General features: G+C 26.7%; 44 protein-coding genes, 3 tRNA genes and 2 rRNA genes (1 of these 49 running past the window's edge). 18 read left to right on the top strand and 31 right to left on the bottom strand.

Translation table 4 applies throughout. The features are described from left to right. A protein-coding gene (locus tag ACSH4Z_RS00245) for an MAG2960 family serine endopeptidase lipoprotein (RefSeq protein ID WP_438340629.1) crosses the window boundary here: on the top strand, positions 1–2,733 show its 3' portion. Its footprint begins 1,185 nt before the window's first position; 2,733 of the gene's 3,918 nt are visible here — the last part of the coding sequence; its start codon lies off the left edge, out of view; it ends in the stop codon at positions 2,731–2,733. 70 nt (positions 2,734–2,803) lie between these two features. On the opposite strand, the gene arcA is transcribed toward ACSH4Z_RS00245, so the two are convergent. Continuing rightward, entirely contained in the window at positions 2,804–4,036 is a 1,233-nt protein-coding gene (gene arcA / locus ACSH4Z_RS00240) for an arginine deiminase (protein ID WP_438340628.1), read from the bottom strand. 336 nt (positions 4,037–4,372) lie between these two features. On the opposite strand from arcA, the gene rpoE reads away from it, so the two are divergent. The 4 genes from rpoE to ACSH4Z_RS00220 all read left to right on the top strand — a co-directional run bounded on the left by rpoE (position 4,373) and on the right by ACSH4Z_RS00220 (position 7,036). Further along, positions 4,373–4,642 carry a DNA-directed RNA polymerase subunit delta gene (gene rpoE / locus ACSH4Z_RS00235; RefSeq protein WP_438340627.1) on the top strand — a complete coding sequence of 90 codons (270 nt, stop codon included), beginning with the start codon at positions 4,373–4,375 and terminating at the stop codon, positions 4,640–4,642. Between the two features lie 30 nt (positions 4,643–4,672). Continuing rightward, positions 4,673–5,515: a class II fructose-bisphosphate aldolase gene (locus tag ACSH4Z_RS00230; RefSeq protein WP_438340626.1), complete on the top strand. Its 843-nt coding sequence runs from the start codon at positions 4,673–4,675 to the stop codon at positions 5,513–5,515. 68 nt (positions 5,516–5,583) lie between these two features. Beyond that, positions 5,584–6,861, top strand: coding sequence for a thermonuclease family protein (locus tag ACSH4Z_RS00225; RefSeq protein ID WP_438340625.1), 1,278 nt, complete (start codon positions 5,584–5,586; stop codon positions 6,859–6,861). An 81-nt stretch (positions 6,862–6,942) separates the two neighbouring features. Continuing rightward, positions 6,943–7,036: transfer RNA gene (locus ACSH4Z_RS00220), tRNA-Ser, on the top strand. Positions 7,037–7,118: 82 nt separating this feature from the next. On the opposite strand, the gene argS is transcribed toward ACSH4Z_RS00220, so the two are convergent. Beyond that, positions 7,119–8,753: an arginine--tRNA ligase gene (gene argS, locus ACSH4Z_RS00215; RefSeq protein ID WP_438340624.1), complete on the bottom strand. Its 1,635-nt coding sequence runs from the start codon at positions 8,751–8,753 to the stop codon at positions 7,119–7,121. Positions 8,754–8,811: 58 nt separating this feature from the next. Between argS and ACSH4Z_RS00210 the strand changes: the two genes are divergently transcribed. Next, entirely contained in the window at positions 8,812–10,020 is a 1,209-nt protein-coding gene (locus tag ACSH4Z_RS00210; RefSeq protein WP_438340623.1) for a class I tRNA ligase family protein, read from the top strand. Beyond that, positions 10,020–10,724: a 23S rRNA (guanosine(2251)-2'-O)-methyltransferase RlmB gene (gene rlmB, locus ACSH4Z_RS00205; protein WP_438340622.1), complete on the top strand. Its 705-nt coding sequence runs from the start codon at positions 10,020–10,022 to the stop codon at positions 10,722–10,724. Before ACSH4Z_RS00210 ends, rlmB begins: the two co-directional genes overlap by 1 nt. A 40-nt stretch (positions 10,725–10,764) precedes the next feature. Here the strand turns inward: rlmB and arcC are convergent, their stop codons facing one another. From arcC to ACSH4Z_RS00185, 4 genes are all read right to left on the bottom strand, one after another. After that, positions 10,765–11,700: a carbamate kinase gene (gene arcC, locus ACSH4Z_RS00200; protein ID WP_438340621.1), complete on the bottom strand. Its 936-nt coding sequence runs from the start codon at positions 11,698–11,700 to the stop codon at positions 10,765–10,767. A gap of 2 nt (positions 11,701–11,702) precedes the next feature. After that, positions 11,703–12,746 (bottom strand): ornithine carbamoyltransferase, encoded by a 1,044-nt coding sequence (argF, locus tag ACSH4Z_RS00195; RefSeq protein WP_438340620.1) that lies wholly within the window; start codon positions 12,744–12,746, stop codon positions 11,703–11,705. Positions 12,747–12,993: 247 nt separating this feature from the next. Then, positions 12,994–13,473: a large conductance mechanosensitive channel protein MscL gene (locus tag ACSH4Z_RS00190; RefSeq protein ID WP_438340619.1), complete on the bottom strand. Its 480-nt coding sequence runs from the start codon at positions 13,471–13,473 to the stop codon at positions 12,994–12,996. Continuing rightward, positions 13,466–13,912: a hypothetical protein gene (locus ACSH4Z_RS00185; RefSeq protein WP_438340618.1), complete on the bottom strand. Its 447-nt coding sequence runs from the start codon at positions 13,910–13,912 to the stop codon at positions 13,466–13,468. The genes ACSH4Z_RS00190 and ACSH4Z_RS00185 overlap by 8 nt, the downstream gene beginning before the upstream one ends. A 115-nt stretch (positions 13,913–14,027) precedes the next feature. On the opposite strand from ACSH4Z_RS00185, the gene ACSH4Z_RS00180 reads away from it, so the two are divergent. Beyond that, a complete protein-coding gene (locus ACSH4Z_RS00180; protein WP_438340617.1) occupies positions 14,028–15,875 on the top strand; it encodes a ribonuclease J in 1,848 nt (615 codons plus the stop codon). Positions 15,876–15,881: 6 nt separating this feature from the next. On the opposite strand, the gene recO is transcribed toward ACSH4Z_RS00180, so the two are convergent. The 10 genes from recO to ACSH4Z_RS00130 all read right to left on the bottom strand — a co-directional run bounded on the left by recO (position 15,882) and on the right by ACSH4Z_RS00130 (position 30,567). After that, positions 15,882–16,547 carry a DNA repair protein RecO gene (recO, locus tag ACSH4Z_RS00175; RefSeq protein WP_438340616.1) on the bottom strand — a complete coding sequence of 222 codons (666 nt, stop codon included), beginning with the start codon at positions 16,545–16,547 and terminating at the stop codon, positions 15,882–15,884. A 42-nt stretch (positions 16,548–16,589) separates the two neighbouring features. After that, a 5S ribosomal RNA gene (rrf, locus tag ACSH4Z_RS00170) occupies positions 16,590–16,693 on the bottom strand. A 624-nt stretch (positions 16,694–17,317) separates the two neighbouring features. Beyond that, positions 17,318–19,831 (bottom strand): hypothetical protein, encoded by a 2,514-nt coding sequence (locus ACSH4Z_RS00165; RefSeq protein ID WP_438340615.1) that lies wholly within the window; start codon positions 19,829–19,831, stop codon positions 17,318–17,320. Positions 19,832–20,223: 392 nt separating this feature from the next. Beyond that, positions 20,224–20,327 (bottom strand): 5S ribosomal RNA (rrf, locus tag ACSH4Z_RS00160). A 331-nt stretch (positions 20,328–20,658) separates the two neighbouring features. Further along, the gene (locus ACSH4Z_RS00155) at positions 20,659–21,039 is read right to left on the bottom strand and encodes a hypothetical protein (RefSeq protein ID WP_438340614.1); all 381 of its coding nucleotides are present in this window, start codon (positions 21,037–21,039) and stop codon (positions 20,659–20,661) included. Positions 21,040–21,149: 110 nt separating this feature from the next. Next, entirely contained in the window at positions 21,150–23,252 is a 2,103-nt protein-coding gene (locus ACSH4Z_RS00150; protein WP_438340613.1) for a hypothetical protein, read from the bottom strand. A 114-nt stretch (positions 23,253–23,366) separates the two neighbouring features. Continuing rightward, positions 23,367–23,576 (bottom strand): hypothetical protein, encoded by a 210-nt coding sequence (locus ACSH4Z_RS00145; RefSeq protein ID WP_438340612.1) that lies wholly within the window; start codon positions 23,574–23,576, stop codon positions 23,367–23,369. 606 nt (positions 23,577–24,182) lie between these two features. After that, positions 24,183–24,566, bottom strand: coding sequence for a hypothetical protein (locus ACSH4Z_RS00140; protein WP_438340611.1), 384 nt, complete (start codon positions 24,564–24,566; stop codon positions 24,183–24,185). 304 nt (positions 24,567–24,870) lie between these two features. Beyond that, the gene (locus ACSH4Z_RS00135; protein ID WP_438340610.1) at positions 24,871–27,597 is read right to left on the bottom strand and encodes a DUF885 family protein; all 2,727 of its coding nucleotides are present in this window, start codon (positions 27,595–27,597) and stop codon (positions 24,871–24,873) included. Positions 27,598–27,816: 219 nt separating this feature from the next. Further along, positions 27,817–30,567 carry a DUF885 family protein gene (locus ACSH4Z_RS00130; RefSeq protein ID WP_438340609.1) on the bottom strand — a complete coding sequence of 917 codons (2,751 nt, stop codon included), beginning with the start codon at positions 30,565–30,567 and terminating at the stop codon, positions 27,817–27,819. Between the two features lie 304 nt (positions 30,568–30,871). Here ACSH4Z_RS00130 and gpmI point away from each other — a divergent pair, with 304 nt between their 5' ends. Then, entirely contained in the window at positions 30,872–32,386 is a 1,515-nt protein-coding gene (gene gpmI / locus ACSH4Z_RS00125) for a 2,3-bisphosphoglycerate-independent phosphoglycerate mutase (RefSeq protein WP_438340608.1), read from the top strand. Positions 32,387–32,866: 480 nt separating this feature from the next. Here the strand turns inward: gpmI and ACSH4Z_RS00120 are convergent, their stop codons facing one another. Continuing rightward, on the bottom strand, positions 32,867–33,367 hold the full coding sequence (locus tag ACSH4Z_RS00120; protein ID WP_438340607.1) for a hypothetical protein: 501 nt from the start codon (positions 33,365–33,367) through the stop codon (positions 32,867–32,869). A 677-nt stretch (positions 33,368–34,044) separates the two neighbouring features. Here ACSH4Z_RS00120 and ACSH4Z_RS00115 point away from each other — a divergent pair. Then, entirely contained in the window at positions 34,045–35,739 is a 1,695-nt protein-coding gene (locus tag ACSH4Z_RS00115; RefSeq protein WP_438340606.1) for a DUF262 domain-containing protein, read from the top strand. Between the two features lie 81 nt (positions 35,740–35,820). Next, positions 35,821–36,414: a hypothetical protein gene (locus ACSH4Z_RS00110; protein ID WP_438340605.1), complete on the top strand. Its 594-nt coding sequence runs from the start codon at positions 35,821–35,823 to the stop codon at positions 36,412–36,414. Between the two features lie 968 nt (positions 36,415–37,382). Here the strand turns inward: ACSH4Z_RS00110 and ACSH4Z_RS00105 are convergent. The 7 genes from ACSH4Z_RS00105 to ACSH4Z_RS00075 form a co-directional block, all read right to left on the bottom strand. Next, entirely contained in the window at positions 37,383–37,841 is a 459-nt protein-coding gene (locus tag ACSH4Z_RS00105) for a hypothetical protein (RefSeq protein WP_438340604.1), read from the bottom strand. 701 nt (positions 37,842–38,542) lie between these two features. Next, positions 38,543–40,537, bottom strand: coding sequence for an AAA family ATPase (locus tag ACSH4Z_RS00100; protein ID WP_438340603.1), 1,995 nt, complete (start codon positions 40,535–40,537; stop codon positions 38,543–38,545). Positions 40,538–40,539: 2 nt separating this feature from the next. Then, positions 40,540–41,505 (bottom strand): hypothetical protein, encoded by a 966-nt coding sequence (locus tag ACSH4Z_RS00095; RefSeq protein WP_438340602.1) that lies wholly within the window; start codon positions 41,503–41,505, stop codon positions 40,540–40,542. Then, positions 41,505–43,520, bottom strand: coding sequence for a hypothetical protein (locus tag ACSH4Z_RS00090; RefSeq protein ID WP_438340601.1), 2,016 nt, complete (start codon positions 43,518–43,520; stop codon positions 41,505–41,507). Before ACSH4Z_RS00090 ends, ACSH4Z_RS00095 begins: the two co-directional genes overlap by 1 nt. Continuing rightward, the gene (locus ACSH4Z_RS00085; protein WP_438340600.1) at positions 43,510–47,295 is read right to left on the bottom strand and encodes an AAA domain-containing protein; all 3,786 of its coding nucleotides are present in this window, start codon (positions 47,293–47,295) and stop codon (positions 43,510–43,512) included. The genes ACSH4Z_RS00090 and ACSH4Z_RS00085 overlap by 11 nt, the downstream gene beginning before the upstream one ends. A 534-nt stretch (positions 47,296–47,829) precedes the next feature. Further along, positions 47,830–48,108: a hypothetical protein gene (locus ACSH4Z_RS00080; RefSeq protein ID WP_438340599.1), complete on the bottom strand. Its 279-nt coding sequence runs from the start codon at positions 48,106–48,108 to the stop codon at positions 47,830–47,832. Positions 48,109–48,253: 145 nt separating this feature from the next. Further along, positions 48,254–48,493, bottom strand: a complete 240-nt coding sequence (locus ACSH4Z_RS00075) for a hypothetical protein (protein ID WP_438340598.1) — start codon at positions 48,491–48,493, stop codon at positions 48,254–48,256. A gap of 48 nt (positions 48,494–48,541) precedes the next feature. On the opposite strand from ACSH4Z_RS00075, the gene ACSH4Z_RS00070 reads away from it, so the two are divergent. The 6 genes from ACSH4Z_RS00070 to ACSH4Z_RS00045 all read left to right on the top strand — a co-directional run bounded on the left by ACSH4Z_RS00070 (position 48,542) and on the right by ACSH4Z_RS00045 (position 51,097). Further along, a complete protein-coding gene (locus tag ACSH4Z_RS00070) occupies positions 48,542–49,003 on the top strand; it encodes a hypothetical protein (RefSeq protein WP_438340597.1) in 462 nt (153 codons plus the stop codon). 315 nt (positions 49,004–49,318) lie between these two features. Continuing rightward, positions 49,319–49,741, top strand: a complete 423-nt coding sequence (locus tag ACSH4Z_RS00065; protein WP_438340596.1) for a hypothetical protein — start codon at positions 49,319–49,321, stop codon at positions 49,739–49,741. Then, on the top strand, positions 49,714–49,854 hold the full coding sequence (locus ACSH4Z_RS00060) for a hypothetical protein (RefSeq protein WP_438340595.1): 141 nt from the start codon (positions 49,714–49,716) through the stop codon (positions 49,852–49,854). The genes ACSH4Z_RS00065 and ACSH4Z_RS00060 overlap by 28 nt, the downstream gene beginning before the upstream one ends. 168 nt (positions 49,855–50,022) lie before the next feature. Beyond that, positions 50,023–50,097, top strand: a tRNA-Cys gene (locus ACSH4Z_RS00055). Between the two features lie 6 nt (positions 50,098–50,103). Then, positions 50,104–50,180, top strand: a tRNA-Arg gene (locus ACSH4Z_RS00050). Between the two features lie 119 nt (positions 50,181–50,299). Next, positions 50,300–51,097, top strand: coding sequence for a dimethylarginine dimethylaminohydrolase family protein (locus tag ACSH4Z_RS00045; protein WP_438340594.1), 798 nt, complete (start codon positions 50,300–50,302; stop codon positions 51,095–51,097). Between the two features lie 249 nt (positions 51,098–51,346). Here the strand turns inward: ACSH4Z_RS00045 and rsmA are convergent, their stop codons facing one another. The 4 genes from rsmA to rpmB all read right to left on the bottom strand — a co-directional run bounded on the left by rsmA (position 51,347) and on the right by rpmB (position 53,861). Next, the gene (gene rsmA, locus ACSH4Z_RS00040) at positions 51,347–52,117 is read right to left on the bottom strand and encodes a 16S rRNA (adenine(1518)-N(6)/adenine(1519)-N(6))-dimethyltransferase RsmA (RefSeq protein ID WP_438340593.1); all 771 of its coding nucleotides are present in this window, start codon (positions 52,115–52,117) and stop codon (positions 51,347–51,349) included. A gap of 3 nt (positions 52,118–52,120) precedes the next feature. Then, on the bottom strand, positions 52,121–52,885 hold the full coding sequence (locus tag ACSH4Z_RS00035) for a TatD family hydrolase (RefSeq protein ID WP_438340592.1): 765 nt from the start codon (positions 52,883–52,885) through the stop codon (positions 52,121–52,123). Positions 52,886–52,891: 6 nt separating this feature from the next. Beyond that, positions 52,892–53,590 (bottom strand): phosphorylase family protein, encoded by a 699-nt coding sequence (locus ACSH4Z_RS00030; protein ID WP_438340591.1) that lies wholly within the window; start codon positions 53,588–53,590, stop codon positions 52,892–52,894. A gap of 73 nt (positions 53,591–53,663) precedes the next feature. Further along, positions 53,664–53,861: a 50S ribosomal protein L28 gene (rpmB, locus tag ACSH4Z_RS00025; RefSeq protein WP_438340590.1), complete on the bottom strand. Its 198-nt coding sequence runs from the start codon at positions 53,859–53,861 to the stop codon at positions 53,664–53,666. 253 nt (positions 53,862–54,114) lie between these two features. On the opposite strand from rpmB, the gene ACSH4Z_RS00020 reads away from it, so the two are divergent. Beyond that, a complete protein-coding gene (locus tag ACSH4Z_RS00020; RefSeq protein WP_438340589.1) occupies positions 54,115–54,888 on the top strand; it encodes an MAGa3780 family membrane protein in 774 nt (257 codons plus the stop codon). Between the two features lie 68 nt (positions 54,889–54,956). On the opposite strand, the gene ACSH4Z_RS00015 is transcribed toward ACSH4Z_RS00020, so the two are convergent. The 3 genes from ACSH4Z_RS00015 to dnaA are packed head-to-tail and all read right to left on the bottom strand — an operon-like array spanning position 54,957 to position 57,655. Further along, entirely contained in the window at positions 54,957–55,175 is a 219-nt protein-coding gene (locus ACSH4Z_RS00015; protein WP_438340588.1) for an RNA-binding S4 domain-containing protein, read from the bottom strand. Beyond that, positions 55,175–56,272 (bottom strand): DNA polymerase III subunit beta, encoded by a 1,098-nt coding sequence (gene dnaN / locus ACSH4Z_RS00010; RefSeq protein ID WP_438340587.1) that lies wholly within the window; start codon positions 56,270–56,272, stop codon positions 55,175–55,177. The genes ACSH4Z_RS00015 and dnaN overlap by 1 nt, the downstream gene beginning before the upstream one ends. 21 nt (positions 56,273–56,293) lie before the next feature. After that, a complete protein-coding gene (gene dnaA, locus ACSH4Z_RS00005) occupies positions 56,294–57,655 on the bottom strand; it encodes a chromosomal replication initiator protein DnaA (protein ID WP_438340586.1) in 1,362 nt (453 codons plus the stop codon). Between the last annotated feature and the right edge of the window lie 16 nt (positions 57,656–57,671).

Genomic DNA, 57,671 nt, shown 5'->3' with positions numbered 1-57,671 from the left:
AACATCATTAAAAAGTTAGATAATGAAATTCAAAAAATTTTAGACAAAACTGCTAAAAACATAGAAAAGCTTGATGGATCACCTAAATATAATGAATACCAAAATGAAATTAAAAAAGGCAATATAACTGAAGATGAGCTAGAACAAATTAATAATGATGCCAATAGTATCTTTGATGAATATAACCAAGAAGCAATTGCGTATGTAGATGCTCTTAACATTGAAATAACAATCAAAAACAAATTATCAACCTTAATTAAAACTTCTAAAAATATAAAAAATAGTAATTTTATAAATCAAAAAGCAAAACTATATAATGATATATCTTCAATTCATGACATTGAAAAACAAGAAAAACTAAAAAATGAACTAGAAAAAATTTCTTTTGCAAATAATGATTATCGTGATCTTTTTGGCGAGTTATCACAAAAAATTGATAATGAAATAAACAAGCAAAATAATAATTCAAATGAAGCACCACAAATACCATCTCCAAACATGCCAGATATAACTCCATCACCAGGCATAGATGTACCTGCTCCTAACTATGAAAAAATAAATGATAGTCAAGCATTACTTGCCGAAGCTCAAAAACAAATATCAACAGTAAATGAATTCTTTGAAAAAACAGATAATGATCCTGAATTGGTCGATGAACGCCATAAGCTTGCAATAGCATATACAAACTTAATAAAATATCGCGACCGCCAAAGAGATTACAATAATAACATCGAAGAATTAAATGATGCTCTAAAAGAATTTAAAACACAGTTATATAATCTAAGCCAAAAATTTAAGAAGGTTATTAGAAACCATGAGCTTCAAAAACTTAATACCGATATAAACTCAACAACTAATAATTCTAAAACCGATTCACCAAAGCACAGTCTAGGATTTGATTTAATATTCAATAAATCTACACAAAAATTCAATGATGCCAATGCTATTGTCACCCAAACACCTTATTATAAAAAGAAACTTCAAGAATTTAAAAACTATCTAAAAACAGCGAATAACAACACTGGTTTAGATTTATCAAATAACCGCTTAGATCCTGGTTTTTTAAACTATCTTAAGGAAGTTGGTATATATGGAGAATATGGTGATAATGATGAACAAAAATGACGTCAATTCTTTAATGGATACAATAAAGAACATATGATGAAAGCTTTGTTCCTTGACACTTTTGATACCATACCCAACAATTCTATCGAAATTAAACAAGATGAGAATATTGCTAATAAAATTAAGGGAATTATAAGAAACAACCCTTTTGGCTATCTTCCATCTAATCTAAGTCAGTTTCTTTATTATATCGACTTAGATACAATCAAAAAAATGATAGACTTCAATCAAGAAATTGAAGAAATAAAAGCTAAACATAATGATTTAACTGGCGAAATAACATTATTATTTAAAACTAAATCTACACAATTTAGACATCTAACACTTAACACAAGCAATTCATTACTAAGAAAAAATGATGATTTTTATCAATACATCTATGATAGGTCATTCTCACTAAATTATAAAGGTATTTATACAGTACGGCCACCCTTTGGTGGAAGTCCTTCGCAACGCTATACAAGTACTTCTGGGACAGCATGAATTGTAGACAGAATTGATAATAAAATAACAACCAATAAAAATGGTGGCGAAGAATATGAATTTTTAGTTGCAACCAATGCCCACGTTGCATCATTAACTCATATCTTTGACAAAAGTATTGTGTACAACAAAAATACAGATAAAAAAAATATTAATAATTTTGTTGGAAGGCTAGACCCTAATTTTAATTTCAATAAGCATAACTATGAAACTGCGGATAATGGTGAAATTATTAATGATTATCAAAAATACTTTAAAAAACCGCTAAACACACATCAGGGCACTGATACAAAAAGTCAGTATTTAGATTGGATATACTACACTCCAAGATTTAGCTCAAAAGGATTAAGAGCAAATCGGGCTGTCACAAATTTCTTTGATGAACTCACAGATGTCAATAACCGCCTTGGGACAGTTAAAAATGGCGGAGCTGATTTTGCAATTCTTAAACTAAGATTCACTAAAAATAATATAAGAGATCTATTTCCTACTCTATATGAAATTTTAGATACACCAGCCGAAAAGGATTGATATATTGGTTTTGGTAATGAAACAAATAAACAAAAGAATCACGAGAGCCCTATCCAAACTCATTTTGTGCTCGGTTTTCCAGATGTCAATGGAACAATTAAATTAAATGCTGCCAGATCACAAGGTGGCTATATTGAAACAAAAAACCGTGTTGTTGATAATGATAAAAATAACAAAGATAACTTTAATAGCTTATGGGTAAGATATAACGAAAAAGAAAACAAAGATTGAAATAGTATAGGCAATAAATGAATGGACTATGAAAAGCCATTTGGAAAAGCATCTGAACACGGAATGCCTAAAAATATTCTCCAACAGATGACAACACTATATCTTGACAATGAAAACAACGAATCACTTGATAGCGGTTCAAGCGGTTCGATGGTAATAGATTCAAGATTTAATTTAATTGGAATTAATTTTATTCATATTGTCGAAAGTGACAATTCTGAAAACAGGGGTAACCAAATTATCTTGTTTAGAGGCGAAAGTGAATATGATCCAAAAGAATTTTCAGGTGATATAAAGCATGATTTCATAACAAAACTTGAAGTAGATAAGCTTAAAACTATTAAGCTAAACCCTAAAATTTAAATCAAAAAAATATCCCCAGCTTATTGCTGAGGATTTTTAATATATAAAATTCAATAATTTTAGATAGTTACTATCACATAACATCTTTACGTGATAAAGGCATTGACATGCAACGTGCATTACCCATACCTAATGATAATTGGTTACCATGGAATGGAAGAACCTTGATTCCAGCAGCTTCTAAGGCAGCGTTTGTCTTTTCGTTACGTGAATAACCAATAACAACACCTGGTCTAATTGCTAGATAGTTTGTACCATCAAAGTGAGTTTCTCTTTCAATTTCCATTTGTGAAGCACCTTCACCAGCAATTGGAATTAAGATAGGTTTTTTGTTAATAATTGATTCTAATAATTGTTCTAGTGGTAAACCATTTTCCATTGGTTGTGGTTCTTCTCCACCATTTACTAAATCATAGTCTCAGAATTTAAATACATCATTAGCAATAGGCGAGTATAGGAATTTATCCTTGTCCAACATTGTTAGTCATGTGTCTAAGTGCATCAAGTTTGTTCATTTAGGAACATTGATTGCAACAATACGTTTGAATTCACATTCTTTATTAGCAACAATATTCTTAGCTAACAAGGTTATTGTTTGTAAATCGGTTCTTTCTGAAACACCAACTACTAAGGTTTCGTTGTTGTAGATAAATACGTCTCCACCTTCGATTGATAATTTTAGAGATGGGTCGTAGTATCATGGTGTGTTTACAAGTTTAGGGTGATTTGAAAATACAAACCTTGAGAATAATGTTTCACGTTGTCTAACTTTGTAACGCATGTAGTGAATTGTTACACCATTACCAACTGATGCAAATGGGTCACGGGTAAAGTATAGGTTTGGCATTGGGTCAACGATTAATTCGTGATCTGCTTCAATACCTAAATCATACTTGGTGATTCCAGCCATCATAATTTCAACTAATTCTCTTGATGACATTTTTGATTTTAAGAAGTTTCTTACAACCATTTTGTGTTCTTCTGAAAGAACAGGTTCTGAGTCTTCTAAAAATTCTTCAATTAATTTGTCTTTAGCTTCTTGTGATGCTAAATCATATGTTTCTGCAACTAAATCAGTTAGTTCAACAACATTGATGTCGTTAGCTTTTAATTCTGATACAAATTGTTTGTGTTCTTTTCTTGCATCATGACTTTCTAAGATAGCTGAGAATAATAATTCATCTAGTCTAGCTGGTGTAATGTAGTCAATTTCACGCCCTGGTTCGTGAACTAAAACCGATTCTAATTCTCCGATTTCTGAATAAACGTGAATTCCTTTAAATTTACTGTCAAATACAGACATTTGTTTCCCTTTCAAATAAGTGATGTTATTTAGCGTATAAAAAAGTGCAAATAAATGCTCTATTTATACAATATTAATTATACTACACTTTTATTTTTTGGGTTTTTATACTAATTTAAACTAAAAAATAAAAAATAATAAAATAAAATAAGAGATTTGAGACTTGACAATACCGGAATTTTTAAGTTTTTAGACCTTATTATTAGTTGAAAAAATAGAGTTTTTTTAACATTTCATATTTTTAAAATTCCTAATAAATTTAAATAATAAGTATTTATAATTATAATATATTTAATACAAGGTAAAATATATACTTATTGTAAATAAAGAGGTTATATGACAGAAGAAAAAGAATATAAAACATTACTTGATATTACTGAAGAAATTCTAAATGAAAAACAAAATTTAGATTTCTATAATTTATTTAATTCAATACAAAAAATTCTATTAGAAAGATGAAGAAGCGAAAGTATTGATACTAGTACTGATGAAGAAATTTTACTAAAAAAACGCGGGGAATTATACCGTTTACTAACTGTAGATGGAAGATTCTTTCACAATGCCGATGGAACATGAACAACAATTAGACCTGACTATAAAAACTAAACTTATTTTGTTTGGTTTTTTATTTTGTTTATGATAGTTAATGCAAAAGAATTATTAAAAAAAGCATATAAAAACAAAGATGTTGTGTTCCATATTAATATTAACAATTTAGAATGAACTAAGCAAGTTTTGCTTGCTGCTAACAATGCAAATAAACCGATTATTTTGGGAGTGAGTTCATCTGCTGCTGAATATTTTGGCGGTTACAATGTTTGCTATAGTGTCGTGAATTCTTTAATACAGGATTTAAAAATAACAATTCCCGTTTGTCTTCATTTAGATCACGGAACATATAACGATTGTATTAAAGCAATCGATGCAAATTTTTCATCTATAATGTTTGACGGAAGTAAATTACCATTTCTTGAAAATCTCAATATAACAAAAAAACTTTATAAAATATGCCAGAAAAAAAATATTTCACTTGAGTGTGAAATTGGGAGAATAGGAGGAACGGAGGATGGTATCGTCAGTGACGTTGTATATACAAAAATTGAAGAAGCGATTGAGTTTAAAAATGTGGGTATTGATATGCTTGCTATTGGTATTGGCAATATTCATGGGGAATATCCAAAAAATTGAAAAGGTATAAACTTCGAATTACTAAATCAACTAAATCAAGCTCTTCAAATGCCGCTTGTCTTACATGGCGGTTCGGGAATTAGTGATGCAGATATCAAAAAATGCATTCAAAATGGCATTGCAAAAATTAATATAAATACTGAGTTACAAATAGAGAATGCAAAGGCACTTGAACACTTTCTTAAAAACAATAATATAATGGAAAACAAAAACTATAATCCGAGAAAACTTTATAAAAATAGTAATATGGCTATTTACAATAAAGCATTGGAGATATTAACCAAATACTAATGAAAAAAAATATAAAAAGATTTTTATTATCAAGTCTAATAGCTCCTAGCCTTCCGATAGCTAGCTATATGCTAGTTCAATGCACAATAGAAAAAAATAACGATACACAGAAACTATTAAGAAAAATAACCGAATATAAAAATACAATTAGTAAAAATGTCATAGATTTAAAGTTATGTAATGAGATTGCAGACATTACAAACGAGGATTCAAAAAGCTATTCAAGAAAAAAAGATCAAACCTTTTTAAAGCAACTAATAATTATTCTAGAAGACATAAAAAAATTTCCCATAAATAATCAAGCATTACCAATAAATATTGATAAATTAGCGAATAAATTAAAAGTAATAAATGAAATTTGAATTTCTATCTTCAATAAGCATAGCCTATTAAATAAGAAAGAACACAGCCAAATAACTACAACGTTTTTAAAAATTAGATCTTTGCTTTCCTTTAAGAAGGTTATTGATACAGAAGTCTTTGACTCAATAATTAAAAAATTCATTATTTTAGCTAAAAAAATAAGAAAAACTTATACAAAAAAACTTTCACAATGAAGCGAACAAGAAATATCGTTATTAAAATTCTTATTTAAAGATTTCCAAATTAATGATAATAAAATAAATAATGGTGACCTTGATGAAATTTTTAATAACGATTCCAAAATAGATAGCAACGAGAATAGTCAAGATAAAAAAGATATAAGTGCAGAAGATAGCAAAGACAAGGAAATATACCTAACTAGTAAATCTATTTATGTTAATAACAAAGAATACCTTCTATCTAATGATTTTAGAGAAAACAATGCCACCGAAGTATCTGCTTTTAAGATAAATGATGGTGATACTGCTGAATTAAAAAACATAAAAAATAATAAAACTTTTAGATTCAGGTTTTCTGGTATCGATACACCAGAAACATGAAAAAAAGTAGGGCAAAAATTTGAACCAACAGTTGGGTTACAATTTAAATATGGTAAGATTGCAAAAAACTTTACAACAAGAAATCTTCTTGAAGCAAAAAAAATTTGAGTAATTCCCCAAACAACAATTAGTGACCAAAATAAGGATGAAAATAAGAAATTCTTTGATGCTTATGGTCGAATTGTCGCAATAATTTTAGTTTATAAAAACGACGGTTCAATAATTTGCATCAATAAAGAACTCATAAAAAACGGCTTTAGCAAAGTTTCTTATATTTCTCTTGATAAAAGAAGCAAATATTACACAAAAAATGAAAACTTTTATTTTTGATTAAAGAATAATGAAAAAGAAGCAAGATACAAAAAATTGGGAATATGGTCAGATAATATTAAGGAAATTTATCCTCCAAAAAGAATAAAATAATAAATATTTACTTGTCTTCCTTATTATTTCACATAAATTAACTTATATTAGTATATAATTAACAATGCTTAAAATAGGTATGGGTAAGTACTCAAGTGGTCGAAGAGGCGGTCCTGCTAAGACTGTAGGGGTGTATAAAGCACCCGCGGAGGTTCAAATCCTCTCTTACCCGCCATTTTTTATTTATTTTTTGGCCTCTAGAAGCAATAAAAAACACCAATCAAGTGGTGTTAAATAATTATATTTTAGAACAAAAGCTACATTTTTTCAGGAGTTTCTAAATCCATTAACTTCATCGCATCAAATAAAACTATTTTAATAGCTTTAACTAAAGCCACATAGCTTTCCTCGTTTTGAGATCCAATAACCTTAACATTTGAATAAAATGAATTAAATGCTCTAGCCAATTTTAGTAAATATGGTGGCAATAAATTAACCTTGTATGTTTTAGCCATTGTACTAATTAAGTCAGGGTATTCCTTCAATTGAGCTACTAATTTTTGTGAAAATTCATCAGTTAGATTGGTTGCTATAGGGTTAACATAATTAAATTTTTGCAATAATTGAGCACAACGAGCATGAGCATATTTAATAATATACATCGAATTGGATTCATCTGTACTTGTAACTTTTTTAATATCAAAATCAATTTTTGAATTGTATGATCTTTCAATCAAGAAAAATCTAATTGCATCCTTGCCAACTTCATTCATTAATTCTCTTAATGTTAAAGACGTTCCCAGACGTTTAGACATTTTAATTTCTTTGCCGTCTTTCATAACTCTTATTAGTTGGAATAAGATAATTTCTAATTGATCTCTACGGTATCCTAGATCTTCAAACGCAAACTTGACACGTTCAACATAACCAGAGTGATCTGCTCCTCAAACATCAATAATAATTCCTTTTTCTGAGTCTTCAAGTTGTCTAAATTTTTGTTCATGATAAGCAATATCTGCACAAAGATAGGTTGAATCACCGTTTCTTTTAATAATAACTCTATCCTTATCATCTTTGCCACCACTTGTGGTTTTTAATCATGTTGCCCCATCTTTTACGTAGGTGGTTTTTAATCTTCTTATAGCAGGTCAAACCAAATCATTTTCATATTGCGCTTTTTCTGAAGTATATATATCAAATCACACACCAAATTTCTTTAGATCTTCTTCAATATTTTTTAGAGCAAATGTTCTACCAAAATCTCTAAATAATAATTCAATTTCAGGTGTATATTCTACACCGTTATATTCTTCGTTATGCATTTCATAAAATGCTTGTGCAAATTCTATAACATCACCACCGCGATAAGCATCTTCTGGTAGTTCATATGAAGGATTAAATATTTGTTGATATCTTGAATAAATTGATACTGCTAATTTATTCATTTGGTTACCATAATCATTTACCAAATATTCCCTAATAACTTGGTGTCCGGCTTTTTCTAAAATGTTGCATAGTGTAGCCCCAATTGCGGCATTTCTAGCATGACCAATATGTAGATAGCCAGTAGGGTTTGCAGATACAAATTCTACATTAATCTTTCCTTTTCCTTCCTTAGAAAGACTTCCAAAATTTTTTCCAAGTTTATTGATTAAATTAACTGTATCTGCAAAAACTGAATTAGATACTCAAAAATTAATAAATCCAGGCTCTGCTATTTTAATTTCACTAATTTGACTAAATTTATTTAAATCAATATTTTTAACAATCTCTTGGGCAATTTCAATTGCCTTTTTGCCCAATTCTTTTTGCAATGTTAGTGCAATATTGGTAGAATAATCTCCGTAGTTTTTAGCCTCCGTTAATACTACAGGTTTATTTATCTTTAATTTGTTCAATGCTTCTTTAATTGAACATATAATAATTTCTTTTGCCGATTCCATAATTTCCATAATTTATTATTATATAATAAATTGTTTATTTTAAGGATATATCATATATAATGTTTTCATGAAAAAATATTATTTATGTGGTCCAACAGTTTATAACTATCCTCATATTGGGAATATAAGACCATGTGTTACATTTGATATCCTTATAAGAGCCCAAAGATTTCTAGGAGAAGAAATATTTTATCTTAATAATATAACTGATATAGATGACAAAATTATTAAAAAGGCTATAGATGAAAACAAAAGTGAACTAGAAATAGCAAGAAAATATGAAGAATATTATCTTGATTTATTCAAATTGTTTAATCTTGAAATGCCAAATAAAATAGTTAGAGTTACTGATTCATTAAATGATATGTATGAATATATACAAAAAATGATAGATAAAAAAGCAGCATATAAAGTAGGCGGCAACGTTTTTTTTGATGTCTTAAAATTTAAGGAATTCTACGGTTCTGTTAGCAAACAAAAAATTGAAAATTTAATATCAGATGATGATAATAATGAATTAAATAAAAAAAATAAGCAAGACTTTGCTTTATGAAAGGAAACTAATATTGGTATAAAATTTGAAAGCCCTTTTGGCCCGGGACGTCCTGGTTGACATACTGAATGTAGTTGTTTCATATCAAAATATTTTAAAGGCGAAACTATTGATATCCATGGTGGAGGCATTGATCTAATTTTTCCGCACCATGAAAACGAAAATATTCAACATTATTCGATATACAATAAGCCTCTTTCACACAACTGAATTCATTTTGGAACACTAAACTATAAGAATCAAAAAATGTCTAAGTCAATAGGAAATCTTATTTTTCCCCATGATTTTTTAAAAAAATACCATCCGGATACTTATAAGCTAATGATATTAAGTACCAATTATGCTAAGCCGATAAATGTTAGCGATGAATTATTTGATTCATTGCAGAAACTTATAAATAAGTTTATTGTCATTAATAATACTGTCCAATTAAAAAACAATACTTATAAAATTAATAAAAATAAAGTTGATGAAATAATTAAATTGTGTGCAAAATTAAATTTTGCGCAAGCAAATAAGGAAATAATACAACTTTCAAAAATAGAAGAAAACTTTAATACATTCCTAGAAATAATGAAAATTCTTGGTTTTAGTTTTACAAATAAAAAAATCAGTAGCAAAGACCTCGCTCTTTATAATCAATGACAAAAATTATTAGATGAAAAAAAATATATACAGGCCGATAATCTAAGAAAAATATTAAAGGATAAGAAATTAATATAATGAAGAACTTTATATATGGAAAAAATTCAGTCCTTGAGGCTATCGAAAATGATTTTCCTATTAAAAAGATATTTCTATTAAAGGGATTACAAAATAATAAAATTAAAGCCAAAAATATAACCTATCTACCAGCAAGTGAAATGAATAAGATAGTCAATGGCAATCATCAAGGTTACATTGCAGAAATTGAAAGTTTTAATTATCATGATCTTGGTTCAATTTATAAGGATAAGGCTGAGACAATTTTAATTTTAGATCATATACAAGATCCACAAAACTTCGGAGCAATAATTCGTTCAGCTAATGTTTTTGGAATAAGACATATTATCATACCTAAAAACAGAAGTGTAGACATAACTCCGGCTGTTTTGAAAACCTCGTCCGGCGGATTCAAAAATATCAAAATCATCAAGGTTGCTAGCTTGTTTGAAGCTATTGAAAACCTAAAAAATAATGGTTTTTGAATATATGCAACAGCACTAGATAAAAAAGCCAAAACAATATCAAATACAAGTTTTAGCTTTCCTGTTGCCTTAATTATGGGTAATGAAGAAAGCGGAGTATCAAAAACATTACTAAAACACGCAGATGAAGTGATTTATATACAACAAGATTTTGATTCTGTTCAGTCATTAAATGTTTCTGCTGCTACCGCCATTTGTTTGTATGAATTGTACAATCAAAAAAATAACAAAATAAAATAGTTGGGATTGCGTCCCAACTTTTTTATATATAAATTTAAAATTAATTTAAAGTAACTTTTGTACCAATTTTTTCGGCAATAATGTCTTCTAAATCTTTTAAATCTCCGATGAATGCAGCCTTTCCGCCTTCTTCAACAAACTTAATAGCAGCTTGCACCTTTGGTAACATACTTCCAGGAGCAAATTGTTTTTCTTCGATGTATTTTTCAAGATCAGCTTTTGTTGCGTGTTTTAGATCTTTTTGTTCTGGTTTTCCGTAGTTTACTTTAACGTAGTCAACTGCAGTTAAAACAATGAAGTAATCTGCATTTGTTAAGGCAGCCATTTTTGCTAAAGCAAAATCCTTGTCAATAACTCCATCAACTCCATTGATAAAACCATTTTCATCCTTAACAGTAGGGATACCACCGCCACCACCAACGATAACAGTAGCTCCAGCTTCAATAGCGTTCTTCATTTGGTTAATACCAACAAAGTTAATTGGTTTTGGCGAAGCGACAACTTTTCTAAAACCACGTCCAGCATCTTCAACAATAACGCTATTAGGATTAGCCATTTCTGCTTCTTCTCTTGTCATAAAGAAAGGACCAATAGGTTTTGTAGGATTTTTGAATGCAGGATCCATTGGATCTACTAAAGTTTGAGTCAATAGATATAGTACTTCTTTTTCTTCTAATCCCTCTTCCTTAAATGCATTGGTAATTGCATTAACCATATGGTATCCAATGTATCCTTGTGACATAGCGCCAGCTTCTGGTAAAGGAACTAATGGTGATTTAGGATTAACTGATGCAGCACTAACAAAACCATTGAAAATCATACCAACTTGTGGCCCATTTCCGTGGCCAACAATAACTTCATGGCCGGCCTTAACTAATTCAGCAATTTTTTTTGCAGGAATTTTAACTAATTCTTTTTGTTCTGCAGGATTATTTCCTAACGCATTCCCACCTAAGGCAATAACGATTCTACTCATAATTAATATCCTATTGTAGCTAGAATAACAGCCTTAATTGTGTGCATACGGTTTCCAGCTTGTTGAATTGATTTATTGTATTTTGATTGGAATACTTCGTCAGTAACTTCCATAGCTCCGGTTGCAACAACTGGGTATTTTTGTCCAAGTTTTTCTTTGATTTCTGATGAGAATAAAGTTTTATCATCATGGAATGCAGGTAAACAGTGCAAGAAAATAACACTTTCTTTTGCTGCTTTCATCATAGCCATATCAACTTGAAATGCACCAAGTTCTTGAATACGTGATTCAAATAGTTCAAATGGTTCACCTAATGATACTCAAACGTCTGTATAAATAGCATCAGCATTCATAGCAGCCTCAATCTTGTTATCTGAAAATGAAACTGATCCGCCGTTACGTTCAAAAAGCTTTTGAACAGCTTCATAAACATCTTTATGGTTTGGTCCGCTTTTAACAATTTCTCATTGTGATTTAGGACCACATAAAACAATATGAACACCAAAGAATGCAGCACCAATCATTAATGAACGAGCAACATTGTTTTTAATGTCACCTGCGAAAACAATTTTCTTTCCTCTTAGATCACCTACGAATTCCTTAAATGTTAAGTAGTCAGCTAACATTTGTGTTGGGTGTTCAGCATCGGTTAAACCATTTCAAACTGGAACACCTGAATATTTAGCAAGTGCTTCAACATCTGTTTGTTTAAAACCACGGAATTCAATACCATCATACATTTGGCCTAAAACCATAGCTGTATCTTCAACTGATTCTTTTTTACCAAAATTAGATCCTGTAGGTCCAATGTATGTACAGCTTGCCCCTAAATCAGCGGCAGCAACTTCGAATGCACAACGTGTTCTTGTTGAGTCTTTTTGGAACATAATAACAATGTTTTTTCCTGTTAAAGGACGATTGTTAATATGTAGCCCTTGCATTTTAGCTTTCTTTAATTCTCAAGAAAGATCTAAAAGGTAATTGATTTCATCGGTTGTGAAGTTTAGAGCTGTATCTAAACTACGACCTTTTAAATTCATTGGCATATTATAAAATCTCCTATGTTTATTTGGTTATATATTTAATATTTTTAGATAGACTTTTTATAGTTTTTAAGTGTTTTTTGGTTATATAAAACACGCTAAAATTATAGCAATTTTTTTATTTTTTTAAATAGTTATAGCTTTATTTAGCCTAAAGTAAAAAATAAATGAAATTTAAAAAGAACAAAAAAATATAAGCTATTAAGCTTATACTCTATAAATCAGTAAATTGCAATTCAATTCTTAGGTTTTATTCTTGCGCTAATTTCTCTTCATCACTCTTCTTATTTTTTGCAAGTTCAACATTAATCTTTTTAAGTTCTTCTAAAATTAGTTCCTCTGTAGTTAATGGTTTTGGCTCTTCAACTTCTTCAACTATTGGTAATTTTTTTGCCTTGTGATACTGAATGATATTCCTAATCAAATATACTAAAAATAAGCTTACAAATATAACCACTGTAACAATAAGGAACTGAATAAGTGCCGCAAGAAATTGACCAATAAGAATATTGCCGATTTTAATGTCCTTTACCTCGTTAACATTAAAAACAGAAGTAATAGCTGCAAGAATAACATCCTTAGCTAGCGAAGATATTACAGCGCCAAACGAGGTACCTAATAATAACCCTATGGCTAGCATTATCATATTTCCCCGCTTAACAACATTTTTAGCATCTTTGAATGCATTTTTTACATATTTCTTTTTTTCTTCAAATTCTTTTTTATTCATTTTGTTTTACTCTCTTTTTATATGAATTCTTATTGGCTATAATTGCTAAATTCCCTATAATTGATATAATTCAAAAAATAGGAAAAAGAGGAAAAATTGTTGATAAAAACAAAATAGTCTTCCCAAATTTATTAGTTTTTCATGGAGCAAATGAAAGAACAATAACATCTAATATTCAAGTTAAGATAGCACCCAATAAGGAAAAACCTAGAATAATAAATCATTTTAAATTTTCTTTGAGTAGATTAATAATATCATTGAGAAAATCATTTATTCCTTTATAGGCCTGGTTAACATCCGAACTCTCAAATTTGTTATTAACAGAACCAAGAAAATTAGACACTGATGTGTAAATAAAGTATCCAGAAATAATAAGACCTATAAAAACAAGAATCTTAAAAATAAATGAACTTATACTTATTTTTGCTTCACTTTTCATTTTTTTTACTCCATTTTTAAAAAATATTAATAATGTATATAATTATATAAAGTATTATTTAATAATTCCTTTTTTTATAAAGTACACAAGATAATTTCATCTGGAGGGTTAAAATATGAAACCAACAAAAATATTTGGTTTAGGCGGAATGCAAGAAATTGGAAAAAGCACACTAATAATTGAATATGACCAACATATTTTTATTATTGATACCGGAATTAAGTTTTGCGATAGTTTTGTTACCGGGATTAACGGTTCAATTCCAGATTTTACTTATTTAGCTGAAAACCAGGATAGAATTGAAGGACTTTTCATAACACACGGGCATGAAGACCATATCGGTGGTGTTCCATATTTGGTTCAACAAGTAAATGTAAAAAGAATTTATGCCCCAAGAATTGCTATTCAATATCTAAAACTTAAGTTTTCTGATATGAAAATTAAGGTAAATGTCCAGTTTATTGAAATAAACCGAGATCTTGTGGCTGATTTTGGTGATTGTAGTGTTGATTGATGAACTGCTCAACATTCAATCCCTGACGCATTTGGTGTTAGAATCAAAACTCCAAATGGATCATTAATGATGACTGGTGATTTTAGATTCGATTATCGACCTATTGGTAATTTAACCGATTTCTCAAAACTAAAAAAGATTGGCGAAGAAGGGCTAGATGTCTTATTTTCGGATTCAACTAACGCCATGCGCCCTAACCATTCTCCATCAGAAAGCGATATATTAAAAGACATAAAAAAATATATGTTAGAAGCTGAGAAGAAAATCATCATTACGGCATTTGCATCAAATCTTACAAGAATAAAAGCAATCATTGAGCTCGGTGCTTCATTAGGCAAAAAAGTTATTGCTTTTGGTAGATCAATGATCGATAACATTGATATCGGTAGAAGATTAGGTTATATAAATGCGCCTGATGAAGTCTTTATAGATAAAAAAAGTCTTTCAAAATATAATGACAATGAATTACTAATTTTGACAACCGGTTCTCAAGGTGAAGAAATGGCGGGACTAGCCAAGATGTCATATGATAAACACCCAAATATATCAATCAAACCTAAGGACACAATAATTTTTTCATCTAGTCCAATACCAGGAAATAGATCTAAATGTGAGTTATTAGTTAATAGATTATATAAACTAGGAGCAATTATAAGAGAAAATGGTGTTGATGGCTACTTACACACTTCAGGGCATGCATACCGTGATGAACATCGAAAGATATTTGAATTAACAAAACCAAAATATTTCATGCCATATCATGGTGAATTTAGAATGAGTGTGGTTCATGGCTATACAGCAATTGAATCAGGAATCAAACCAAATAACATTATTATTGCTAAGTTGGGGGACGTTTATTATTTACAAAACCATATGATTTCTTTATCAAATGAAAAAGTATATTTTGGTCCTGTATTTATAGATGGAAACATTCTATCAAAAACAAATTCACAAATCATGAAAGAAAGAATGGAATTGGGACAAAATGGTTTTGTCCATGTAATAATGGCTATTAATAAAGAAAAAAATATAATTCTTGGAAAGCCAAGAATCGTATCAAGAGGAGCATTTTTTGTTAAAAACTCATTGCAATTAGTAGAAGACGCAAAAAGACTTGTACACGGGGCGGTTTTATACACAATTAAAAACGAAAAAGATTGAACGATACCTAGAATTAAACAATTAATTATCGATAGACTTGACCCTTTCTTTTATAAAAGCAAAAGAAGAAATGTTGTTATTATTCCTACTATTCTTCTTGTTGATCAAGTTGAAATTAATAAACAAAAGATGCAGAAAGAAAATAATACTAAAAAATCAAGCCAAGTTGAGACTGAAAACAAAAATTCAAAACCAAAAAAAATAATAAGAAAAAACTCAGCAAATAAAAAAAATAAACAAATTAAAAAAGAAAAACCTAAAAAAGTTGAAAAACCCCTTGAAGAATAGGGGTTTTTATATCATCGTTTTTAAAAAAGAAATAACCATATTTATTATTTGTATAACATCAATTTCATCAATATTACTCTTAAAATATTCAAAATCAGCTTCAATCCAATACAAACCTCTTAATAAATTTATATCCTTACTTTTTTGTGAGTGGTCTCGGCATAAAAAACCTCCCTTATAAAATTCAAAATCTACAATATGTTCTTTATCTCCACACTCTACACATGAGCTTAAATTTTGCCTATAACCAAACATATCTAAAAAAGCTAATAAGATATAAATAAAACTATGATTTGGTTTTTTTTCAACATTTTCTAAAAAAACCCTATATCTAGCATATAAAAAATTATTGTTTTGCTTACCTGCTCGCTTTAAAAAGTAATGAACTTTATTAAATATATCTTGCAAGGTTTCTTGCAATGGAAAAAACGAAACTAGTGTTGCTCTTTTTAGTCTAGGCATGTTACCAACAAATTTCGATCTTATTAATTCAAAATTTGACAATCCTAATAATAATAAATTTCTTCTATTTTTGGATTCGACATTTTGTATTCCTTTGGCAAAAAAATAACAAACACCCGATTGTGTCAAGGCTTGGATGATAGCATCATTATCACCATGATTTATTATTTCTAGAACTATTCCCTCGGTCTCGAATTCTCTATTAACCATATAATATAATTTTACTTTCTATTTTTTAAAAAAATAAAATAAAAAAAGCAACGACCTATCTTCCCTTATGGTATTTTCGGCACGGAAGGTCTTAACTGCTGAGTTCGGAATGGAATCAGGTGGGCCCCTTCGTTATGGTTGCTATAAATATAATTATATATTAAAAAAATTTTTTTATAATATTTTTTAATATTTTTTTAAAATTATTATTTTTATATCGATAAACTTGTTTTTTAATTAGAAATTGCAAAACATTTTTGCACATTATTTTATAATAAAAATTAATTTTATTGTAAAAATAAAATTCATTATATCTAGATATGCTTTTTACTTATAAAGGTTTATTACCGCAAAAAAGTAACTTAATTTATATTCCCAATCAATATATCAAATCATCTTGCATAATTTTTAAAGCATAAGGGTTTGGATACAAAATGTTTCTATCTTTTTGCTATTGTTTTAACAAGATAGCCAATAAAGAATATTAAAAAATATATCTATAATATTTTAATTGTATTTCATAAATAACCAAATATCTTATTTATGAAAATCCGCAAGTTTCTTGTTCTAACTATGTTTCATTATTTTAACAATTAACTTAATTAATATTATTCTAGTTTTTTAAAGCTTTGCATAATATCCTAACTTTATCTAATTATTCAAAACTCTTCTCTACTTGCTAAAAACAAAATAATATTAAAAACCAGCCGTATAGCTAGTTTTATCTTTTTATTTAAGTATGCTTGCTATATTTTAATATATATTAAAAATTACATTTTTTTATTCTTTCTATGGCGTTTAACCATATATCAAGTGCCAACGCTTGCTCCTGCCAACGTTGGTATTACCACAAGTGGGGTTGCAATTGCAGCTACATTAACCTTAGATTTACTATCTTTTTTAGAAATATCAGGTTTTTTAGGAATACTAGGATTTTTCTCTTCTTCTTTTGGTTGATTCATTTTAGAATTATCTTTTTTTGGATCATCCTTCTTGTTGTTTTCTTGCTCAAGAATGGCCTTTTGAATTTGTAATTTTATGCTTCTTAATTCTTTTATATTTTTAGCTTTTTTAGCTAATTTTTCTAGCTCTTTTTTCTTTACATTTGAGTCATTTAATTTATCTAATTCTTTATTAATTGTTTCAAACTCTTTGCTAAATTCTTTATTAGCTCTTTCAATGATATTACTTAATTTTCCAGGATCATCAAGGCCTTCTTTTAATTCTTTATCAAATTGAGATTTTATATCAGAACCTTCTAACTTATTAACAGCATCCACAGCATCTTTTTTTATCTTAGCATTATCCTGCGACTTTTTTTCTTGGGTTATTTCTTTTAATAAAAGCTTTAGCGCCCCAATGTTTTTTGCGCTGTCAATTCTTGCTTGGTAATCCTTTTTATCCAATAATTTATTATACATATCTAATACTTTTTGCTTTTCAGCATTATAAATGACTTCTGCTTTCTCGGCGACACTAAGAAGTTTGGCCATATCACCTATAGCATTAGCGAGCATTTTTTTAAATTCATCATATTGACTAGAACCTTCAAGTTGGTCAACTGCTTTTTGTGCTCTTTTAGTTAAATTAACCAAATCTTGCTCTTGCTTTTCAACCAATAAAATTTTTTGCAATTCATCTAACTTTTCTATATTGTTAGCATTATTAAATTTTTCAACAAAATCTTTTTTATCATCAAGGCTTTCCAAAATCTTGTTAACTTCTGTTTTTTTAGTAGTATATTCAAGATTTGCTTCTTTTATTAATTCTAAAAGTTTATCTATTTCCTCTTGTGATGTTTCAAATCTCTTTTGATATTCATCATGCTTTGATGAACCAAATGTTTTATCAACTGCCTCTTTAGCATTTTTTCTTGCGTTTTGCAAATCCTCGTTTGCTCTAATTTCCTTAGCTTCCTCTGCAATTTTTTTCAATTCTGTAATATTGTTTGATTTTTCTATTTTTTCAATATTTTCTCTTCTAACTTTTTCATCAAGAATAGAATTTACTATTCTAGTAGCATTTTCTTTTTCATTAATAAATTCATTATTGGCTTCTTCAAAAATAACAGTCAATTGTTCCAAAGTTAAATTTTTATTTGATAAACGCTTTTCAAAATCGTCATGCATATCTGAGCCAATAGTTTTTTTCACAACTGCTTCTACGTCTTTTCTAAACTCACTAATTTGCTGTTTAACAATCTCGCCATATACTTTTTGTAAAACTTTAACGTTTCATGCATTATCTATTTGCCCGCGAAATCTCATTTTTTCTTTTAGTTTTTGGAATGATTCTTCCGCTTTACTTTTTAATGTATCATACACTTTTTCAGCATCATCTCTAAGTTTAATTAATTCTTCCATTGAGGTATTTTTTGTAACATTTAATGCTCGCTGTTTAATATCTTTTTCATATTCATCTGAGCCTTTTGCTCTAACGGCAGCTGTTAACGCTTCAAGTCTAATCTTGTCATTAATTAATTCCTTATCCACTTCTTTTGAAAGCTTATTAGCTATACTTTCTCCAGCGATGTTTCTTATTTCGGCAATAATTGGAATAATTTTTTTTAAGGTATTGACATACTGTGGAGAAGATGGATTTGTTCCATCTTCTACTTTTAATAAGTCTATTATTTTAGTATCAATTTTCGCATTTTCTTTATTATTTTTTAACAATTCAAGGGCCTCAAATTCAGCAATAACAACTCTAATAAAATACACATCATCATATTTGGAATCTAATTGGTTAAAAATACTAAGTTTTTGAGGCTCCTCCTTTGCCTTTGAATCAGTATTAATATTTTGTTTTTTTATTTCTTCGTTAAGAAAAATTTCGTAATTAAACGAAGCTTGTTTAAATAAACGAATAAATTCTTTTCAAGATGACGACAAAAATGCGATATTATATTCTGAAAATTGGTTGTTAAGTTTATTATCTGGAACGAGATTTAATTCATCATTATATTTCTTATATGGTAATTCATCAATTTCATCAGAATCATTAATTTTGAGCAATTTCTTCAAAACTTTATAGGCATGCAACAAGTTATATTGTGTTTTTAAAGTCATTGCAGAATAAAAAATATTTAAATCGTCCAAATTCTCGATTTCATCAGATGTTGGCTTATGAATTATTGAATTATCAAGAATATCAGTGGTCCTATCTTTTGCTTCTAAAATCTCTTGTTTATTTTGAACATCCTCACTCTGGCGACTAATTACGGCAGGGGTTGTTGGAATTAAAACGCTCGAAAACACATTCAACAATAAATTAAATAACCTCATAAAAACACCTCATTTATTTTATGTTTAAATTTATTTAAAAATAACTAATTCCAAAATTTGAAAAATATTAACTTTTTTATAAAAAAATTTATTATTTTAAGAATTAAAATTAGTCTCGAATTAAATTAAAATTTACATGTTAACTGATTGATTTGTATTGCAAATATTCAAATCTATCTTATTTTAAGGACTTTTTTATTACATTAAAATGTGGAAATAACATTTTATATAATCAATCATTAACTATATTATATAGTAAATAGAATGAAATTACCAAAGTAATTAGTTATAACTTTTTTATATTTTTTTAAAACATGAAGATTATTATTTCATAAATTTATAAATATCAGTTTTTAGTTACCTACAATGCTTAAAGTAAAAAAAGGAAATAAAAAAAGCAACGACCTATCTTCCCTTATGGTATTTTCGGCACGGAAGGTCTTAACTGCTGAGTTCGGAATGGAATCAGGTGGGCCCCTTCGTTATGGTTGCTATGGATATAATTATATACTAATTTTTTTTATATTCATTTTTTTTAAAAAAATATCCATTATGTAAATTCTCAATCATTTTATACTATATTGCAATTCCCAAATCTCTTACTCAAAAAGCAAGTAGGAGATAAATTTACATAAAATTTACTACACTACCAATTTTTCCTGATTACTGGTTTAATTTTTAAGTCTTAAAAAATAAATTTGATATCATAAGTTTAATGAACATTTTTAAACTATAAAAGTGTTGCGATTTGATTGAGAATTAACAACTTTTTTAAAAATACAACACTTAAATATTTTATATTTAGGCGTTGTATTTAAATTTGTGATTTATTTATAGATTTTTAACTTAATAGGGTTGAAATTATAATTGGATTTTTTTACTTTTTCAATTAAGTAATTAATTTTATAGTTAATTCCAAATTTTCTATTGATATAGTCTCTTAGTTTGTCTATTATAATTTCATTAGAATCAATTTCTTTGAGAAAGTCGCTTTTAATATGATTCAAAAAATCAACAAAATCAATGTTGCTTTTTTCCTTGGTTTTATAATACATAATATCGCTTAATGCGTTTAATTTAATAATTGAATTGTCTTTTGATATTATGTCATTATAAAACTCGGCACTAAATCTAAATTCTAAAAGTTTATGATTAAAACCTTCATTGACAAGACTTGTTATGTTAAAAAAAGTTGATTTTATTTGCAAAAGAGCAGAATTTTTAAAATCGTTAATTAATTCTTTAGATATTCCATAAGTTTTATTTAAATAGTCAATACTGATATATAAATACTTGCTTTTATCTCATCTTATAATATCTAAATTTTGTTTAACTTTTTCAAAGGATGCGTTTTTATAGCGTGCGTTTTTTCAGTTCTTTTATTTATGTTTAAAAAGTCTAAAACATCCTTAAAAGTAAAGACCTCAAAATCTTTTATAACATACCTGATAAAAGATGCTAAGCTCTTATAATTGCTTTTATATGCAAAATTATCATTTAAATTAAATCCTAATTTTTTGATCATAAAATCATTAACGGCATAATTTTGAGTTAAAAATGACTTAATAATCTTGATTAATGCTTCTTTAGTATACAAATCTTCTTTAGTTAACATTTTAAGTTTTTCAATATTTTCAACTGATATTTCTTGGTTATTTGAAACTTCCAAGTAGCCGTTTTTATCTAAAAATTTTTGCAGAAATGCATAGCAATTATTTCTTATTGAGTCAAAATTAAAACCCAATTGAGAGCAATACTTTTCTATAAAATTATCATATTTAATCGGTTGTCACATTTTTATATATTTATAAAGTTGTTGGTCCTCGGTTATATTTCCAAATTGCAAGTACGGCATTCTTTGAAGGATGCAATTTAACTCAATTATATTTCTTGACTTTAAATATTTTATTATACTGTGTAAATCATATTCATTTTTAATATCATATTGTTGCATTATTTCGGGATACTTTTGAATAAAATATTTCGTAGATATAATTATGTTATTCATTTGATTAAATTTAATGTGCTCAAAAAACTTATTAAAATCATATTTTGAAAAATTATAGAATCTATATCTTCTGTATAGATTCAGAATAAGATTATCCATTCTTCCTAAATTTGCTTCAAAAGTATGTAAAGTTAAGCCTTCCACCATATAATTATATCTATTATCCGAAAGGTCGAGATTTTTTAAAAATTCAAAATATTGAACTCATAAATATTTAATTGATAATGTTTCGTCTTTGTGCAAACTAATTATATGTTCCAAAACGGCAAGTTTATTAGCTCTTAGTATTTTTCCATCAACCTCAGTTAAATAATCATTGCTTTTTTCTAATATCTGTTTAATAATTATCTTGTAGCTTTCGGGAATGTTTTCGTCATTGAGTGCATAATATAATTCTTTTTTGACTGTTTTTTGATTTTTTATAGCTGATAGATATTGAATTTGTCTTTCAGTAAGGTCAAAGAACTGAATTAAATATTCCTTGCTAATAACGTAATTTTCAATTAAATGCAGATATTCATTTTCTGAAAATACTAGGTCATTTTTTTCAAGACATATCCTTAATGATTTATATTGAAATCTAAAGTCATTTAAATTCTTTAAATATTCCTTGTGTTTAAAGACTTTTTCTACTAATTCATTAGATTCAAAAAAAGATTTTTTTATCAGGCAAACTAGATCGCCTTCAATTTTATATTTGTCAGACATTTTTAAATAATTGTTAATATACTGTTTATAAATTGAAAAATTTTTTATAATCTCTTCGAATTTTTTTATATCGACATAACCACTTTGAATGCTTATATAAGATTGTATATATTCAAAAATTAGCATATTTGGATTAATTTTTATATGCTCTAAATTTGTTAATATAAAATTTATTAAATTATCATCTAACTCAATTTTTGTTTTGAATATTAAATTTCAAAGAATGTAAACTTCTTTACCTTTAGCATAAAGCAAATCATAATGTTCTTTAGTTTGAAGTTCTATTTTATTTAGCAAATTATTCATTTTTTTATTAAAGAATTTAGTATTTAGAGGATCATTAAGAGATCTTATTAATTCCGACAGATTGGTTATTTTACGTAATGAACAATGTTTACTTTCGTAATTTTCTGCGTTTATTAAATCATGTATTTTAAAATCATAATATATTTTAGATTCATATTCAAAAATACCTTCAGGACTTAAAAACATTAAAGGATTTAATCTTATTGCTTTCTTTTTTAATTCAATAATTTCCTGAATTTTATAATATTGCAAATCTAACTCATATATTTCGCTATCAAGAGTTTTTGCGAGATCATAAAGAGTTGTTATACCTTTGTCATTTAATAATTTGTAATTATCAAAATAATTAAGACTTTTTTTTAATTTTTTAAAAATTTTAATAGCGTTAATTTCTTTCATTTTTTTATTTTATATCTTTTTTATTTTATATCTTTAATATTTAAAAAATATCATTAATTGATCGCATTAAATCTATTTCTCTTTGTGAAATAAGACCAGTTTTAACAAAAGATTCTAAAATTTCTGTTTTTTAGATAACATTTGATTGTAGTAATATTCAATTTCTTGGTGTTTCAAAATTTTTTTAACCACCGATATTTCAAGAGGAAGCTTTTTACTATATGCTATTTTCTCATACATTCGAATGTCATTTTCATTTAATTCAAAAGCTTTATATCTTTTATTGTTTATGTGAAAAAAGTATAGTTCATCTGCGCCGATCATAAAAGTTACATCATTTTTTGATGTGACTTTTATTTTTAAATGTTACAACTTCATTAAAAAATTGTCTTTTAATTGGCGAATCAAAATAAGCTTCAAGAGTTGTGCTGTTTGGTTTTCTAAATTCATTTTTTTCAGAATCGGTAATTGATTTTCTTGTTTTTATATCAATAAGCATTGCAATAATTTCGTGTCTATATTTATTAGCGTCTTGGTTTGTTTTAATATTTCTATCTTTTAAGAATATTGGAATTCTATTATGTGCAATTCTCTAAAAACTTTCTATATGTGGTTTTTCATTAGATACTGAAGTTGTTATAAATTCAGTAGCTAATTTTGTGACTGCATTATACAAAATAGCGCTAGATTCAAGGCTATTTATGAAAATTCATTCTATTATCACTAATCATTACTTTTGGTATTCCATATTTATTAATCATATTTTGAATAATAATTTAATAACCTTTTACTGATTTACGCTTTTTTTATCAAAATAAAATTATAAAACTTTTGAAGCTGAAACATTGATACATGCAACAATTGTTCATAAGGTTTGATCAACAAAAAAATGAATAGATCCATCAAGTTCAACATATTCGCCCATATTTACTATTTTTTTTTTTTTTTTGAGATTATGGTTGGTTTTGCAATCTTTTCTTTAGGCAAAATATTTGGCTTATAAGGTATATATTTTTTTACAAAAGTTTTTTGTCTTTGTATTGTATTTTTATGAGCAAAAGCACTTAGAAATCCGCTTTGTGTAAGTCTTTTTGTTAATTGGCTATATGATATTTTTACATTAGCTTTTCCTTTCATAAAACAAACACTAAGACATATATGAATTACAAGAACTATTTTTTTGTTCCAGCAATAATTTTTTGCTTTCATATTTTTTAAATAATTGATAATTAAAACATAGTTGTAAATCTTTTTTCTGTCGCCTCATTGGTTGCGATGTGCTAAATTAACTTCTTTTTTTGCATAATTCAGCATTTCTTAATTTTTGTTTTAATCTTTTTATAGTTAGTATTGAACATCTTGCTTTTAAGGATAATTGCTTATTTGTTAAATTAGAATATGTAGTTATAACATCTAATTTTTCGTTTTCTATTTAACTGAAAATAGTTTAATTCTATTTCATACATAATAAGACCATCTATAACATTTTACTATATATGTTAGGTGGCTCATTTTTGTTGCAATTTAATGAAAAATAAAAAAATTTAATTATATTATTTTATTCCTCTAACAAGAAAAAAACCAGCCAAAAAGGCTAGTTTTAATTTTGCAGATAAAATTATAAATTGTAATGTAATTCGACAATTTCTTTCAAGGTTTCAAGAGGTAATGCACCGGTCTCTAATAATAAATTCAAAAATTCCTTAATGTTTTCCTTATTTGATACAAATTCTTCCCTTGAAAGGCCTTTTGACTTACGAACTCTGTCATATAGTTTCAACATTGCTTCTTTACCTGAATTATACGATGTTGCTTGTCCGGGTAGATTTAAATAACGTTTTGATTCTGATGTAATATCACCAATTCCTAATGCTGAGTTAGCATGTAGGAATTTTCTTATGTCATTAATTGAAGCGCCGGCTGGTAAATCATCAGTACCTTTAATATCTCCATGATATGCAGTATCAACAGCACGTCTCATGTTACGCAATTGAGCTTCATTTAAAGCACCAAAATATTGCAACATATTAGCTAATTCAACGGCTTTCAAAGTATGCAATTTATCATCATCAATTTTGTTTTTTGAAACAACTAAATTTCAATACACGCCACCATGTAGTTCCTTCATTCCTTTAATTTCTTCGTTAGTTACATATTGTGGTCTTGTCGCTTTAACAAAACTTGTAATTCCTTTTGCTGATTTGAAGCTAACAGGTAGAGCGTAATAATCTTCATTTTCAAAGTCAGGCGTTCCATATAAACCTGCCTCGATTCCAAATCATTCCATAAATAAAGCTCAACCTTCCTTGTATGAAGTATAGTTAAAAATGTCTCCTATCGTTAGCCCATCAACAGTTTTTAGAAATTTTTGCGCATAGTATATTTGATTGTGATGTCCCATGACGCTTTCGTGATTAGCAAATGAAGTTACTGACCATTTTGGCAAGCCAAAATAAGGGTCCGCATTAAATGTAAATGCACCAAATCCGTCTTTTTCAACCTTAGCTCTTCCGTTATATGCACCGACACCTGAACTTAAACGAGTTGAATATTCATATGTAGTAATTCCATATCTCGGCACTTGTTTAGGGAAATAAGAATATCCTTCATTAATAGTAGTGTCTCTAAATTGATTATAACCTTTAAAAGCTTCTAAAGCTCCGTAATAAAACTGGTCATTTGTAATTGAACCATATTTAGAATCTTGGCCTTTTAAGAATTCATAACCTAAATTCTTTAAATTTTTAATAGCATCTTGTAATTTTGGGTCTTTTTCTAATTCATTCTTCTTTTCTTGCGTGTAATATGAGGAATTTTCGCGACCAAAAAAGAACTGTTCTTGGTTTAATCATTTATAAAACTCAGGCAAATTAATATTCCCATTTGCATCTCTTATTTCAAGTACAACATCCTTAACCTCTTGTGGGCCAACACCATCAGAATCATACTTAATAGTTGGGGTTCATGGTTCGTTCTCATTTCCGGTAATTAATCTGGCGACTGCTTTTGCAGTTAATTCCATGTTCTTAACAGCCGTCTTTGTTGTTTCATAACCCGAATTAAATACGTCCTGTGCAGAATCATTTGAAGTTGTAGCAAATTTTAAAATACCATCATATATCTTTTTACCAGTTGTATTTTTCTCATCACCAGGAATACTTGATAAACCAACATTTTTAGCATCAAGATCTTTTTCGGTTAAACCAAGCCCGTAAATTGAAACAACTTTTTTACTTAAATTATCAAAAATTTCAATAGTATTTTCTAATTCGTTAACTGCATTTGATTTAAACACCTTAAGCTCTTCTAAATTTTCGCCTAAGCCAGTAGTTGATGCTTTGTAATATTCAGTTGCATAAAATTTATGGAATGCCTTAGTTTTTTCATCAAGAGTTTTATTAGAATCAATTATCTCAATAACAGACTTTGATTCTTGTGTTCCTTTTGCAAACTCTAGCAATTCTTTTGAATAATGCCTTGATAAAATGATATTAACATTGTTTTTAATAACAACTTTTGATAAAACAATATTAGCTTGCATTCCTTCGTTTAAGTTTCTTTGCATCTTTTCGGCTTTATCGCCAGTTATTCTTAAAATAGTTTTATAAAATGAATTAACTGGGTAAGCTGATGTTGGTCCGCCTTCATAAAATGCACCTGCTAGTCGCCCTTGTGAAGCATAGACGGTTTGTGCGATTTCCCAATCATATTTCAATCCACTTGCTCAGGCTGTTGTAGTTACATTGAGATTATTAGAGTTAATTTTTGAAAATAAATCAATTCATTTTTGATAGTATTTAACAATCTTGTCAACATCTTCTTTTTCAGGATAGAATATATCAATATTTGCCGCCAAATCATCTAATTCTCTCTGAAACTTATCATATGAAAGAACAATATATCTAGCTGTATGTTTGTAATTATTATCATAATACTTAGCATCACCATGTTGGGCGATTTTAGCTAAATAAGGCAATATTGCATTATCAATGTTTACTTTGTATTCTAACTCAAGATTTCTAATTTCGCTAGCAAGCATTTCGATTTCTTTAGCAATTTTTGTGGCTTGTTCACTCTTTTTATCATTCAATTCATTATACTTTGTATTTAAATCTTTTAGTTTGGTATTCTTTTCATCAATATTATTTTTTGTATCAACATTTGCCTCAACTGCCTTTGCCTCAGCATTTGTTAATTCGCTTTCTAGTTTCTTGTTTTCATTAATTGTTTTTCTAAATAAAGCATTTTGAGCAGCAAAAGGGATTACAGTAAAAATCACAGGAGCTGCAACTAAGGTGCCAACAACCGAAGTTATTATTAATGCTTTTTTTGTTTTTTGAGTCATATATATTATTTAAAATCCTTTTATTATATGTCTAATTTAAAAATATAAATCCAATGTTTAGTAGTTCCTGCCAAAAATTGCAGGTACCTTAATTTTAAATGAAAAAGCATAAAAATATTTATCTTTGATACTATACAGAGTTTTAGTTTCACTACAAGAAAGGAAAATTAAAAACATCTAGACTAGCTAGATGTTTTTAAAAAAGAATAATTAAATCTCTTATAGTTTGTAATGTAATTCTACAATTTCCTTTAAAGTTTCAAGAGGTAATCCACCTGTTTCTAACATTAGATTTAATAGTTCTTTAATGTTTGCCTTATCTTCGACAGTAACAAAATCTTTTCTTGAAAGTCCCTTTGATTGACGTACTCTGTCATATAGCTTCAACATAGCTTCTTTACCAGCATTATATGATGTTGCTTGTCCGGGTAGGTTTAGATAACGTTTTGATTCTGATGTAATATCACCAATTCCTAATGCTGAGTTAGCATGTAGGAAGTTTCTAACATCTTGAATTGATGCACCGGCAGGTAAATCTTCTTTTCCTTCAATTCTTCCATGGTATGCAGGATCGACAGCACGTCTCATGTTACGTAATTGAGCTTCATTTAAAGCACCAAAATATTGCAACATATTAGCTAATTCAACAGCTCTTAGAGTGTGTTCTTCATCGCTTGAGTTATTTTTGCCTTCTGATGCAACTAAACTTCAATATACACCACCATGTAATTCCTTCATTCCTTTAATTTCTGCAGCAGTTACAGCTGATTCATCTTGCGATATTGCTGAAGAAACAAAGCTTGTAATTCCATTTGAATGTTTAAAACTTACTGGGAAAGCGTAATAGTCTTCGCTGTCAAAGTCAGGAGTTCCGTATAGTCCTGATTCAATTCCGAATCATTCCATAAATAAAGCTCAACCTTCTGCATATGAAGTGTAATCAAAGATATTTCCAACAGTTAATCCATCAATAGTTTTTAAAAACTCTTTAGCGTAATAGATTTGGTTGTGGTGTCCCATAACACTTTCGTGGTTAGCAAAAGAAGTTACTGATCATTTTGGTAAGCTGTAGTATGGATCGACATTAAATGTAAATGCACCAAATCCATCTTTTTCAACTTGTGCATTACCATTATATGCACCAACACCTTCTTCAGCACGTCTTTTATATTCATATGAAGTGATTCCGTATCTTGGAACACTCTTAGGGAAATATGAATATCCATGATCAATTGTAGTATCTCTAAATTCATGGTAACCCTTGAATGCTTCTAGTGCTCCATAGTAGAATTGTTCATTTGTAATCGAACCATATTTGGTTTTATTTGTCTTTAAGAAGTCATATCCTAATCTTTTTAGATTTTTTCTTGCATCCTCTAATTTAGGATCATTTGCTAAATCTTGTTTTTTAGCTTCTGTGTAATATGAAGCATCTTCACGGCCAAAGAAGAATTGTTCTTGGTTTAATCACTTGTAGAAATCAGAAATATTGATTTCACCATTAGCATCTCTAATTTTTAATTTAACTTCTTCAACTGGATTTGGTCCAAGACCATCAGCATCATACTTAATTGTTGGAGCTCATACACCTTTGTCTTTTCCAGTAATTAATTTAGCAACTGCAGCGGCTGTCAATTTCATATTTTTAGCAGCTGTTGTCGTTGTTTCATAACCTGAATTAAACACATCTTGGGCTGTATCATCTGTAGTAGTAGAGAATTTTAAGATACCACTATAAACCTTATCTCCATTTGTTACACCTGGTTTTCCTACGATAGAATTTAAACCAACATTCTTAGCATTTAGGTCTTTTTCAGTTAAACCAACACCATAAACTGTTTTAACATCATTGCCATCAAATACTTCAACGTGATTTTCTTTTTCGTTGATTTTATTTGTTTTATATAGTTTTAATTCATCTAGATTTTCACCCAAACCTGATTTAGAAGCCTTGTAATATTCATCAGCATAGAATTTGTGGAATTTCACTAATTCTGGGCTTGATTTAGCTAATTCTTCATTTTTTGCAATAAGGTCAGTAACTTTTATTTCATCATCAGATCCTTTTAAAAATTCTGCCAATTGCTCTTGGTAAAAATTAGATAAAATTGATCTTACATTATTTTTGATAACCACTTTTGATAAAACAACATCAGATTCAATTCCTTCTTTAAGATTCTTTTGAACCTTTGGAGCTCTCGCATTATCAATTGCACTAATTGTGTCATAAAAAGCATTGATAGGATATGCTGAAGATAGACCTGATTCTAATCAGACACCAAGTAAACGGCTTTCTGATGCATAAACTGTTTTAGCTATTTCTCATTCATATTTTAATCCGCTTACTCATGCTGTTGAGGCAGTGTTTAGGTTTCTTGAATTAATTTTCGAAAATGTATTAATTCAATCTTGATAGAACTTAATAATTTCTTGAGCATTTTCCTTGCTTGGATAATTTATATCTAAATCATCTCTAGAAGCAAGTTTTGCTAAATCTCTTTGAAATTTTTTGTATGACAATACTACATATTCGGCTGTATTTTTTAAGGTACCTTCATAGTATCTCAAATCACCTTCTTCAGCAATTTTTGCTAATATAGGTAAAATTTTAGATTCAATATTTTCTTGATATTGATCGTCAAGTTGAGCACGTTCTGCTTCAGCATTTCTAATTTCTTGTTCTAATTTTGCTTTAGTTGTTTCATCAGCATTTTGGCTTTTTTGTGTTAAGTCTGCAATTTGAGCATCCTTAGCATCGATTTTAGCTTTTAAAGCCTTATTTGCTTCATCTTCAACAGCTGCTTTCTTAGCTTCTACATATTCTTTCTCATATCTTTGATTCTTTTGAGTTTCTCTTTTAAATCATGAAATTTGAGCGCCATATGGAATTATTGTAACTACTGTAGGTACTAAAACAATACCGCCTACAATACCACTAATAATTAGGGCTTTTTTTGTTTTTGGAGTCATATATATACTTATCCTTAAATTTAGTTTATTAATTTATCATTTAATAAAATTTTTTACCTTTTGATAAAGTTTAAAAAATAAAGATTTGTGTGTCCACAATAGATACACATTTTTTATTATATTACATTTGCCTTTAGTTTACATAATTAGAGGAAAAAATGGACCAAAAAAAGTCAAATATCAATCTTTTTAAGATATTTTATAATTTAACACCTCAATCAACCGAAATGATTTAGCATCATTTGTTTTATTATAAAATTTATATAAGTAAAAATATATTTTTTTATTATTATAGAGGTAATGTATGGAAAATCAAAAAAAAGTAATATTAACAGTAATTGATGGTTTGGGCCTTAGAAATGAAAGACAAGGAAATGCTTTTGCACAGGCTTATCATCCAATATTTGATTATTTGTTTGCAATGTGTCCTAATTCTGTTTTGCAAGCATCTGGAGAATATGTAGGCCTTCCGAAGGGTCAAATTGGGAATTCAGAAGTCGGCCATCTAAACATCGGGGCAGGAAGAATTGTATATACTGGTTTATCATTGATTAATAGAGCAATAGAGACTGGTGATTTTGAAAAAAACGAGGTAATAAATAAATTAATTGATAATTCAATAGCAAACAATACCACTTTGCATTTAATGGGCTTGCTAAGTAATGGCGGTGTACATTCATTAGATAACCATTTATTTGAAATTATAAAACTTGCCAACCACAAGGGACTTAAAAAAGTTTCAATTCATATTTTTGGTGATGGTCGAGATGTCAAGCCACAATCAATTAATGATTCATTGATAATACTTAAAAAATTATCAGAAGATTTCAATTATCCGATTTCAAGCATTTCGGGGCGCTTTTATGCTATGGACCGTGACCAAATATTCGAAAGAAATGAATTGGCACTTGAAGCGATTCTTGGCAAATCGCCCATCAAGTATAAAGATATTAATAAGTATATAAACGAACAATATAATCAAGGAATTTATGACGAGTTTTTCTACCCTGCACAAAACCAAAATGGCTTATTTTTAAAAGAAAATGATAATGTTTTTTTCTTTAATTTTAGACCAGATCGTGCTAGACAACTTAGTCATCTAATTTTAGATAGCAAACTATATGAATATAAACCTAAAAACAAAACAAAACCAAATCTATTTGCTTCTTTAATGAAATATGAGGGTATTAATTCCTTAGTCGCATTTAAAGAAATGCAAGTAGATAACCCGCTTGGAGAAGTGTTAGCCACCAACAATCTAAAACAACTAAGATTAGCAGAGACTCAAAAATATGCGCATGTGACCTTCTTTATGGATGGTGGAAAAGAAGTTATTTATAAAAATGAAGATAGAATTTTAGTAAATAGTATCAAAGCTGCAAGCTTTACTGATTATCCTCATATGTCAGCTAAAGAAATAACTGACGAATTGCTTGAAAAAATTAATGATTATGACTTTGTTATCATGAATTATGCTAATCCAGATATGGTGGGTCATACTGGGAATTTACAAGCAACAATAAAAGCAATTGAGTTTCTAGATGAACAATTTGAACGAATTCTTAAATTCGTGATAGCTAATCGTGATAAAGTAACATGATTCATAACTGCCGATCATGGAAATGCCGAAATAACTGAGGATGAAAATAATAAACCTGCAACAAAACATACAACAAGTCCGGTTTTATTTGTTTCAACTGATAAAAATATTGAATTAAAAAATGGGGCGCTTTGTGATGTTGCACCCACAATTCTTGAATATTTAAATATTCAGAAACCAAAGGAAATGACAGGACAATCATTGCTAAAGAAGTTTTAATTAAATTTATAAAAGTAATATAAGTGTCAATTCTTAATCAAATTGCAATATTTTTTATAGTTAAAAATTCTTATTAAACTTATGATATCAAATTTATTTTTTAAGACCTAAAAATTTAAACCAGTAATCAGGAAAATTAGCAAAGTGTGACACTTTGCTATTATTTTTTTGTCAATCTATATATTTTGAAAAAAATTAAATAGCAATATATTTTTAAATTAACCTTACGGCCCTTATTTTTTAAATTTATTCATATTTGGATTGGTTAATTGTGCTTTTAAACATTGATTTTAAATGGTTCATTTCTTCTTTTAAACCTGATGTATTTAATTTAAATTTTTCTAAATTTCTGATCAAGTAATTAAACTTGTTCGTAAATGTCGAAACTACTGACTTATGCCTTAAGACTATCAAACTCAATTTATAAGCCAAATCGTCTCAAATGTCAAGATTTTTACCTAATTAAAAATCTTTTGTGAGTTAATCACTGTTTGCTTTGTAACGATTTTCCGGAGTTTTAAAACAATATTCACAACTTGAGTTCATACAAAATAAAACTTTTATTTTCTTTGAAAAATTAACTCTATTGCCGTTAGTATCAACTGGAGCATAATATTCGTTTAGATACTTAACTGCACCAAAATGAGTTTTGTTTTTAAAATGATAATCAACATACCAACCAGGATCGCCTTCAGTTATTTTTCTAAAACAGTTTTTATTGCTATTTCTTTTTAATTTTGGGGATATAGAATTAAAGTAATCTATTAATTGGTCTTCAATTTTACTAATTTCTGTTCAATGTTTTATATTCTTTATTTTAAAGCATATGGGATAACTTAATTGAGCAGTTTTAAAAGGCCTTTCAACACTACTATTTATTGCATAATAAAATATTCTTCCTGGAATCGTACTATTTAAAATATTTTTTAACGTTTCTTTTAGCTTCCTTTCTAGTTGCTTTGTGCAAGTGCTCTGTTTCATAACCCCTTTTTAAGGTGCGTCTGTAAAGCGTTTTAAAAGACATTATTGAACCCTTTGTTCTATAATAAATTGTTATAGTAACATTTCTAGTTCTATCTGTAGGTTGTTCAAAAACAAAAGAACTAAAATCTCTGATTTTTTCAATTTCAGAATCTACTAGATCAGCACTAAACTTTTGTCTATATTTATTTCCTTTATTTTTGTGTGAGACATTAAATGTCCCACTAAAATTTATAAATTTTTTAATTTTAGAAACTGTAAAACGGCTAACTTCGTGTTTTATGGCGATTTGGTTTATTTTTATTTTTTCATTAGTTATATCGATATAAATACTTTTTCTTTTTTTCTCAAAATCTGTTAAATTCTGGATTTCTATTTTTTTATATTTCTCGTTACCTCCTATAGTGATTTTAAACTATAGAATGTTGCAAAATAATTGAGAATTTACATGATCAAAACGCGTTTTCGATATGTCAATATCTAAAGAAATTTATTATAATTATATTACCATGAATAATGCAAAGAAAACTTTAAATGCATTTTCTTTCCCTAATCCTCTTTTAATAAGATTGAGAGAGAGAGAGAGAGAGAGCAGACTCTTAATAAATAATTTAACAATAAATTAACACCTAACTATTAGGTGTATTTTTGCGTATTTTCATGGAGAAGGCAAATATATGACACAAAACAAAATAAATATAGATAGTATAACAATTAGAAATTTATTTCAAAATGCTTCTAAAGAACATAATTTTTTAATACCTGAATATCAAAGACCATATTCATGAGGAGAAGAACAAACCGAAAAATTATTCAGTGATTTATGAGAATTTTACAAAATTATACTTAAAGAGCCAAATTCAAAAGAACAGTATTTTTTAGGTTCAATTGTTTTCTTTGAAAACGAGGATGGAAAATGAGAAATTATCGACGGACAACAACGTATAACAACCATTTTTCTACTTTTAAGAGCAATTCTTAAAAAATGTGAGAACACTAATAGTGAAAATACTAAAAATTTAGCAAAAGAAATTGAAGAATGTATTTGACATATTTCAAATGATTATAAAAAAATAATTGATAGAAATTCAATGTCCATTCAAAATGTTTCAGTAATGCAAAGTAATTTAGAAGATTTTGAGAATATCATCAAAAGTGGTGAATATAACAAAAAAAGCAAAAGTAATTATTCGAAAAACTATGCAAAATTAATAGAGTTGATTGAAGAAAAAGCAAAAAATGAAATTGAGGGGATATTTAACTTTTTTAATACCATATTAGAAAAAACCCTTATCTTAACTGTATCTTCGCAATCTCAACAATCTGCTATGACGGTTTTTGAAACTCTTAATAATAGAGGGGTTCCTCTTTCTGATGCCGATATTTTTAAAGCTAAGATATATAACCTATTAAAAGATAAAAATGAAAAAGATAAATTCATAGAACAATGAAAAGAATTAGAATATGATTGTGTTTCAATGAATAAGACATTAAATGATATTTTTTCATACTATATGTTCTATTTAAGGGCAGAAGAAGAAGATATCGACAGTACCACACCAGGAATAAGAAAATACATATTAAAATATCTAGAACAAAATAACATTGATGATATTTTTAACAAAATGATAGAAACTATTAAAAATATTATTTCATTTCTAAAAATGGTGAATAACTTAAATGAAGAAAAAGACTTAAACTCGAAGATTAAACAACAACTAGATATTATTTTTTCTTTCTCTAATGATTTTGGTAAATACCCAGCTTTAATATATTATTTAAAAAATAAAGACAAAATTGATAATGATGATACAAGTGAATATCTTGAGTTATTAATAAAATTAAGAAATAGAATTGTCACAAGATATTTAGTAATTCCTTCAATAAACGATATTAAACACGGCATTTTGTTACTAAATAAAAGCATAATAAAAGGCCATGAGTTTGATTTTTCTAAATTAGAAAAAAAAGATTCAGATGATGTGATGGAAAAAATCAAAAGTCCAAATGTAAAAATCATAAGCATGATTATAAAAATGTTTGAATATTCACAAAACGATCAAGAAGAGATGGATATATTGCCAGCCAAATGAGAAATAGAACATATTTTACCCAAATCTCATGCACAATTCGATAAAGAAAATAAAGAATTATATGAACAAATTGGAAACATAATTCCTTTAGACAAAAGGCGTAATATTAGAGCTTCTGATGATTGATTTAAGTCTAAAAAAGAGATATATAAAAAGGCGACAAAATTTAGATCTGCAATACAAATCTCACAACTTGAAAATGATTATTGAACAATAAATGATATCAAAAAAAGAAATGACGAATTAGTTAAAAGATTTAAAGAAATAACAAAGGATTAATATGAATGATGATATTTATAAAAGAACATTAAAAAATATAGAAAAATACATTGAAAAATAAACATAATTAATAGGAGAAATATGAATAATAAAATAAAACTTTATTTTGGTTTATCATTACCCTTTGCCATATTAGCATATATATTGTACTTGGTTTCGACTGGATATTATTATGTGGTAAAAGATGTAGATTTTTCTTTTTTATCAATATTGATACCAAAAGTATATCCAGACGGAGCAGGAATAACAATATTACTATTTGCAATTTTGTTTAATATTGGATCATTTATCTTGGCTATTTTATTAACATTAGAATTAAAGAAAATTGATTCGATGAAGATAAAAAACAAATATATTCTCTCAAAAATATTTGTATTCACCACACCTTTTTTATCAATATTATTTCTATTGCTTATAGCTTTCTTTGGTATTTTTGTTTTTGCGATATATTTATCAGCCAAAAATCGCACCAAATTAGCGAAAGAAAAATTAAAAGTGTTACAAGAAAAAATTAGATTAATAAAAGATGAATCTTTAAGAAAAAAACTAGAAGCCGATGCAGGAAAATCTTATGGGTCTAATATATTTAATGAAACAAAAATGAAGCAAGAATTAAAAGTTATCGAAAAAATAGTAGATGATGAATTAAAAAGACAAAACAATAATGTTTGATAGTATGGTCAAAAAATTACATTGGTTTAACTGGTGTAATTTTTTTTAAAGATTTAATAAATTATGAATAATTTAAAACCATAAAGTACCATAATTTTAAGTTCTATAAATTGCTGTTAATTCTTAATCAAATTGCAACATTTTTATAGTTTAAAAATGTTTATTAAATTTATGATATCAAATTTATTTTTTAAGCTTTATTCATATTTTGATTGGTTGGCAAACCATTTTTTTCAAACCCGCTTTTGCAGACAATAAAATAAAATTAAAAATCTACTTAAAAAGTATTCAGATAGGTCATTATCCACTTGTTTAATTGTGCTTTTAAACATTGATTTTAGGTGGCTCATTTCTTCCTTTAAACCTGATGTATTTAATTTAAATTTTTCTAAATTTCTAATCAAGTAATTAAACTTATCCGTAAATGTCGAAACTACTGACTTATGCGTTACGACTATCAAACTCAATTTATAAGCCAAAACGTCTCAAACGTCAAGATTTTTACCTAATTAAAATCCTTTGTGAGTTAAAGTTAGATAAATCATTGCTTGCTTTGTAACGGTTTTCTGGAGTTTTTAAAAAAATATTCACCACTTGAGTTCATACGAAATAAAACTTTTATTTTCTTTGAAAAATTAACTCTATTGCCGTTATATCAACTGGGCCATAATATTCGTTTGGGTGCTTCACTGCGCCTGAATGAGTTTTGTTTTTAAAATAATAATCAACATACCAACCAGGATCGCCTTCAGTTATTTTTCTAAAACAGTTTTTATTGCTATTTCTTTTTAATTTTGGAGATATAGAATTAAAGTAATCTATTAAATGGTCTTAAATTTTACTAATTTCTGTTCAATGTTTTATATTCTTTATTTTAAAGCATATGGGATAACTTAATTGAGCAGTTTTAAAAGGCCTTTCAACACTACTATTTATTGCATAATAAAATATTGTTTCTGGAATTGTACTATTTAAAATATTTTTTGCGTTTCTTTTAGCTTCTTTTCTAGTTGCTTTGTGTAAGTGCTCTGTTGCATACCCCTTTTTAAAAGTGGGTCTGTAAGAGTTTTAAAAGACATTATTGACCCTTTTGTTCTATAATAAACTGCCATAGTAACATTTCTAGTTCTATCTGTAGGTTGATCAAAAACAAAGGAACTAAAATCTCTGATTTTTTCAATTTTAGAATCTACAAAAATCATCACTAAACTTTTGTCTATTTTTATTTCCTTTATTTTTGTTTGAGACATTAAATGTCCCGTCAAAAATTTATAGATCTTTAATTTTTTAGAAACTGTAAAACGGCTAACTTCGTGTTCTATAGCGATTTGGTTTATTTTTATTTTTTCATTAGTCATATCGATATAAATACCTTTTCTTTTTTTCTCAAAATCTGTTAAATTCTGGATTTCTATTTTTTTATATTTCACATTACCTCCTATAATTATTTTAAACTATAGAATGTTGCAAAATAATTGAGAATTCACAAAAAATCATTTTAATATAATGCTTAAAAAGCAAAATTATATTGAGCTATAATTAAATTTATAAACTTATATTTATAAACAATAAAATGAGCGAAAAGTATTAGCAAGGAAAAAGATGTATTTTTGAATGTCATTTACTTTTTGAATATTTTCATTGCTAACTTATATACTTTTACGGTTATATTCTGTTTACATTGATAAAAAATTTTTTTCATATTTATGTTTATTTTTCATCCTATATTGTTATATTGAAATTGTATTACAATAGCAATACTAACTTATGCAATTATATTAAGTGTCACTTCATTGATTTTTGCTATTATTGTAGCCTCCCGCTCTGATTACAAAATAAAATATTATGTCAATATACATCATCACTATTATATTCACGTCGATGCTATTAACAATGTTAGTATTTAGTGTATTACTTTTAATATTATTTTTTTATTATGAGTGTTTTTTAAATAAAGTCGAATAGTAACATAATTATCAAAAATATTAATTGCTATTTTTCAGTTTTGAATGTTATTGTCGCAAATTAAAATATATAAATCAATTACTTTTTAAATTAATTATTGTAAATTTAATAAATAACAAAAATATTTAGGTACAATGCCTAAATATTTTGCTTTAATTGACTTATTTTAGAGTATTTTTTCTTTAAAACCGTGACTATTATTTGAAGATACATATTTTAGTTTTAGATTCACTAAACCGTCTTCGTCTTCAGACTTTGATAATTTCTTCTCAATTAGTTCTCTATTTTTAAAAATAATATTTGATATTGCTTTTACTAAATCGGTTTCTAAAAATAAAATAAGTGAACGAGCCCCCATCGAATCATCAATATTGTTAGCTACTAATGAATAATATTCTTCAATCGAATCATCGAATATTAATTTTATGTTTTTTTCTTTTAATAAAAATTCTTTTATTTTCTTGATTTTAGATTTTATAATGTCAAGTTTAATTTCTAATGAGCTAATTTTATTAAAAGGAATTATGTTTGGTATACCAATTCTATTCAAAATCTCCGGTCTTTTTAGCTCATCTCTAAAATATTTTTTAACTTCTGAAATAAAATGCTCTTGAATTTTTTTACCGTCCTCATCTTTAGGCATTGTAGACGCACCTATATTTGAAGTAAAAATAATAAATGTTTCCGAAAAATCAACTAGTTCTCCTTTAGAAGAAGTCAATCTGCCATCTTCTAAAATCTGTAAGAATTTATCAAAAATTTTTGAATTAGCTTTTTCTATTTCATCAAATAATAAAATAGAAAACGGTTTTTGTAAAACAGCATTAGTAAGCGTCCCTCCCGCTTCATAACCTATATAACCTGGAGCAGCTCCTAAAAGTTTTTGATCAGATTCTTCATGGTTATATTCTGACATATCAAATCTAATTATTTGATTTGGGTCATTAAAAATAAATTCAGATAAGGCTTTTGCTGATTCGGTTTTGCCAACACCTGTAGGCCCTGCAAAAAATAAAATTCCTTTTGGTTTTGAATTTTTCTGAATGTCAGAGGTTTGCAAAATGCCTTGTAATCCTACCCGACTTCTAATTAGTGTGTCTTTTATTTTAATGCCAACATGAGATTGGCCTTTGACTTTATTGTCAAAATCTTCTAAGAATTTGTTCAAATTTTCAGCATTAATTTTTTCTCATTCCGATTCTTTCTTTTCAAAAAAACACAGTCTATATAGTTCTTTAAAATCTTTTATACTATCAAGTTTGTTAGAAAATACTTCAAGTTGAAATAATTCTCTAAAAGTTAGTCCATTAGTTATTGCACTTGCGTCACTAATTTCTTTTTTAGTTATTAATTTATTATCAAGTTTTTTAAATAAAGATCCTCTTATGTTAAAAAAAGATTTTCTTTCATCTAATGAAGGATTAGGAATTGTTAGAGAAGTTATTTCTTGATTATTGTTAAAAAGTATCGAATTAAATATCTGATCGTTTTTTATCAAAATTATTAATTTAAAATTTGAAGGTTTAATCTTATGCGTTATCTGGTTAATTTCATTAGTAAACATATCAATCAATGAATTTAATTTAGCAATATCTAATTGAGTGTTTTTATCACTATAAATAGATTCAGCTAAATCTAAGATAAATAAATTTTGTGATGCAATACCATCATTATTAATTTTTTCAATTATTAAGTTTTTTAATTTTGAATTAATATCTTCATTTTTACCATTATCATTACTATCAATATTTACAAAATCAAATATTTCTGATTTTTCAATACCATCAAAAGTTTCTCAAAGATCGTTTTTATTATCTTTATTTTTAAAAATTTTTATGTTACCATGAACTATTTCACTTTTCATTTCTCAATTAGAATTGTAAAGATATATATTATCAATACAAAGATTTTTATCTTGGTATAAATAGTGTAATAAATATTGATTAAAGGTTAAAAAATCTAAATTAGAAAATTCAGTAAGCAATTCTAAATATTCACTTTTTAATAGATTCTTATTTATGCTATCTAAAGAGGGTTTTTTAATTGGTAAATTCAATACTTTTGGCGATAAAAACTCAGAAGTATTCCCCTTCAAAATTACTATATTTTTGTTTAGTAACTTAAATTTTAATTGCGTTGTAATTGCTTCTTTTAAATTCATAATTAATTACCTCATCTTTTTATTTTTTCCTTTGCGCTATATTTAGGTTTAGTTGCAACAAAAGTTCTATTCATGGTATATTTAACAATATTCATATTCGAATTTTTAGTTATATATTCAAGCATCTGATTAGCCGTTTTAGAACATACATGCCTTTTATAATCGCCAATTTGATATTCAACTGTTCCATCTGGCGAAACATTAAATATCACTTGCTCTTCTAAATCATTTTCTAAAAGATAAATTACGCCAAGCTTTTCATTAACAACTTTTATTTGCTTTCCGGCTAATTTATACTTTTCTTCAGTCATTAAAAACTCAATAAATGGTTTTGCTATTTTAGCGGCTTTCAATATCGAATTATTTTTTTCTTTAAATCAAATTTTAAAATCATCAATATCTTTTTTAGTTGTAATTATTTTTATCTTATCTTCAAAATATTGTTTTAATTCGTTATTTTTAATTTTGCTTATTTTTGCATAAATATTATTCTTGAAGCTTCTTAATTCTTCAATAGAAGCTTTAGCATTCATTAGTTCATTAATTTTTAAATTAAGATTATCTTCAGTTAACTCTAAATCACTATTTATAATCAAATCTCTTGCTTCATAAGCTAATTTTCCAAATTCATATACATAATGGTTAAAATTTTTTATCGAAATTGAGTTATCAATTTTTCTGTAATCAACTGTATCAATTATATTCAATAATAATTTATTGATTTTGTCATATTCTAATTCGTATAAACTTAATCCTTTGTATGAATTTAAATCCACTTCAACTTTTTGGTTAATATTTGATTTTACATTCTTAATTTGTTTAATAGCTTCTTTTATTAAACCATTGTTTTGATATTCATTAGATAAAAGCATATTATTTAGTAGTTCAGTATTTTTATCACAAATATTTTCTAATTCTCGTTTTTCTAATTGACTTAAATTCAATGTTACGGTTGCTATATGGCTCATTATTTATTAACCTCGAATTGTTTTATATATTCACTAATTTCATCTAACTTATTATTTTCGGCTATTACTTCTTCATTACTAATTTTAAAAATATACTCAGCCGTAGTTGTGTCTTTTCTAAAAGAATGGGCATAGTTATTAGATAAATATTTGTAATATTCAGCGAGTTTTAGATCTATTTTTTCTAATGACTTTGTAAATGTTGTTTTACTATTTTTTTTAAATTTTTCAAGTCTTTGTCTGATTGATACAGCTTTAGAAATTAAGTTATTTCTAATATATTCTAAAGAGTTTTTTATTTCTTCCTCTTTTTTAAAAATATATTCATTAATGTAATCTAAACAGTCAATAGCCAATAAACCTTTATATACTTCTTTTTTCTTGAAATTTTCTAAATAATTTAATTTAACTGAAGCCTCAATGTCCGAATCAATTTGTTTATTTAAATCTTCAAAATCGCCAGAAATATGATTTTTTAAATCGTTATAAAATAGTGTTTCTTTAAATTTATTGTCTTTATATAAATCAAACATATGATGGTTATTTACATGTTTTTTAAAAATTTCTCTAAGCATATTGTTATTTCATGAAGATACAAAGTTAAAAATATCCAGATTGTCTGAATTAATATTGTATTTACTAATAATGTTTTTAAAAATAAGTTCGCCATTATTTAAAATGCTCATGAATTTATCTAAATCATCGCTAGTTTTAATAGTATTTAAAACATCTAAAAACACATTATTAGAAAATAGTTGAGTAATTTCTTTGAATCAATCTTTAGTTTTAAAATTACTTAAAAATGTTCAAATCTTTAAAATTAATTCAAAATTAGAGTTAGATTTTTCTTTAACGTCTTTTAAAAATTCGTCTAGATATTTTTCTAAAGCAGAAGCCATAATATCAGTGGGTGATATTTTTTTATCATAAATATCTTCAAGTAACTTAAGGTATTTTGATTCGGGTATTTCAGTTGGAATAAAAAAGTCTACTGCACTTTCTTCAACTTCATTATCATCAATTTTTACATCAACTATTATTTTGTTTATGTCAAATATTTTTTTATCTAATATCAAAAACTTTTCATTATTTTTTCCTTCAACAATATTATTTTGATTGAAAGATTTTTTTACCATTCATTTATTAATATCGAATTCTTTTATATCTAATTTTTCAGAGCTATCTTTAATTTGAAAATTACTCAAAAAAGTATTATTTGGGAATATAGACTCATGTAACAATTTACGATTATTCAGTTCATCAATTAAATCACTCTTTATAAAATCTTCCATAAAGTAATTTTGAGCAATATTCATTGGTCTTATATTAATAGAAATAATAGTTGATGAATTGTCAATATAAAAGGGATAATCAGATTCAAAAAATGCTACCTTAATATCATTACTATTTTCAACACTTTTTTTCAATATTAATTTTGAGTCATCTTTTTCAAAATCATATTCAAGTTCAGAAACTTTTTGTTCAATTTCTTTCGATTCATTTTTATCAAAGCCTTCAAAAGAGCAGCCATTTCAAGCCTTATCTATATTTTTAGTGTTAAAGTATTTATCATAATTCTCCGATAAAAACTTACTCTTAATATAGAAAGTGAAGTTTTTTTTCATCACTCGGTCAGTTAAACTGTAAAACTTATTCATTTCAACATATTTTTCAATTTTTTTATTTATGTCAATGTTTTTAATATCCATTTCTAATAAATCAAAATCCTCAATGTTACTTTCAGAAGAATTAAAATTTATAGTTATTATATTTTTGTTATGCATATCCCTTAAAATCAATAGTCAAAATTTACGAATTAACACATCACTATTAATGTTATAAAACTCCTTAAATATGTCATTTACAGTAATATACTTATTTAATTTTTTAAATTCAATAAGCGGAATCAATATCAATTTATAATAATTTTCCATTTTTTCTATTTCACGATACGTAAATTCAACCCGTTTTTGAATAACCGGAAAATTAAGTTTAATTTTTATCTTATCATTCATTATATTCCTCTCCTATAAATTCTTCTGGGGTTACAAAAGAATCTTTGTTTTGCAAATAATGATTTATATATTTTTTCAATACAGTTAAGCCTTGGCTAGAATTTTTATAATATGAAAAATCACCGACAACAATTAAAATATTTTTTGTTCGACTAAAAGCAACGTTCAGTCTAGCTTCATCGTTTAAAAAGTTGGTATTACGTTTATTAGGAGTTTCCTCTGTTCCTTTATTTTCCGATCTCACTAAGTCAACAATAATAAATTCGCATTCTCTACCTTGAAAGTTATCAATCGTATCAATTACTATTGATCTCGTTGCAATATATTTAGTATATAAATCTGGATATTTAGATTGAATAATTCCTCTAATAACAATTGCCTGATTTCTAGTCAAAGCAATAACTCCGATTTTTGATTTTTCATTTTTAATATTTATTCCATTATTTTCTAAATCATTAATTAATTTTTGAATTATTTTAAATGTTACAATCGCATTATATTGATTCATTCTAGTGTCTAGTGTACTTTGATTAAATTTTTTAATAAATGAAATTGGTATAAAGCCATCTTCAATTAGCATATTGTGATCAAAATTATTAACAAGGTTAAATTTATTATCAAATTGTTTTATATCATTAATGTATTTTATTGGAAGAATGTAAGTATCTATCAAATTTAGCTTGCTAGTTATATTGCTATATTTTTTAAAATCGGCATTTTTGTTAAATGTTTTAAGTTCCTGATTTTTTTGTTTATATAAAACATTTATAAAATGACAAATTTCAGCCGGGAATCTATGTTGCATATCTAAAAATTCATAAGACAATGAATTGCCATTCGGCATATTCGTTAATTCTTTTATTTTTTCATTAAAATAAGGATATGCCAATGCATCATTAATTTTATTAACAATATCATTTTGCATTTTTTTATCAACATTATCTGGGCCAAGTTCTTTTTCTATCACTCAATTGTATAATTCTTCTGAAAAATCAACAGTAGGAGGTAATTGATAAGCATCACCGCATAAAATTGATTTACCTGATTGTAAACATCTATTTATTATTTCAAATAAATTTGATTTCGAAGTTTCATCCATGATTGTCAAATCAATTTTATAATCTGTTGTCAAGTCAACAAAATTGCCATTATGTTCAATTTCACTACTTGATGTAGTTGTCAAACCAAATAAATTAACTAATTCATTATCAAATAAAACATCCACTAATTTTTCATTTCAATAGAAACCTTCATATTGGTCTTTTAAGTCATTAAGTTCAATCGCAATGTTTAACTTGCTTTTTATTTTAGATAAAACTTCAGAATTACAAAAATTATTAGTATTTTTATTCTCCACTTCTTTTATATAGTTAGATATTTTTTCCAGCGAATCTATTCCTAATTTTTTTAGTTCTTTTCCAATTTTTAAATAGTCATATTTTTCTAAAATATCAATAATTTTCCTAGAGTTTTTTTTATCAGAAACACCGCCATCTTCTGACATGAAGAAATGATCTTCTAATGACTCTTCAAATTCTTCGATTTTCTTTCCATCTACTATTATTTTTCTAATAAATAGATTTCAGATTCTCATATTATTTTCTTTAACATCTTTATCAATATCATTGCATAATTCAAGTACTTTATTATTAGTTGAGTTAGCTTGATTCAATAAATTCTCTTCGGATATTAATGCTTTTATATAACGATTAGATAAATTTTCTTTTGAATAAGGATTTATATTATTTGCCCTATTTCCACTTGACACTTTTATTGCAAAAACATTAGGATTTATTGGACTTAATTTAGCAAATCTATCAAAAACATTATCAATAGCCTCATGTGTTGAAGAGGTTAGCATAATATTCTGATTTTTATATTGATAGTAATCAATTAAAGCTGATATCACTTGAGTTTTTCCAGTTCCTGGAGGACCTTGCAATAAGAATAATGCATCAGAAAAAATTGCTTTTTTAAAGGCCAAAGCTTGTTTTTCGTTCAAATTATATTTAGAGATAAAATTATTAATATCATCAACGGCTTTGCTATTTTCATCTATTTTCACCGTTAATGGCTCAATTAATGATGCTAAAAATGAAGGTTCTTTTATATAACCTTTAAATAAATTTTTAATAGAATTATGTGATCTGGTTATTATTGTCTTTTCGCCAATATTAATAGTTGATAATTGATATCTTTTTCAATTATTATTTTTAAAATAGGGTTCTATTTCAATTGATACATCATCTTTGGTTTTAGGGTCTATTTTTATCGATTTTACTCTTTTAACAAGATAGTTTTCATTATCAATTTTGTTTATCAAATTTTGATATTCTTTTTTAAGTAATTTTTGTTTGCTTATTTCTTCATTCTTGGAATTAATTTTCTTATTTAATTCATTTTGTTTATCTATTAATTTATTTTTTTCATTTATATATTCATAAATTATTTTTTCTTTTTCTTTGATTTTACTTTTAATTTCTTCTTTTTCTTTTTCAATAGTTTTAAGACTTTGTTTTTTTATTAAATCATCAGATAATATAGGTGCTTTTTTTCTAATTGAGATTTTATATTCATCGATTAAATTTTGAATATCTCTTATTCTGCCATTATATGTTTTAATATCTTTGTTAAAGTTATCTACGTTGATACTAATTTCTTGAATTTCTTTATTTATAGCATTAATATTTTCATCAATTTTTTCCACATTTTTATCGAAGTTGTAGCTTTTTAAATCTCTTTTTTGTCTATTTTTCAGCTCATTTTTATCTTCTGTTTTTTCTTCGTAAAACTTAAATGTTATTTTAAGCGAATCAAACAAACTTCCCCTTGAATGAATATCTGAAAGATTTCAGTCTTTTTTATGTCCCAAAACATTAAAATTATCTTTTTGAAATAAATATAAATAATTATTATCAAAATTAATAATATTGTCTTTTTCGTTTTGTTTTTTCTCTAAAATAATATCCTTATCTGACAAATTCAAGAAAAATGCAGCGTCAGAATTTTTCATATTGTTATAAAATTCTGAAAATAATCTAAAATATCTCTCAATATCATTCAATTTTAAAGAATCTTCATTTTTCTTAAAAATCGATTTAGTATTTTGCAAAACGCTTTTTATTATTTGTATTGATATTGATTTTGAATTATTACAAGTTGGCGAGTTACATTTGTTATCACTATCACATACAAATTGAATTCCATCAATTTTATTAAGTTTGCTATTAATTTTGCTAATTGCTAAATTATAATTGGAAATATTTATTCTTTGTAACTCGAAATTTATAATTGAGTTCTCAATATTATTCATTTCTCTAGTTATTGTTAACTTGAAAAATAGATTAATAGCGTTGCCATCAACTTCTATACCTTTAATTTTTAAATTTGACAAATCTTTAGTTTGGACTGCAACTAAAAAATTTTCATACTCTTTGTGAGTTAGCTTTTCGTCTTTCGAGATTCTAATAAGTTCGTCATATACGTCATTATCTTCTTTTAAATATACCCTAGAAAGACCACACGTATAAAAATTTAAATTTTCGCCTTCATTAAGAAATTTAAATAGTTTTTTATAATCTAATTTTTCTTTTGTATTTAATTTCTTACTTTCTAATTCTTTTTCTAATTGGTTTAAAATTGTTATTTTTTTGCCGCGAACTTCTCTTTTACCAAAAGTTAATTGAAAATCTTGTTTTCTCAATACGCCGTTAGCATTAATTAATTCTGCATGAGATATATCACATTTATTTAAAATGTTTAATATAAGTTTCATAACGCCCCTTTATATAGTTAAATTATTAGAATTCTTTAATGCTTTTTAATTGTTTAAAATCTTTATCATTAAATAAATAGATTATTGAAAACAACATTTCTATTCGATAGGAAAAAAGCCACTATATTTGTGGCAATATTATTCATTGACTTCCTTTTTTCTTAAATAGATTATAAGAGAGAGAGAGAGAGAGAATTCTAAAATTCATAGTATTTTAATTATAAATAAAAACTAGTATTCATATAAAAAAATACTAATTATAATCTAAATTTCTAAGTTTTAATATCAACCATAAAAATGAAATTATTTGTTAAAAATAAAAAATAAGCTTAACTTAATATTTAAAATATTTTATTATAGTTTTGAATAACAATTAAGGATAAATACAATCATAAAAATACTAATTAAAAACTCCTATTACTATTTTTTTTATTTTGATAATCAAGAACAAAGATATCAATAATACAAATTAAAAACATTATTAAATTAAATTAACTATATACATGTTAAAAGTTTAATTTTATTTTATATAACTTATGTTCTTAATTCTTCTGCTTGCTTTGAAATTATTTCTGTATCTTGAATATATATTTTTTCTTTGATAATATATGACTTAACAAACAATGATGTCTTATTAAAGTTATTTTTAAAGTCTTTTAATCACAAATTATAATCATTAGATGGAAAAGGAATAAAAACCGGAAATGTATAAAATTTATCAACATTATTGAATTTACTAATAAAATGTTCAACAAAAGCTTCGGGGCTTAATGATAATTTATGATTACTTGGAAAAAATAACGCCGCTAGCATGGCAATTGATTGACACCATATCCCTTATACATTTATCATAATCATTCAATACATCACTAAAAGAACCATTTTTAAAATAATATTACTTCATGCCTCTTTGAATTTTGCATCTAAAATCATGAAAGGTTTTTGCTTATTATCATTGCTAAAAAACATAATCAGGCAATGTTGTCTGTTTGAATATTCTATCTCCACTGTAATCTATAATTTTAATTTTATATTGAGAAAAAAGAGTATATTCATCAGATTTTAAAAATTCTTCTAAATAAATCTCTCATAAAGTCGGAATGTAAAACAAAATACCTTTTGCTTTATTTAAATTTACTCCATTAAAAACAGATATAGCTTCATTTCTTAAAATTTTTAAACCGTTAAATCGCAACAAAAACGAGCCGCCTAACATATATAGTAAAATGTTATAGGTGGTCTTATTATGCATGAAATAGAATTAAACTATTTTCAATTAAATAGAAAGCAAAAATTAGATGTTATAACTACATATTCCAATTTAACAAATAAGCGATTATCCTTAAAGGCAAAATGTTCAATATCAACCATAAAAAGATTAAAACAAAAATTAAGAAATGCTAAATTATGCAAAAAAGAAGTTAACTTAGCACATGGCAATCAATGAGGCGATAGAAAAAAGATTTACAGTAATGATTTAATTATCAATTATGAAAAAATATGAAAGCAAAAAATAATTGTTGGAACAAAAATAGTTCTTGTAATTCATATATGTCTTAGTGTTTGTTTTTATGAGAGAATAGCTAATGCAAAAATATCATATAGCCAATTAACAAGAAAACTTACACAAAGCGGATTTCTAAGTGCTTTTGCTCATAAAAATACAATAAAAAGAAAAAACTTTTGTCAAAAAATATATACCTTATAAACCAAATATTTTGCCTAAAGAAAAGATTGAAAAACCAACCATAATCTCAAAAAGAAAATCAGTAAATACGAGATACCGAAAGTAATAATTAGCGATAATAGAATGAATTTTCATAATAGCTCTGAATCTAGCGCTATTTTATATAATACAGTCACAAAATTAGCTACTGAATTTATAACAACATCAGTACCTAATGAAGAGCCACATATAGAAAGTTTTTAGAGAATTACACATAATAGAATTCCGATATTTTTAAAAGATAGAAATATTAAAACAAACCAAGACGCTAATAAATATAGACACGAAATTATTGCAATGCTTAATGATATAAAAACAAGAAAATCAATTACCGATTCTGAAAAAAATGAATTTAGAAAACCAAACAGTGCAACTCTTGAAGCTTATTTTGATTTGCCAATTAAAAAACAAATTTTTAATGGAATTGTAACATTTAAAAATAAAAAATATATTCCTAAAAATGAAAAAAATCAAAAAATAAAAGTCACATCAAAAAATGATGCAACTTTTATGATCGGTGCAGATCAACAATACTATTTTCACATAAACAATAAAAGATATAAAGCTTTTGAATTAAATGAAAATGACATTCAAATGTATGAGAAAATAGCAATAGTAAAAAGCTTCCTCTTGAAATATCGGTGGTTAAAAAAATTGTGAAACATCAAGAAGCCGGATATTACTACAATCAAATGTTATCTAAAAAAACAGAAATTTTAGAATCTTTTGTTAAAACTGGCCTTATTTCACAAAGAGAAATAGATTTAATGCGATCAATTAATGAAGATTTAGAAAAAATAAGAAGAGATATAAATAAAATTGCAATTTTATAAATTATTCTATTCCTAGTAGAACTATTTTTTTATTAGAAATTATGCAAAATGTATAATTAAACAAGTTCAAAATATTGGTGGGTCATTTTTCATGCTAATTAATGAATTTACAAATATTGTTAAAAAAAATAATAAAAAGTTTATAATTATAAAGCAATATATAGTGTTGCCACCATAGCCAAATGGCCAAGGCATAGGTCTGCAACACCTTGATTACCGGTTCGAATCCGGTTGGTGGCTCCATTTAATGCGCCCGTAGCTCAATTGGATAGAGTGTTTGGTTACGGCCCAAGAGGTTGCGGGTTCGACTCCTGCCGGGCGCGCCATTTCAATAAAATGACCAAAAAAACGCGAATGCGTTTTTTTATTTATTTCATTAGATAAAATTAAATTGTGAATAAAATACAATTAATTCACAACTACTTAATTTTAGGAGTACTTAAAAATGAAAGATCAAATGAAAGATAAATTTAAAAATGTTATAGTTAAGACACCAGCTTCTTCAATGACAATGGGAATAACATCGGCTCCTGAATTAGGGAAGCCAATTTATAGTCTAGCTCTAATTCAACACGAAAAATATATTGATGCTTTAAAAAGCTGCGGCGTAAATGTTACCATTTGTCCAAAAAATGAAGATTTTCCTGACTCATGTTTTGTTGAAGACACAGCTGTAATTGTTACAGGAGAAATTGCAATATTATCTAATCCTGGTGCAGCATCACGTAATGGCGAAAAATATGAAATGCTGACATATCTAGAAAAATTCTTTGACAAAGACCACATTTTTAAAATCGAAGCCCCTGGAACGCTTGATGGTGGTGATGTTATGATGGTTAAAGATACTTATTACGTTGGTATGTCTGATAGAACAAACCGCGAAGGTATTCGACAATTTCATAATATTTTAGCTAGTGTAGGAAAAAAATGCATTCCAGTTCCTATGACAGAAATGCTACATCTAAAGACTGGCGTTAATTATCTAGAACATAATAATCTGTTAATTTCTGGGGAATTTATACACTACCCAACATTTAAAGAATTTAATCAAATTATTGTTGATAAAAGCGAAGCATATGCTGCTAATTGCATTTGAGTTAATGAGACAGTGATTGTACCAGAAGGATATCCACATACTCTAAAAGCAATTCAAGATTTAGGAATTTACAGGGTTATTACTTGTGATACATCTGAATATAAAAAATTAGATGGCGGACTAAGTTGCTTATCGTTAAGATTTTAAAACACTAAACTGGGTTCAAACCCAGTTTCTTAATGTTTTAAATATAAAATAAAGCAATGAAAATTATTGTTACATATATATCAAAACATAATTTATATGTTTAATAGGTACTTCTTTATATTAAATAAAGTGATCAAAATGTGTTGAAATAAAAAATAAAAGCATGCTTGTGGGTTGCATGCTAATATATTTTTTTTATGAAATATAATTTAATTATAAAGCATATATTTTTTTTATTAATAACTTTGATTAAAAACAATTTAAAAACTCAAAAAAGAGCTTTTTATAGTCATTTACACCAATATTTTCAGGTCTAGACATTGGATGAATATTCAATCTCTTTAATATTAATAAAACAGTGCTTTTATTATATTTTAATATCAAATTATTAATTAATGTTTTTCTCTTGAATTGAAAACATAATTTTAAAAAATCTAAAAAGGGCGATAATTCAAAATCTATATTATCAGCAAAATCAATTCTTACAACCATCGAATCAACCTTTGGGCTGGGATTAAAATCAGAAGGTTTTGCAACAATAACCTTTGAAACATTAGCAATACTTTGAAGCGCAACACTTAATTTAGAATAGGTTTTTGAATTAGGCTTTGCAATTAATCTATCCCCCACTTCTTTTTGCACCATTATAACAGCATGTTTAACATATTTATAATTATCAATTAATTTAAATATAATGGGAGATGTAATATTATAAGGAATATTACCGACAACGACTTTTTTAAATTTTGAGACCAAATCAGCATCTAAAAAATCTTTATTTAAAAACTTAATATTTTTTGGTACTTCCTTGTTAATTCATATATCATATAAATCTTTATCTAATTCATATGCTTCAAGACTTTTTACCTTATCAATCAACAAGTTTGTAATCGCCCCCAAACCAGGCCCAATTTCAATAACGTTTTCATTTTCCACGTCAGCTGATTCAACGATTTTTTGTTGAATTTTTTTATTAATTAAAAAATTTTGCCCAAAACTTTTTTTAGCCCTTATTTGCATTTTCTATACACCAAAAACCTTTCTAACATTTAGTCTTACCTGCTTTACAAGTAACTCCTCATCTATACCCTTAAGATTGGCAATAAATTGGTATGTATATTTGACATATGGACTAATATTTGGTTTACCGCGCATCGGTGTTGGCGCTAAATATGGTGTATCTGTTTCACACAAAATTCTATCAATAGGAATATTAATAACAGCTTCTTGTAAAGCTCTTGCATTTTTAAATGTTACTACGCCAGAAATTGAATAATATATATTTTTATAAGGCAATGTTTTCTTAACAAAATCAAGATCCCCACTAAAGGAATGAAAAATAATATTTATATCATTAAATTCAGAATTCTTAATTATTTCAAAAGCATCGTCTAAGGCTTCACGAACATGAAGCATTGCAGAAATGCCATGTTTTCTAGCTACATTTAATTGTGAAATAAAACTTTCCTTCTGAATTTCTTTACTTGGAGAATTATCATAATGATAATCAAGTCCAATTTCACCAATAGCAATAACATCATCATTGATGATAGACTCAATAAAATTGCCATCGCTACTTCCAACTGCTTCAGTAGGATGAATCCCGATAATCGGGTGTAAAAATTCTTTATCTTTTTTGCATAAATTAATAACTTCAACTGAATCATTTTTCGAAGTGCCTACAATAAAAAGCTTTTCCATATCTTGCTTTTTTCAATCTAAAATAACACTATATGGTTCATCATAATATTCCTTAAAAGGATGGGTATGGACGTCTACGTATTTCATTTTATTTTATAACTCCTCCAATAATTGTTTAAAAATTAAAAATATTTTCTCTTTTCATACACTTTTTTTAGTAATATAAAAATTTTCATTTTTATGTAAGAAGTCTGACACTACCTTTATAACAGCAATTCTTATTCCTAATAAATTAGCGCAATGTATTAAAGCACAAGCCTCCATATCTAAGATCCCAATATTTTCAAAATTATCCTTAATTTTTTCAATATCATTTTTAGAAAAAAACCTATCAGCAGACAATAAATCAGTGTTTTTTAGACCTAAAATGCTATTAACTTCCTTAGATAAAATGGAATTTGTCATAAACTTGTATTGATTATTAGGTAATTGGCCTAGCTTGTAATTAGGTAATTTAGTAAGATCAACATCAAAATAATATGAATTTTCAATGATAAAAGCATCACCAACATTAACATCTAAAATGCAACCCGCCGGCCCAATATTAACAATCTTTTCAACCTGATAATCTTTTTCTTTTAACTTAGCAATGCTTTGTGTTAAGCTAAATGAGGAATTAACCTTACCAACACCGCAATACAATAATGCAAATTCTTTTTTTGAATAATTTGATAAGCACAAATGTAAGCTTGTATTCTCATTTTCAAATAAATTATCTTCTAAAAAGAAAATATTATTTAAAATATCTATCTCACCTTTTTCAGCAACAACAAATAGGCTAATTTTTTTCATTTTATTTCCTTATAATATAATAATTTATAATAAAAAATTCTTGGGAATTCCAAGAACTTATTATACATATGAATTAAGCTACTAAACCGTATTTTTTTAAAGTTCTAGCATTTTTTGCTGTTACTCTAACAGTTTTCTTTGTGCCATTTTCAGTTAAAACAGTTACTTTTTGCAAGTTAAGGTCAAATGTTCTTTTTGAGGTATTCAAAGCATGTGATCTCTTGTTTCCACTCAATGGTTTTTGACCTGTTAATTGATCTCTTCCTGGCATTATTATCTCCTTAATTTTGTAAAACAGTATCTTTAATATTTTATATTAAATTAATTTTTTTTTTAATTTTTGTTCATATTCACATTTAGAAAATAAATTAAATAAACTAAATTACCTGTTTTTGCCATTTTTAGAGACACTTATTTTGCAATATTACTTTAATAGCACTTTAAAGTTAATAATTATTTTTTTAAGTAATATGAAAATTTTATTTTATTATAATTTTACACAGTTAATTACGGAGGTATATTATATGCTAGAAGCAAAAAATAAACTTAGCAAAAACAATACTATTAACTTAATTTTTGGCATTTTTGTGGGATTAACATCACTAGGTTTTTTGATCCTTAATATTCTTTCATACAAAGAAAAGGACAATTTTGACAATGAAATACCAACTTTATATTTAGTTTTTAAACGTTTTTCATCATTATTTTATTTTACCTATTTATCAAACTTTTTATTAGCTGCAACCCTAATTTCAGTGGCACTAAAACCAGAAAATGAAAAAGCAAAACAAATGTTTTTTATCTCTGTTGTATTAATTACAGTTACTTTTTTAATTTATTGAACCTTAATCTCATATCGAAGGGAAACATGGGAAAACTGAGTTAATGCAATCAAATCCCTAACAACTCATGCAATTAATCCTACCCTTGGTTTTATTGGTTTATTTCTAATTAAAAAACAAATAAAAATAACTTTTAAAACAATTTTAACAGCAATGCTAATTTTATTTGGATACTTCATGTTTGCATTTATTTTGTACTTTGCAACATTTAATAAAATTAAGGAAAATCATGGTGTTATTATTTATACATTTCTAGATTTTAAAAATCCTTTCTTTTATAAAGGAAATAATAAAGGAATAATTATTGTTTTAGATATATTAATTTTCGCTTTAGGATTTGTTATCCCAATTGCCCTATGTGCTTTTTGAAAGGCAGTATATAGAATTAAATACATAAGCCGCAAAAATAAAAATCTTCAACAATCAAAATGCATAAATATTTCTGAAAATAAGTAGAAATTATTTAATTAAATTTTTAAAAACCAACTTCCGTTGGTTTTTAATTTTGGATACTTATTAGGCTGTTATTCATTAATCGCTTCTCTTATTAAATAGATTTGATCATCAATTCAAACTGTGTCGCCTACTCTAATAGTGGCATTTCGGCCTTTAGGGATTCTATCGTTTATTTTTACCTTATGAAATGACAAAAATATTTTAGCCATTCCGCCGGTGCGACAAAGGTTTATTTTTTTGAGAAATTGACCCAATTTAATTTCACTTCCGTAAATTTCAATTTTCATTAAAAACCTCTTTGCGGTGTAATTAAATGATAAAGTTTAGGATTTGATTGTGATGTTATAACAATTCGCATCTTATCAGCAGTGAATGATAGCTTTATCTCATCATCAAAACTTTGAATAGCATCTTTTAAAAATTTTGAATTCAACGCTAATTTAAGCTCACTATCATTATAGCTAAATTTTTGTGTCTTAATCTCGGCATTAGCTATCTCATCACGTGTGGATGATATTGTTAAAATATTGTCATTAATATGTAATCTAATCTTATTATAATTTTCTGAAATAATAACCGATGCCTTGTTTAATAAACTATTTAGCTCCTTTTTAGTAATGATCAATTCATAAGCAAATGATTTCGGAATAATTCTAGATACGTCAATATAAACTTGGTCAACGACTTTTGATTCGATCACTGTTCCGTCTAACTCAAATAATATTTTTTGATCTGAAATATTCAAAATAACATCACCACTATAATCAAAATTCAAAACATCTTTTAAATTCTTAGCAAGTATTGATATATTAAAATTAACATCATCAGCAATTTCAGCAATTTCTTCAGCATAACGGTATTTGTCGGTTGCAACTAATTTAAACTGGTTATTTTGAGCAGATATATTGATACAACATAAAATAATATTTGTTTCAAGTGTCGAAGCTGAAACAGAAACATTTTTTACCATATTTTTCAGTTTTTGTCAACTAATTTTAACTTGGTCACCATAAACAGAAAAATCAATAACTGGATATTCAAAAAGATTATATAAATTTATTGAAAAACGTTCGTTTTCAGTGATTAATTCAAGAGTATTTTCCTTTGATTTCAAAATAATATCGTTATCTAACTTTTTGACTATGTTTCTAAATAATGAAAGATCAACAAGAATTTTGCCAGGAAGAATAATTTCAGCATCAAGCGATACATTTATGTCGTGTTTAATGCTGATTGATCCGTTTGATCCAATTAATGTAATTTTATTTCCTTCAGCACTAAGTAATATGCCTTTTAATTCTGGCATAAAAGGATTGGCATCTATTGCTTTTGCCACCCTTTCGATAGCAGCATCTAATAAAAGTTTATTAATCTTTAATTCCATGAAATCTTACTCCTTAAATTGTTATATTACTTTTTTTAATGTATTTTGAATTTTTTCAATAGCAGTTTTTATAGCAGAATTACTTTGTAAATTAGCATCAACTCAGTTCAAAGAAGCAATAACAGTAGAGTGTGCTTGATCCCCGACAATCTTTCCTATTTCCTTCAAAGTAAAATCAAAATTATGTTTCAATAAATAAATAACTATTTTTCGAGGCATTACAACTTCTTTAACTCTTGTTGGGCTAGATATTTTCTTTTTATCAATGCCATAGTATTTACTTACTGTTTCAATAATTTTTTCAGGGGTTATTGTTTCAGCAGCTTTTGTGACATTTTTAAATATATTTTGAATTGTCCTTAAATCATATGTAAAGAAATCATCACCATCAGCAAATAATTTTATGCGACTTATTGCTCCTTCAAGCGCTCTAATTGATGAAGAAAAGTTTCTTGCTATATATCTAAATGATTCCTCTTCTCATAAATCAGGGTTTACATCATTCTCTTTAAGTTTAAATTTCAAAATACTAATAACATCCTCAACACTTAAATCATTAATTTCAGTTATTAGACCGCCCTCAAATCTTGTCAGGAATCTTTGCTCAAAGCCGCCAAGTTGGTTCGGTTGCTTATCAGCACAAAAAATAATTTGATTTTTTTGTGTCTTCATTGTGTTAATAATATTAAATAAAACATTTAAGGTGCTTTCTTTATTACCGTATTGTTGGACATCATCAAACATTAAACAATCATAAGAAGTCAGTTCGTCAACAATTTTATTAATTTGCTCTTGATTTCTTGATTTAAGTTGTTCCACTAACTTTCGGGTTAGATTGTCCGGATTAATGTATAAACATGTTTTATTTTTCTTCTTAAATTCATTGCCAATAGCATGTAATAAATGTGTCTTGCCTAACCCGCTACTCGAATAAATGAACAAGGGATTAAAACTATCGTTATATTCATTACAAATTTGTTTAACCGCCTTAAAAGTTATCTTGTTAAAGTTGCCAATAAAATAATTGCTAAACGTTAAATCATTTTTAACATTAGTTATCTTTTCAGAATTAATGAACTTATGAGCTTCCTCATTATCAATGATCTTTTTTATTTCATTTATAGATGAAATCAAAACAACTACTAATTTTTTTTCTAGTGTATTAATTACTGCTCGTTGAATAGTTTGAAGATATGTTTGTTTAACATAATCAATAATATATGTTGGTGCTAAAATATAAGCATTATTTTCATCGGTACTAATTAGTTGAAGACGAGAAAAAAAAGTTTCATAAACCATTTCATCGCTAGAGTTATTTTTAAGTTCATTTTGAAGTATTTTATTCTCTACATTTAGATTCAATTGAGCTTCTTGGTATTTCATATAAATATAAATTATA

This window comes from Mycoplasma sp. 125 (assembly GCF_051549845.1).
Taxonomy (GTDB): Bacteria; Bacillota_I; Bacilli_A; order Mycoplasmatales; family Metamycoplasmataceae; genus Metamycoplasma.
Note: the sequence above shows the minus strand (reverse complement) of the source record. Positions and strands in the feature narration are given on the sequence as shown.